The 56,730-nt window shown below is 42.5% G+C and carries 65 protein-coding genes and 1 pseudogene (2 of these 66 only partly in view); 41 read left to right on the top strand and 25 right to left on the bottom strand.

Annotated features, from left to right (window positions below; genetic code table 11):
- Positions 1-120, top strand: the final stretch of a protein-coding gene (locus AC20OE_RS03270; RefSeq protein WP_059377864.1) for a glycosyltransferase family 2 protein. The gene continues 708 nt to the left of window position 1, outside the view; only the last 120 of its 828 coding nucleotides appear in the window; the start codon falls outside the window, past its left edge; the stop codon is at positions 118-120.
- Positions 117-797: a uracil-DNA glycosylase gene (locus AC20OE_RS03265; RefSeq protein WP_039182328.1), complete on the top strand. Its 681-nt coding sequence runs from the start codon at positions 117-119 to the stop codon at positions 795-797. The genes AC20OE_RS03270 and AC20OE_RS03265 overlap by 4 nt, the downstream gene beginning before the upstream one ends.
- A gap of 33 nt (positions 798-830) precedes the next feature.
- Here AC20OE_RS03265 and AC20OE_RS03260 read toward each other — a convergent pair whose 3' ends face one another.
- Positions 831-2,189: an aldehyde dehydrogenase gene (locus AC20OE_RS03260; RefSeq protein WP_487268361.1), complete on the bottom strand. Its 1,359-nt coding sequence runs from the start codon at positions 2,187-2,189 to the stop codon at positions 831-833.
- Positions 2,190-2,359: 170 nt separating this feature from the next.
- Between AC20OE_RS03260 and AC20OE_RS03255 the strand changes: the two genes are divergently transcribed.
- From AC20OE_RS03255 to AC20OE_RS03245, 3 genes are all read left to right on the top strand, one after another.
- A complete protein-coding gene (locus AC20OE_RS03255) occupies positions 2,360-2,692 on the top strand; it encodes a YwdI family protein (protein WP_039182322.1) in 333 nt (110 codons plus the stop codon).
- Positions 2,693-2,725: 33 nt separating this feature from the next.
- A complete protein-coding gene (locus tag AC20OE_RS03250) occupies positions 2,726-4,033 on the top strand; it encodes a purine/pyrimidine permease (RefSeq protein ID WP_041087711.1) in 1,308 nt (435 codons plus the stop codon).
- Positions 4,034-4,103: 70 nt separating this feature from the next.
- Positions 4,104-4,475 carry a DUF423 domain-containing protein gene (locus AC20OE_RS03245; RefSeq protein WP_025093833.1) on the top strand — a complete coding sequence of 124 codons (372 nt, stop codon included), beginning with the start codon at positions 4,104-4,106 and terminating at the stop codon, positions 4,473-4,475.
- Between the two features lie 41 nt (positions 4,476-4,516).
- On the opposite strand, the gene AC20OE_RS03240 is transcribed toward AC20OE_RS03245, so the two are convergent.
- The 3 genes from AC20OE_RS03240 to AC20OE_RS03230 form a co-directional block, all read right to left on the bottom strand.
- Positions 4,517-5,134, bottom strand: coding sequence for a cupin domain-containing protein (locus tag AC20OE_RS03240; RefSeq protein WP_059377870.1), 618 nt, complete (start codon positions 5,132-5,134; stop codon positions 4,517-4,519).
- Positions 5,135-5,263: 129 nt separating this feature from the next.
- On the bottom strand, positions 5,264-5,806 hold the full coding sequence (gerQ, locus tag AC20OE_RS03235) for a spore coat protein GerQ (protein WP_034660388.1): 543 nt from the start codon (positions 5,804-5,806) through the stop codon (positions 5,264-5,266).
- A gap of 193 nt (positions 5,807-5,999) precedes the next feature.
- Positions 6,000-6,665: a YIP1 family protein gene (locus AC20OE_RS03230; protein WP_231730911.1), complete on the bottom strand. Its 666-nt coding sequence runs from the start codon at positions 6,663-6,665 to the stop codon at positions 6,000-6,002.
- Between the two features lie 184 nt (positions 6,666-6,849).
- Between AC20OE_RS03230 and AC20OE_RS03225 the strand changes: the two genes are divergently transcribed.
- The 12 genes from AC20OE_RS03225 (at position 6,850) to AC20OE_RS03170 (ending at position 17,899) form a co-directional block, all read left to right on the top strand.
- Positions 6,850-7,620 (top strand): glycosyltransferase family 2 protein, encoded by a 771-nt coding sequence (locus AC20OE_RS03225; RefSeq protein WP_064498861.1) that lies wholly within the window; start codon positions 6,850-6,852, stop codon positions 7,618-7,620.
- Positions 7,621-7,626: 6 nt separating this feature from the next.
- Positions 7,627-9,039 (top strand): capsular polysaccharide export protein, LipB/KpsS family, encoded by a 1,413-nt coding sequence (locus AC20OE_RS03220; protein ID WP_487268356.1) that lies wholly within the window; start codon positions 7,627-7,629, stop codon positions 9,037-9,039.
- Positions 9,040-9,060: 21 nt separating this feature from the next.
- Positions 9,061-10,239 carry a DegT/DnrJ/EryC1/StrS family aminotransferase gene (locus AC20OE_RS03215; RefSeq protein WP_487268354.1) on the top strand — a complete coding sequence of 393 codons (1,179 nt, stop codon included), beginning with the start codon at positions 9,061-9,063 and terminating at the stop codon, positions 10,237-10,239.
- The gene (locus tag AC20OE_RS03210) at positions 10,236-11,111 is read left to right on the top strand and encodes a GNAT family N-acetyltransferase (RefSeq protein ID WP_487268352.1); all 876 of its coding nucleotides are present in this window, start codon (positions 10,236-10,238) and stop codon (positions 11,109-11,111) included. Before AC20OE_RS03215 ends, AC20OE_RS03210 begins: the two co-directional genes overlap by 4 nt.
- Before the next feature lies 1 nt (position 11,112).
- Entirely contained in the window at positions 11,113-12,234 is a 1,122-nt protein-coding gene (locus tag AC20OE_RS03205; protein WP_487268350.1) for an N-acetylneuraminate synthase family protein, read from the top strand.
- On the top strand, positions 12,227-12,967 hold the full coding sequence (locus AC20OE_RS03200; protein ID WP_106025484.1) for a cytidylyltransferase domain-containing protein: 741 nt from the start codon (positions 12,227-12,229) through the stop codon (positions 12,965-12,967). The genes AC20OE_RS03205 and AC20OE_RS03200 overlap by 8 nt, the downstream gene beginning before the upstream one ends.
- Positions 12,964-13,992, top strand: a complete 1,029-nt coding sequence (locus AC20OE_RS03195; RefSeq protein ID WP_106025485.1) for a PseG/SpsG family protein — start codon at positions 12,964-12,966, stop codon at positions 13,990-13,992. The genes AC20OE_RS03200 and AC20OE_RS03195 overlap by 4 nt, the downstream gene beginning before the upstream one ends.
- Before the next feature lie 2 nt (positions 13,993-13,994).
- Complete coding sequence (locus tag AC20OE_RS03190) at positions 13,995-14,735, top strand: sugar phosphate nucleotidyltransferase (RefSeq protein WP_099663781.1); 741 nt, start codon at positions 13,995-13,997, stop codon at positions 14,733-14,735.
- On the top strand, positions 14,732-15,697 hold the full coding sequence (rfbB, locus tag AC20OE_RS03185) for a dTDP-glucose 4,6-dehydratase (protein ID WP_059377885.1): 966 nt from the start codon (positions 14,732-14,734) through the stop codon (positions 15,695-15,697). The genes AC20OE_RS03190 and rfbB overlap by 4 nt, the downstream gene beginning before the upstream one ends.
- A gap of 3 nt (positions 15,698-15,700) precedes the next feature.
- Positions 15,701-16,555, top strand: a complete 855-nt coding sequence (rfbD, locus tag AC20OE_RS03180) for a dTDP-4-dehydrorhamnose reductase (RefSeq protein ID WP_041087734.1) — start codon at positions 15,701-15,703, stop codon at positions 16,553-16,555.
- Positions 16,548-17,003, top strand: a complete 456-nt coding sequence (locus AC20OE_RS03175) for a dTDP-4-dehydrorhamnose 3,5-epimerase family protein (protein ID WP_058838504.1) — start codon at positions 16,548-16,550, stop codon at positions 17,001-17,003. The genes rfbD and AC20OE_RS03175 overlap by 8 nt, the downstream gene beginning before the upstream one ends.
- A 104-nt stretch (positions 17,004-17,107) precedes the next feature.
- Positions 17,108-17,899 carry an SDR family oxidoreductase gene (locus tag AC20OE_RS03170; protein ID WP_323133067.1) on the top strand — a complete coding sequence of 264 codons (792 nt, stop codon included), beginning with the start codon at positions 17,108-17,110 and terminating at the stop codon, positions 17,897-17,899.
- 213 nt (positions 17,900-18,112) lie between these two features.
- Here AC20OE_RS03170 and AC20OE_RS03165 read toward each other — a convergent pair whose 3' ends face one another.
- The 6 genes from AC20OE_RS03165 to AC20OE_RS03140 form a co-directional block, all read right to left on the bottom strand.
- Positions 18,113-19,306, bottom strand: a complete 1,194-nt coding sequence (locus tag AC20OE_RS03165; RefSeq protein ID WP_058838600.1) for a pyridoxal phosphate-dependent aminotransferase — start codon at positions 19,304-19,306, stop codon at positions 18,113-18,115.
- 17 nt (positions 19,307-19,323) lie between these two features.
- Positions 19,324-20,745, bottom strand: a complete 1,422-nt coding sequence (bacD, locus tag AC20OE_RS03160) for an alanine--anticapsin ligase (RefSeq protein WP_126682459.1) — start codon at positions 20,743-20,745, stop codon at positions 19,324-19,326.
- 15 nt (positions 20,746-20,760) lie between these two features.
- Positions 20,761-21,522, bottom strand: coding sequence for a glucose 1-dehydrogenase (locus AC20OE_RS03155; protein ID WP_487268345.1), 762 nt, complete (start codon positions 21,520-21,522; stop codon positions 20,761-20,763).
- Positions 21,519-22,226 carry a 3-((4R)-4-hydroxycyclohexa-1,5-dien-1-yl)-2-oxopropanoate isomerase gene (gene bacB, locus AC20OE_RS03150; RefSeq protein WP_039182276.1) on the bottom strand — a complete coding sequence of 236 codons (708 nt, stop codon included), beginning with the start codon at positions 22,224-22,226 and terminating at the stop codon, positions 21,519-21,521. Before bacB ends, AC20OE_RS03155 begins: the two co-directional genes overlap by 4 nt.
- 1 nt (position 22,227) lies before the next feature.
- Positions 22,228-22,830, bottom strand: coding sequence for a type 2 periplasmic-binding domain-containing protein (locus AC20OE_RS03145; RefSeq protein WP_024423797.1), 603 nt, complete (start codon positions 22,828-22,830; stop codon positions 22,228-22,230).
- 149 nt (positions 22,831-22,979) lie between these two features.
- Complete coding sequence (locus tag AC20OE_RS03140) at positions 22,980-24,212, bottom strand: MFS transporter (protein WP_039182272.1); 1,233 nt, start codon at positions 24,210-24,212, stop codon at positions 22,980-22,982.
- Positions 24,213-24,357: 145 nt separating this feature from the next.
- Here AC20OE_RS03140 and AC20OE_RS03135 point away from each other — a divergent pair, with 145 nt between their 5' ends.
- A complete protein-coding gene (locus tag AC20OE_RS03135; protein ID WP_059377905.1) occupies positions 24,358-24,837 on the top strand; it encodes an Lrp/AsnC family transcriptional regulator in 480 nt (159 codons plus the stop codon).
- A gap of 13 nt (positions 24,838-24,850) precedes the next feature.
- Here AC20OE_RS03135 and AC20OE_RS03130 read toward each other — a convergent pair whose 3' ends face one another.
- Entirely contained in the window at positions 24,851-26,011 is a 1,161-nt protein-coding gene (locus AC20OE_RS03130) for an MFS transporter (protein ID WP_099663775.1), read from the bottom strand.
- 67 nt (positions 26,012-26,078) lie between these two features.
- Positions 26,079-26,849, bottom strand: a complete 771-nt coding sequence (hemQ, locus tag AC20OE_RS03125; RefSeq protein ID WP_024423793.1) for a hydrogen peroxide-dependent heme synthase — start codon at positions 26,847-26,849, stop codon at positions 26,079-26,081.
- Positions 26,850-27,089: 240 nt separating this feature from the next.
- Here hemQ and pta point away from each other — a divergent pair, with 240 nt between their 5' ends.
- The 13 genes from pta to lipL all read left to right on the top strand — a co-directional run bounded on the left by pta (position 27,090) and on the right by lipL (position 37,312).
- Positions 27,090-28,061, top strand: coding sequence for a phosphate acetyltransferase (gene pta / locus AC20OE_RS03120; protein ID WP_056766819.1), 972 nt, complete (start codon positions 27,090-27,092; stop codon positions 28,059-28,061).
- A gap of 130 nt (positions 28,062-28,191) precedes the next feature.
- Positions 28,192-29,043 (top strand): MurR/RpiR family transcriptional regulator, encoded by an 852-nt coding sequence (locus AC20OE_RS03115; RefSeq protein WP_099663774.1) that lies wholly within the window; start codon positions 28,192-28,194, stop codon positions 29,041-29,043.
- A 150-nt stretch (positions 29,044-29,193) separates the two neighbouring features.
- The gene (locus AC20OE_RS03110) at positions 29,194-29,865 is read left to right on the top strand and encodes an RraA family protein (protein ID WP_080967156.1); all 672 of its coding nucleotides are present in this window, start codon (positions 29,194-29,196) and stop codon (positions 29,863-29,865) included.
- A gap of 13 nt (positions 29,866-29,878) precedes the next feature.
- The gene (locus AC20OE_RS03105) at positions 29,879-30,754 is read left to right on the top strand and encodes an NAD(P)-dependent oxidoreductase (protein WP_099663773.1); all 876 of its coding nucleotides are present in this window, start codon (positions 29,879-29,881) and stop codon (positions 30,752-30,754) included.
- Positions 30,755-30,799: 45 nt separating this feature from the next.
- Positions 30,800-32,134 (top strand): TRAP transporter large permease subunit, encoded by a 1,335-nt coding sequence (locus AC20OE_RS03100; RefSeq protein WP_099663772.1) that lies wholly within the window; start codon positions 30,800-30,802, stop codon positions 32,132-32,134.
- A 13-nt stretch (positions 32,135-32,147) separates the two neighbouring features.
- Positions 32,148-32,414, top strand: coding sequence for a hypothetical protein (locus tag AC20OE_RS03095; RefSeq protein WP_041087759.1), 267 nt, complete (start codon positions 32,148-32,150; stop codon positions 32,412-32,414).
- Positions 32,415-32,589: 175 nt separating this feature from the next.
- A complete protein-coding gene (locus tag AC20OE_RS03090) occupies positions 32,590-32,988 on the top strand; it encodes a YwqH-like family protein (protein ID WP_099663812.1) in 399 nt (132 codons plus the stop codon).
- Between the two features lie 4 nt (positions 32,989-32,992).
- Positions 32,993-33,271 (top strand): YwqI/YxiC family protein, encoded by a 279-nt coding sequence (locus AC20OE_RS03085; RefSeq protein ID WP_099663771.1) that lies wholly within the window; start codon positions 32,993-32,995, stop codon positions 33,269-33,271.
- 11 nt (positions 33,272-33,282) lie between these two features.
- On the top strand, positions 33,283-34,983 hold the full coding sequence (locus tag AC20OE_RS03080) for a T7SS effector LXG polymorphic toxin (protein WP_487268338.1): 1,701 nt from the start codon (positions 33,283-33,285) through the stop codon (positions 34,981-34,983).
- Between the two features lie 16 nt (positions 34,984-34,999).
- Entirely contained in the window at positions 35,000-35,341 is a 342-nt protein-coding gene (locus tag AC20OE_RS03075; protein ID WP_073978847.1) for a hypothetical protein, read from the top strand.
- A 115-nt stretch (positions 35,342-35,456) separates the two neighbouring features.
- Positions 35,457-35,726 (top strand): hypothetical protein, encoded by a 270-nt coding sequence (locus AC20OE_RS03070; protein WP_099663769.1) that lies wholly within the window; start codon positions 35,457-35,459, stop codon positions 35,724-35,726.
- Positions 35,727-35,830: 104 nt separating this feature from the next.
- Entirely contained in the window at positions 35,831-36,226 is a 396-nt protein-coding gene (locus AC20OE_RS03065) for an SMI1/KNR4 family protein (protein WP_099663768.1), read from the top strand.
- 240 nt (positions 36,227-36,466) lie between these two features.
- Complete coding sequence (gene lipL / locus AC20OE_RS03060; RefSeq protein ID WP_059377932.1) at positions 36,467-37,312, top strand: octanoyl-[GcvH]:protein N-octanoyltransferase; 846 nt, start codon at positions 36,467-36,469, stop codon at positions 37,310-37,312.
- A gap of 71 nt (positions 37,313-37,383) precedes the next feature.
- On the opposite strand, the gene AC20OE_RS03055 is transcribed toward lipL, so the two are convergent.
- Positions 37,384-38,229, bottom strand: coding sequence for a hypothetical protein (locus tag AC20OE_RS03055; protein WP_059377935.1), 846 nt, complete (start codon positions 38,227-38,229; stop codon positions 37,384-37,386).
- A 470-nt stretch (positions 38,230-38,699) separates the two neighbouring features.
- Here AC20OE_RS03055 and AC20OE_RS03050 point away from each other — a divergent pair.
- The 3 genes and pseudogenes from AC20OE_RS03050 to AC20OE_RS03040 all read left to right on the top strand — a co-directional run.
- Positions 38,700-38,981: pseudogene (locus AC20OE_RS03050) on the top strand (tetratricopeptide repeat protein); the annotation flags it as partial.
- Positions 38,982-39,086: 105 nt separating this feature from the next.
- Entirely contained in the window at positions 39,087-41,363 is a 2,277-nt protein-coding gene (locus AC20OE_RS03045; RefSeq protein ID WP_058838520.1) for a glycosyltransferase, read from the top strand.
- On the top strand, positions 41,360-41,593 hold the full coding sequence (locus AC20OE_RS03040) for a DUF5970 family protein (RefSeq protein WP_024426379.1): 234 nt from the start codon (positions 41,360-41,362) through the stop codon (positions 41,591-41,593). Before AC20OE_RS03045 ends, AC20OE_RS03040 begins: the two co-directional genes overlap by 4 nt.
- A 33-nt stretch (positions 41,594-41,626) precedes the next feature.
- On the opposite strand, the gene AC20OE_RS03035 is transcribed toward AC20OE_RS03040, so the two are convergent.
- Positions 41,627-42,436, bottom strand: a complete 810-nt coding sequence (locus AC20OE_RS03035; protein WP_034281253.1) for an RsfA family transcriptional regulator — start codon at positions 42,434-42,436, stop codon at positions 41,627-41,629.
- A 242-nt stretch (positions 42,437-42,678) separates the two neighbouring features.
- Here AC20OE_RS03035 and AC20OE_RS03030 point away from each other — a divergent pair, with 242 nt between their 5' ends.
- The 3 genes from AC20OE_RS03030 (at position 42,679) to AC20OE_RS03020 (ending at position 44,903) form a co-directional block, all read left to right on the top strand.
- Positions 42,679-42,900, top strand: a complete 222-nt coding sequence (locus tag AC20OE_RS03030; protein WP_003215259.1) for a YuzB family protein — start codon at positions 42,679-42,681, stop codon at positions 42,898-42,900.
- A gap of 170 nt (positions 42,901-43,070) precedes the next feature.
- On the top strand, positions 43,071-44,372 hold the full coding sequence (locus tag AC20OE_RS03025) for an HD domain-containing protein (RefSeq protein ID WP_007497716.1): 1,302 nt from the start codon (positions 43,071-43,073) through the stop codon (positions 44,370-44,372).
- Positions 44,373-44,402: 30 nt separating this feature from the next.
- Positions 44,403-44,903: a YwgA family protein gene (locus tag AC20OE_RS03020; protein ID WP_047202587.1), complete on the top strand. Its 501-nt coding sequence runs from the start codon at positions 44,403-44,405 to the stop codon at positions 44,901-44,903.
- Between the two features lie 93 nt (positions 44,904-44,996).
- On the opposite strand, the gene AC20OE_RS03015 is transcribed toward AC20OE_RS03020, so the two are convergent.
- Genes AC20OE_RS03015 through ssuE form a run of 8 tightly spaced genes read right to left on the bottom strand, consistent with a single transcriptional unit; the run spans position 44,997 to position 50,503 of the window.
- Positions 44,997-45,740, bottom strand: a complete 744-nt coding sequence (locus AC20OE_RS03015; RefSeq protein WP_059377937.1) for an amino acid ABC transporter ATP-binding protein — start codon at positions 45,738-45,740, stop codon at positions 44,997-44,999.
- On the bottom strand, positions 45,737-46,447 hold the full coding sequence (locus AC20OE_RS03010; protein ID WP_047202585.1) for an ABC transporter permease subunit: 711 nt from the start codon (positions 46,445-46,447) through the stop codon (positions 45,737-45,739). Before AC20OE_RS03010 ends, AC20OE_RS03015 begins: the two co-directional genes overlap by 4 nt.
- A gap of 16 nt (positions 46,448-46,463) precedes the next feature.
- Positions 46,464-47,306 (bottom strand): transporter substrate-binding domain-containing protein, encoded by an 843-nt coding sequence (locus tag AC20OE_RS03005; protein WP_099663750.1) that lies wholly within the window; start codon positions 47,304-47,306, stop codon positions 46,464-46,466.
- A gap of 17 nt (positions 47,307-47,323) precedes the next feature.
- Positions 47,324-48,085, bottom strand: coding sequence for an amino acid ABC transporter permease (locus tag AC20OE_RS03000; RefSeq protein WP_048237685.1), 762 nt, complete (start codon positions 48,083-48,085; stop codon positions 47,324-47,326).
- Positions 48,086-48,098: 13 nt separating this feature from the next.
- The gene (locus AC20OE_RS02995) at positions 48,099-48,662 is read right to left on the bottom strand and encodes a GNAT family N-acetyltransferase (RefSeq protein WP_058838526.1); all 564 of its coding nucleotides are present in this window, start codon (positions 48,660-48,662) and stop codon (positions 48,099-48,101) included.
- Positions 48,663-48,688: 26 nt separating this feature from the next.
- Complete coding sequence (locus AC20OE_RS02990) at positions 48,689-48,943, bottom strand: glutaredoxin family protein (protein ID WP_099663751.1); 255 nt, start codon at positions 48,941-48,943, stop codon at positions 48,689-48,691.
- Positions 48,943-49,968, bottom strand: coding sequence for an LLM class flavin-dependent oxidoreductase (locus tag AC20OE_RS02985; RefSeq protein ID WP_099663752.1), 1,026 nt, complete (start codon positions 49,966-49,968; stop codon positions 48,943-48,945). The genes AC20OE_RS02990 and AC20OE_RS02985 overlap by 1 nt, the downstream gene beginning before the upstream one ends.
- Positions 49,952-50,503 (bottom strand): NADPH-dependent FMN reductase, encoded by a 552-nt coding sequence (gene ssuE / locus AC20OE_RS02980; RefSeq protein WP_099663753.1) that lies wholly within the window; start codon positions 50,501-50,503, stop codon positions 49,952-49,954. The genes AC20OE_RS02985 and ssuE overlap by 17 nt, the downstream gene beginning before the upstream one ends.
- A 150-nt stretch (positions 50,504-50,653) precedes the next feature.
- Between ssuE and AC20OE_RS02975 the strand changes: the two genes are divergently transcribed.
- Positions 50,654-51,544: a LysR family transcriptional regulator gene (locus AC20OE_RS02975; protein WP_099663754.1), complete on the top strand. Its 891-nt coding sequence runs from the start codon at positions 50,654-50,656 to the stop codon at positions 51,542-51,544.
- Positions 51,545-51,583: 39 nt separating this feature from the next.
- On the opposite strand, the gene AC20OE_RS02970 is transcribed toward AC20OE_RS02975, so the two are convergent.
- Positions 51,584-52,912 carry an LLM class flavin-dependent oxidoreductase gene (locus AC20OE_RS02970; RefSeq protein ID WP_059377951.1) on the bottom strand — a complete coding sequence of 443 codons (1,329 nt, stop codon included), beginning with the start codon at positions 52,910-52,912 and terminating at the stop codon, positions 51,584-51,586.
- 373 nt (positions 52,913-53,285) lie between these two features.
- Between AC20OE_RS02970 and AC20OE_RS02965 the strand changes: the two genes are divergently transcribed.
- Entirely contained in the window at positions 53,286-54,098 is an 813-nt protein-coding gene (locus AC20OE_RS02965; protein WP_058838532.1) for a zinc-dependent metalloprotease, read from the top strand.
- 50 nt (positions 54,099-54,148) lie between these two features.
- Here AC20OE_RS02965 and thmT read toward each other — a convergent pair whose 3' ends face one another.
- Entirely contained in the window at positions 54,149-54,334 is a 186-nt protein-coding gene (gene thmT / locus AC20OE_RS02960; protein ID WP_003214939.1) for a 2-hydroxymuconate tautomerase, read from the bottom strand.
- Positions 54,335-54,447: 113 nt separating this feature from the next.
- Here thmT and AC20OE_RS02955 point away from each other — a divergent pair, with 113 nt between their 5' ends.
- Together AC20OE_RS02955 and AC20OE_RS02950 are read left to right on the top strand one after the other, a co-directional pair.
- A complete protein-coding gene (locus tag AC20OE_RS02955; RefSeq protein WP_371412193.1) occupies positions 54,448-55,104 on the top strand; it encodes a site-2 protease family protein in 657 nt (218 codons plus the stop codon).
- 12 nt (positions 55,105-55,116) lie between these two features.
- On the top strand, positions 55,117-55,635 hold the full coding sequence (locus AC20OE_RS02950; RefSeq protein WP_039182196.1) for a YwhD family protein: 519 nt from the start codon (positions 55,117-55,119) through the stop codon (positions 55,633-55,635).
- 125 nt (positions 55,636-55,760) lie between these two features.
- On the opposite strand, the gene AC20OE_RS02945 is transcribed toward AC20OE_RS02950, so the two are convergent.
- Positions 55,761-56,730, bottom strand: partial view of a transglycosylase domain-containing protein gene (locus AC20OE_RS02945; protein ID WP_099663755.1) — the final stretch only. Its footprint extends 1,100 nt past the window's final position; only the last 970 of its 2,070 coding nucleotides appear in the window; its start codon lies off the right edge, out of view; the stop codon is at positions 55,761-55,763.

Genomic DNA, 56,730 nt, shown 5'->3' with positions numbered 1-56,730 from the left:
GCTATATTATTAGAAGAACCAGCGATGAAAAAGCGAGAATCAGAGAGTGAGATTGTGTGGGATGGAAAACCGATGATCTCCAGACTAGCGCAGCAAGTAGAAGGAGGAAAACCACAATGAAGCCATTTTTAAATGATAGCTGGTGGGCTGTGATGAAAAGTGAATTTGAACAGCCATATTATCAGGAATTACGAGAATGGATGAAGGAAGAATATCGCACGCAGACCGTTTTTCCAAAACCAGATGACGTGTATCGTGCCCTTCATTTGACGTCATATGAAAAGGTCAAAGTGGTGATTTTAGGACAAGACCCTTATCATGGCCCAGGGCAGGCACATGGATTAAGCTTTTCTGTTCAGCCAGGCGTCAAACACCCGCCATCTTTGAGAAATATTTTTCAAGAGCTAAAGGATGATCTTGGCTGTCCTGTTCCAAACCACGGCTCACTTGTCAGCTGGGCAGAGCAGGGTGTGCTGCTCTTAAACACTGTGCTGACTGTGAGGAAGGGAGAGGCGAATTCGCATAAAGGCAAGGGCTGGGAACGTGTGACAGACCGCGTGATTGATGTGCTGAATGAACGTGATCAGCCCGTCGTTTTTGTGTTATGGGGAAGACATGCTCAAAATAAGAAAGAACGCATTGATCAAAACAAGCATTACATCATTGAGTCACCTCATCCAAGTCCTTTTTCTGCAAGAAACGGCTTTTTTGGCAGCCGGCCGTTTTCAAAGGTAAACACGTATTTAAAGCAAATGGGATTCGAAGAAATCAATTGGTGTATCAAGGATATTGAATGAAAATAGGACGAGGGGAGAGCCCCTTCGTCCTGTTTATTTTAAAAATTTGCGGACCAAGTCGAGTCCGTTTTTCGCATTTGGATAACGGAAGGAAAAATCGAAGCGGTTCGTTTGACGCAGGACGCTTTTTTCATGCGTAAAAGTAAAGAAGCTTTCCTTACCGTGATATCGTCCCATGCCGCTTTCGCCGACGCCTCCGAATGGCAGGTAAGGTGTAGCGACATGCATAAGCGTGTCATTGATACATCCTCCGCCAAATGAGAGGTTTTCTAGAATATACGATTCTGTGTCTTTATTTGTTGTAAATAAGTAAAGCGCCAGCGGCTTTGGCCTTGCTTTGATCATATGCGCTGCCTCATGCAGAGAATCAAAGGTCATGACAGGCAGGATCGGCCCGAAAATTTCCTCCTGCATGACGGGATCCTCCCAAGTGATGTCGTCTAAAATGGTCGGAGCGATTTTAAGCTCCTGTTCATTGCGCTGTCCACCTGTGACGATCATTCCATTTGAGAGAAATTGTGAAAGCCTGTCAAAATGACGCTGACTGACATTTTTTCCGAAGTGCGGATGTGTTTCGGGATGTTCACCATAAAAGTCACGGATACAGGCCGTCATTTCTCGCAAAAGTTTCTCTTTGATGGATTCATGAACGAGCAAATAGTCTGGTGCAATGCAGGTTTGCCCTGCATTAGTGAATTTTCCAAAGGTGATCCGCTTCGCTGCCAGCTTGATGTCGGCATCAGGCATGACGATGCAAGGGCTTTTTCCGCCAAGCTCAAGTGTGACAGGGGTCAAATGCTTTGCGGCGGCTTCCATGACGACTTTGCCGACTGCCACACTACCAGTAAAGAAGATATAATCAAAGGGCAGCTTCAGCAGCTCTGTACTGACATCGACACCGCCCTCTACGACAGCCGCATGGTCTTCTTGAAATACACGTTTGATGATAGTGCTGATCACTTGTGAGACTGCCGGGGTCAGCTCAGACGGTTTTAAGATCACGGCATTTCCCGCAGAAATCGCGCCGACTAATGGAGAAAGGGCCAATTGGAAAGGATAGTTCCAAGGAGCAATGATGAGCACACTTCCATAGGGCTCCTTGATGATCATGCTTTTCGATCCGATATGAGTCAGCGGTGTTTTCGCGCGTGTTGGCTTCGCCCATTTGTGAAGGTGCTTGATGGTATGATTGATTTCTTCATACACCATCCCGATCTCCGTTGTATAGGCTTCCTGTTCGGATTTATGTAAATCATGGGCTAAGGCCTGTAAAATATCCTTCTCATACTGTTTGATTGCTGCTTTTAAGTCTTGAAGAATGCGGATGCGTTCTTTAACTGCCGGCTTCTGAAAGACTTTTTGTTTCTGAAATAGAGCTGTGAGCTTGTTCATTATTTAATCCTTTCATAGACGATTTTGTTTCTTTTATTATGTGTGAATAAAGGTGACGGGTCAATTAAGAGAGGCGTGAGCGCACTGCTTTGAAAAAATGAACCCATTTGGTTTGTTCATTTGGTAAAATAATGTTGAAAAGAGATTTTTTTAGATTGGAGGGTCTACCCTTGAATATTCATATATCAAGCCTGCTTCAAAAAATGGAGGAAGCGGTTCAAAAAGCAAAACAAAGTGGAAATGATGAAGAGGTGAAACGTCAAGTGGCGGCCATTTCTTCACTATGTGATGTCATTCTCGACGCACCATCACAGGTGCAAATGCCGCAGTCGCCAGTCATCTCACCACCTCCATCGATACATACACCATCAGCGCCATCTGTGTCTACAGATCAAGCCATGCTGGAGAAACTCATGGGCACAAGCGGCGCGAAGAAATTTCAGCAAAATGATGAGGGTCAAAAAGAGAAGGACGGGAACGGCGACTCTATTTTTGATTTTTAATGGTCTTGTCACGACAAAGGGAAGGTGATCAGTTTGAAACTATTTTTGGGCGCCATTCAGTGGATGGCATTTTTTATCGCAGCTTCTATTGCCGTACCAATTGCGATTGCACAAGCATTTGAATTGAACCAAGTACAATCGGCAGAGCTGATTCAAAGTACTTTCTTTTCACTTGGTCTTGTGGCGATGGTGCAGTGTTTATGCGGCCATATGCTGCCAATCAATGAAAGTCCAGCAGGGCTTTGGTGGGGTGTGTATACGCTTTATGCCGGCATGACAGGAACAATCTTTGCGACGTATCCTGAAACCTTGCAAGCATTACAAGGGGCTTTAATTTTTAGTGCTATTTTCTTTTTTATTTTTAGTCTATTTAAAATCATCAATTGGCTCGCGTCTTTATTTACGCCAGTCGTCACAGGCATTTACCTGCTGCTGCTTGTTGTGCAGCTAAGTCAGCCAATCATGAAAGGGCTGATGGGGATCGGGTATCGAGGAAATCAAGTAGACGGGCTTGTCTTTTGCTTATCGATCTTGATTATTATCCTCACCTTCATGATCAGCCGCTCAAAATGGCATTACTTGAGGCAGTTTTCTGTGTTATTCGCACTTGCAGGCGGATGGCTGTTATTCGCTCTACTCGGATTGGCGAAGCCAGTTCGAATTCCAGAGCAAATCATCGAGTTTCCGAAGCTGTTTCCATTCGGTATGCCGGTCTTTGACAGTGGATTGCTTGTCACGTCCTTTTTTATAACGATTTTACTCATTGTGAACATGCTGGCAAGTATCCGAATTGTGGAAAGCTCAGTGAAGGCATTTGGTGAACTGCGTGAGCGGAAGAGAGCACGTCCTGCCGGTTTTGTCGCAGCATTTGGTCATTTACTAAGCGGGCTGATCGGTGCGATTGCGCCTGTACCTATTTCGGGGGCAGCAGGATTTATCCAGACAACCAAAATTCCTTCGAGAAAGCCTTTTTTCATAGGAAGTCTGCTTGTTGTTCTCATTAGTTTGTTTCCGCTGCTCATGAGCTTTTTCTCTGCATTGCCATCACCTGTGGGGCTTGCTGTAAACTTTGTGGTCTTCTCTTCTATGATTGGGATTGCGATGTCAGAGTTTGATCAATATGAGAAAGAAGAAATTCCGCGGATTCGCTTTGTCCTTGGGATTGCCGTTTTAGCAGGCGTAGGGGCGATGTTTGTGCCTCAGGGGGCCTTGAAAGGCATGCATCCTGTGCTCATTTCATTATTAAGCAACGGTCTTGTTCTAGGCACGCTCATTGCGATTGTTGTCGATCAGGTCTTGTTACGAAAGAAAAAGAAATCTGACAATCTCGTGTCAACGTAAAGGGAAAGTTGAATGTCGCCCTTCACCCGCGCTATGATAAACATAATTGACGAGATAAGGAGAATGACGAATGAAACTATTTTTCATTTTAGGTGCCATTAACGCCATGCTTGCTGTAGGCCTTGGAGCCTTCGGTGCGCACGGTCTAGAAGGGAAAATCCCTGAAAAATATATAGAAATATGGAATAAAGGTGTTCAATATCAGATGTTCCATGCCATTGGCTTATTTGTTGTCGCTTTTCTTGCAGATAAGCTGTCAGGTGTCTCCTTGGTTCCTGCCGCTGGCTGGGTGATGCTTGCAGGCATCCTTTTCTTCTCAGGAAGCCTTTATGTGCTGGCATTGACTCAGGTGAAGATTCTAGGTGCCATTACCCCAATTGGCGGAGTAGCATTTATCGCCTCTTGGATCATGCTTGTCATTGCAGCAGCAAAAAATTTATAAGGTAAAAAACCGATGCTCTCATAGGGGCATCGGTTTTTTTCTTAACTCCAGTAAGGAGTATAATTGGGTGGTGCTTGATAATAAGGGACGTAATGAGAAGGAGGGACAGGGTGCGTTTGAGCCTCCTCCTCCCGGTGGCAAAATGGTCCGATAAACACGCTTGGTTTCACAGGCTTTGTCGCCTGCTTCCATTGTGTTTCGTTCATGCAATAAGTATGGGCCATGATGTGAGAAGGGGTGAGGGTGAGAAGGTCTGAGCCTAGGATCACTTCAGGTGTAGATGCGTTAAAAATGGCTAACAAATGAGTTCTGTCTTGGAGAGCGACTTCATAGTGCCACCAGCCTTGAGGCACGTTTGCCACCTGTCCAGGTGTAATAGTATAGGTGTGCAGTTTTTTTGTAAATGGATTCAGCATCGATACGGCAGCAGAACCGGCTATACAATAAACAAGCTCTGCGGCATTTTGATGATAATGAGGCTCTACGACTTTGCTTTTACTCAAATATATATCCAGCAGGGACACTTGATCCAATGAGTTTAATTGTTTTTTTCCTAACACATTAATCAGGTTATGCTGATCGTATTTCACAAGGGGGCTTTGATTCAGGTCGTATGAAAATTTCACATTTGGTGATGTATAATCCAGTTCAACAGTCATTGATGTCACCTCTAGGCTTTTGATAAAAACTACTAGGCATCTTATGAGCCGCGCCCCAGAGGTGTGACAAAAACCTAGACAAAAGAAAAAAGCAAGGGCACCTGAGCCTTGCTTTTGCCATGTATGTCGTTATCTCGGAGAATATGTTGACATTGAATATGGATAGTCGTACTGAATTTCTCCATCAAACGTAATGTAATCAAGATAGATTGTTAATAGTAAGTATCGTGTTCCTGTTTTGTTATCACTAATGATAATGTGGTCACGTCCTGCAGCTTCAATGACGCCTCTAAAAATCTTCGAATTCCATTCTTTACTCGCCTCAAACGTCATATAAATCGTGGCTACCTTGCCGCGGTTCAATCGTAAAATATTTTCAATATAGGACTGCTCAATAGGCAGCTGTCCGGTGACATTTTGCTGATAAATCGGTCCAGAAGGAATTTGATATGGCTGACCGCCGCCTTGCGTTCCTTGGCCTCCTTGTGAAGTGCCGGTAGACGGCATTGGTGAAAACCCCTGTTGCATTTGTCCTTGCATTTGACCCTGCGTTTGGGGAGGGACTGAATAACCCATCTGCTGCGCAGGATACGGATTTGCTCCATATTGTTGCTGGCGGAAATCTTGACCTTCGAAACCCGAACCTTGCCCAAATTGATTTTTCAATTTCATAACGTTCCTCCTCTTTCCTCATGGTGTTCTAAACAGAAGGCGTTTAGGCGCCTGTTGTTTCCATAGCATTCTTTCTCTCTTTCACACTATGAGACAGGAGGGGAGAATATGTACATTGAACGAAAAAAAGGAACTGCTACGCAATTCCTCAGTGTGTAGACAAACCTTCGCCTTCTATCGGTACTCGTCCTTTTTACATGATCCAGTTTACAGCGTGCTGAACATCAAATAAAAGTGTCACGATGAGAAAAAACGCGGCAAGCGGTGTGATCACAATGATGAAGGCTTGCCATAATCTGAGCTTCATCACAGCGACAATGCCTAAAACAGCCATTCCAAATATCCACGTCTTTGCATATACATCCGTAAGAGTTAAAAGATCGATATAATACCATACTTCATAATGCTGATCTAAATATGGTGTGATTTTAACAAACGTATACGGACCGAGCATCCCAACAGTGGAAATCCAAGTAAGTGCAAATAAAGCAGAAGGGAAAAAGACCGTCAGTGTGCAGGCCTTGAGTATATCTCGATACGCCGTTTGACAGCCGAAAAAGAGACGCCCTAACCACTTGATGATGAGGGCACCGAAAAATAGAATCATATTGCCTGCCAAAATACCATAACCCGCTCCTTGTAACAGAATAAAAGGGAATGGAATATGATTGCCCATATACTCGCTAAAATACCCTTCGTAGATCCAGCCCGTACCGGCGATACTTGCAAGGAGCATCATCAGCCAAATTGGTATATTGGAATGTCGATATGAGCGAATAATCGTTTTTGTCGCGACGAAAATTTTAAAAAATCGAAAAAATCCTTTTACTTCCTCTTCTTGGGAGTGATCATTCTTCATAGCTTCCAATGTTCTTTACTCCTTTAATACACATAAATGATTACTTATATTACCAAAAACTTCACGTTTTTCAAAGAAAGATCAATAAAAAAATACAATTTTATAAAAAATAGGTCACTCTACAGTCTCTTTAAGAGGAGACACATATGATAAACATAGTTTGAAAGAGACCGAGGTGATAATTTTGACAAAAGTAACTGTCATTATGACGAGCTACAACAAGGCGGCTTACGTCGGCAGATCGATTGAAGCGGTCCTGCAGCAGACGCTGTCAGACTTTGAACTTTTTATCATGGATGATGGATCAAACGAAAAAACCCTTGCTGCTATTGAACCGTTTCGCAAAGATCCACGCGTTCACTTTATCCAAAGCGGTGTCAAAACATTGGAAGAGAGAACAGCGAAAACTCGCTATGCCGTGCTGATTAATCAAGCATTAGAACTGGCAAAGGGCGAGTATATTTCCTATGCCACTGATGACAATGTCTATGCCCCGGACCGTTTAGAGAAGCTCACTCATTATCTAGATGCCCATCCAGATAAAGATATTGTCTATTCTAGTTCTAAAGTTATCTATTTAAATAGCAAAAAAGAGCCAGTGAAGGAAATGATTCGGCCGGCGCAAACAGTGCAATGGAATGCTCCCTGCGCCATAGATCATTGCTCTGTCGTGCATCGTGCATCCATCTTATCAAAAATTCATGATGAATTTGGGTCCTACTGGGACGAGAGTCCGCATTTTTATCGAATAGGGGATGCCCGCTTCTTTTTTCGATTAAATCATTTTTATCCGTTTTATCCCTTTGATGAAATATTAGATACAAATTACATCACAGAACAGTCGATTCATTATCAGTTGGCAGCAGAAGAGAAAAGTGCCTTTATTCATGCACTTCCCGAGCAGTCTACCTGCTGGGATCTCCGCAGTATATTAAAACAAAAATATGGGAGGTGATCTGAAATGTCGCACTATATTCATCATTATTGGCAGGTGTACTTTGAGTATGTGAATCTGATGAAAGATTTGTCCTACAAGGAAATTCCTCTTGGGTTGATCAGCAATTTTTATCAATATATCAGTCCTGAAGTGATGGAACGCATGGAAGATGAAGCATTTGGTCAAGAACTGACAACCGATTGTCCATTACCGGAAGAGATTCAGCCATTTTTTGATCAGCATAAGCAGCAGATCAAGCGTATCGCTTATCGTCCGGCGAATGGAAAGGTATTGCTGCACTTTGAACACCTGCGTTTTACTGAACAAAATTACAAGCGGTTCCATCCAAACCAAACGGTGGTGCTTGCTCGCTGGAAGAAAGCAGATTATTTCGGATTACCAGTTATCAGTAAGCCGGAATTAACCGGAGAGGTTAATAAAGAAGCCCACGCTGAATATATTGAAAAAGCAAATGCTCTCCTTAAACCTTACGCTCACCACCCTGTCTTTGGCAATGTCTTTTTTAGAGAAAAACTGCGGAAGGACATTGTGCAATTTATTGATGTCATTGACCAGATAGAAGTGCTGTTTCAAATGCAGCCGATTGCAGCTGTTATTGTTGGAACGACGGAGGATGCTTACAGCCGCGTACTCGCTTTGCAAACAGTGAAACGCCAGCTGACGAGTATCTGTCTTCAGCACGGCGCGCTTATGGGAGACGAAGCCTTTTTACCGATTTTCACGACTTGCCATGGGGTGTTTGGAAAGTATGAAAAGGACTGGTATGTAGACAAAGGCTGTCAGCCGGAACAGGTGGAAATCACAGGTCATCCGAGGTTTGATTTGGTGAAGGAGCGAACACCGCTTCAACAGGATCTCATTTTTCGTAAATTGAACTTCAGTCCGGCTAAAAAGACCGTGCTTGTGGCAACGCAGCCGTTTTCTGAAGCCTTCTATGGTGATGTTCTTAAAAAGATTGCCAAACGGAAAGACATTCAGCTGATCATGAAGCCGCATCCTTGGGAAATTGCTCGAAATCGATTAAACGACTATGTGTCTATTGAACGAGCGGGAAATCATGTGAAATTGATTAAAAAAGAAATTGACCTGTATGACCTGCTGCCATATGTGGATATCGTGATTACGCTCACATCAACAGTTGGTCTTGAAGCCATGCTTTTTGAAAAGAGTGTGCTGATCGGGAAAATGACAGAAGGCAGAAGATACCCATATTACGAGTCGCTTGGCAGCTATCATATGGAAAACCCTGTTGAACTAGCTGAGAAAGCCATTCGTATTTTGTCGGATGAACAAGAGATGAAGCTGGCAAAGCAGCAAGGAGCTCAGTTCATTAAACAACACTATCCGCATGCGCGATCTACCGATGTTCTGCTTTCTCTGCTCAAAACAAAAACTGGTGTGGATTTTCAGAGATGAAGATAGGGGTGTGCAAGCGATATGGGAAAAAAGAGAGCACAATTTCTTCCTTATGCTCTGCCTTTCATTGAACAGGAAGAAATCGATGAAGTCATCGGAACATTAAAGTCCGGCTGGCTGTCAACTGGACCAAAAGTAAGACAGTTTGAAGAAGAATTTCAGCAGCTGACCGGTGCAAAACATGCGATCGCAGTCAATTCATGTACGGCTGCTTTATTTTTAGCGTTAAAGGCAAGAGGGATTGGGGCTGGGGATGAGGTGATTACAACACCTCTGACATTCTGCGCAACAGCAAATACAATCATCCATACGGGAGCAGCGCCTGTATTTGTCGATATTGATCCAGCAACACTCAATCTGGATGCAGAGAAAATAGAAGCGGCCATAACACCACATACAAAAGCAATTGTCCCTGTTCACTTTGCTGGTCAATCGTGCGATATGGACCGGATTTTAGCGATTGCCAAAAAGTATGATCTATTTGTACTTGAAGATGCTGCCCATGCTCTTTACACAACGTACCACGGTCAGCCCGTTGGATCGATTGGGGATGCGACCGCTTTTAGCTTTTATGCAACGAAAAACCTAGCGACTGGTGAAGGCGGCATGCTGACAACAAATGATGATGCGCTTGCGGCTCGAATTAGACGACTAGCGCTCCATGGGATGAGCAAGGGAGCGTGGAATCGTTATGGAGAAAAAGGAACGTGGTATTACGAGGTCGAGGAACCTGGTTATAAAATGAATATGTTTGACGTGCAGGCATCGTTAGGACTTGTTCAGCTAAGCCGACTAGATGACATGCAGGCACGGAGAGAACAGATTGCAAAAGAATACAATCAGGCTTTTCAAAAAGAAGCGAGCCTGATCCTGCCGCCTGTGCATCAAGAAGGAAGACATGCATGGCATTTGTATGTACTGCAAGTAAATCCAAAAGAAGCATTCATCACGCGTGATGAACTGATTGATCAACTGCAAAAGGAATATAAAATCGGCACGAGTGTTCACTTTATCCCTGTTCACCTGCACCCATACTATCAACAAACGTATCACTATTCACCAGAGGATTTCCCTGAGTCACTCGCATACTACAAGCAGACGATCTCACTGCCGCTCTATCCAAGTATGACAGATGAAGATGTGCAGGATGTTATCACAGCGGTGCTGTCTATTTTAAAAGAACAGAAGGCATCATCATGAAGGTCGTTCATTCCATCGATGATCAGGTGCTGGCGGCTTGGCTGGAGAAATACGGCCAACAAGCGGAACAAATGAACGCCTTCAAGCAGTTTGCTCTTGTTAATGGCGCCCAGCTCAAAGCGGTCCTGTTATATGAATGGTCAAAATGGGAAAGTGGCATTTTTGATCAGCATATTTTTCATGTGAAGTTCATAGAAGCGGAGTCAGCGTCAGCTTTTCAAGAATTGATGGAGCGTTTCATCAATTGGATGAGAACAGAAAAATGCGATTTTTTCTTTTTACGTCTTGAAGCGTCTGATCTTGCAAAAAACCGCATCGTCCAAAGGCTGTCACATGTGTACTATGTAGGCGGTCTCACTCGTCTTGAGGCGTCGCCTGTTCAAATGGAAATGCCATCAACAGGTGAAGATGTGGTCATCAGTCTGCCGGATGAAAAGGAATACGATGAGGCGGTGTCACTTGCTCATCAAGCTTTTGGGAAAAGCCGGTATGCACTTGATCCTTTTCTAGATCAGAATGTCGTCCAGCATTTCTTTCAGGAATGGATGAGAAATAATTTACTCGGACGTGCAGAGATCAATCTCGCAGCAAAGGTGAACGGTGAAGTCATTGGATTGATTCAAGGTGTAACAAAGGGCGAAGAACTGATCCTTGATTTATTGTCCATTAGACCAGATGTACAAGGAAAAGGGATCGGAAAAAAGCTGGTTATGGCGATGATAAAAGCCTCGTATGAGAGAGGGCACCGGTTTATGTCTGCCGGTACTCAGATGCATAACACAACCGCGATTCAGCTGTACGAAAAGCTGGGCTTTAGAACAAAAAATGCCTTCTTGTATTACCATGTGTGGCCGAAAAAAGGAGAGAGGTAAGATGGCGCATTTCTATATCGGAGATCGCAAAGTGGGGGATGGTGCGCCTGTCTTTATCATTGCAGAGGCAGGCATTAACCATGATGGAAAGCTGGATCAGGCACTTGCTTTAATTGATGTGGCAAAAGAAGCAGGTGCCGATGCGGTGAAGTTTCAAATGTTTCAAGCTGGTCGGATGTATCAAAAGGAACCGGGTTTGTATGAAACAGCCAAGGGAGAAGAGGTGTCCATTTTTTCTTTAGTAGAACAAATGGAGCTGCCGCCAGAATGGCTTCCGGTGTTATTGTCACGCTGCGCGGAAAAAGGGCTGATTTTTTTAAGCACAGTGTGTGACGAAGAATCTGCGGATCTATTGAATCAGACTGATCCGCCGGCTTTCAAACTGGCATCCTATGAAATCAATCATTTGCCGCTTATGCGTCACACGGCATCTTTTCAAAAGCCCATTATTTTCTCAACAGCCGGGGCAACCATTTCAGATGTCCATGAAGCATATGAGGCGATTACAAGCGAACAAAATCAGCAGGTCGCTATCATGCATTGCGTAGCAAAGTATCCAGCACCTAGAGCTTACACGAATCTGCGAGTGCTTCAAACATTAGCTGCGGCATTTCCCGATGCAGTTATTGGCTTTTCTGATCATAGTGAGCATCCGACTGAAGCGCCAGTGGCCGCTGTGAAGCTTGGGGCAGCAATTATTGAAAAGCATTTTACAGTAGATAAAACGTTACCTGGGGCGGATCATTCCTTTGCTCTTGATCCTGATGAATTGAAGGAAATGGTTCAGCATATTCGAGCGGCAGAAAAGCAGTTGAATCTAAAAGAAGCTGACACTCATTCAGTGCCAGAAGAGCTCCTTGGCAGTTCTTATAAAACGACAACAGCTATTGAAGGCAAGATTCGTGAATTTGCGTATCGAGGCATTTTTACGACAAAAGGCATTGTGAAGGGCGAGACATTGACCGCAGAAAATCTAGCTGTGTTACGTCCAGGACAAAAAAGCCAAGGTCTGCATCCGCGGTATATGGCGATTTTACTTGGCGCAAAGGCTGTCAGAGATATCCCAGCCCATACAGGGGTTTCGTGGAAAGATGTACTCACGCAGGAGACGCCAAATGATTAATGATGTGCTCTTTGTCATACAGGCGAGAATGGGCTCAACAAGGCTGCCCAAAAAGGTGATGAAACCGATCGGTGGTATGGCGCTGATCGACCTGATTGTTGAACGGGTAAAGCAATCAGATCATTACAATCGCAAAACGCAGAACCTCATGATCGCCACAACAGTTGAGGCAGAAGATGATCTGCTAGCTCATTATTGTCTCTCAAAGGGATATAAAGTATTTCGTGGCAGTGAGACAGATGTATTGCAGCGATTTGCGCAGATTGTCCGTCATTTTGAACCGAAAATCATTGTGCGTTTAACAGGAGATAACCCATTTATAGATCCGGCCCTTTTGTCGAAAATGCTTGAAAAACATAGACAAGAGAAGGCTGATTACACGTATACGACTGGCACACCACTCGGTATTTCCGGGGAAATGATCGACGCACAGATTTTAAGTAAAATCGACAATTTTCCCCTTACGCAGCCAGAGCGTGAGCATGTCACGCTCTATATCAGAAAGCATCCTGAGCAATTTCATCTGCAATTATTCACACCGCCCAAAGAACTTGCATATCCTGCTTATCGATTCACGATTGATACAGAAGAAGATTATGAGTTTGCGACCCGTTTACTAGAGAAAGCTGGCGGCTCCATTGATGTACCTACGGCTGAACTCATCACCATTTGCGAACAAGATCCCGATATTGTTCGATTGAATCAATTTGTGAAACAGAAGGATGCTGAATGAACAAGAAAATCATGATTGTTGTGTATGGCGGGTTTTTAAGAGGAATGGGGCATGTTGTCAGAATGAAACGGCTGGCAAATCAACTGCTTCAAGAAGGAAACGACTTATATTTCTATACAAATGAACAGATCTGTGTAGAAATGCTCTCAGGTCCAAATTGGCACGTTCATTTAGTGCAGGAGTCGAAGGCATTCCTTCAGATGGAAAAGGATATAAAAGAGCTGAATCCTGATCTTTTGCTGATTGATGTACTTGAATGTGACCTCCAATTTCTTCGATTGATCAAAGCGTGCTCCGGCTCTGCAAGGCTGGTTTTATTCGAAGAAAATAGAGCAGAAGCGTGTCAGCTTGCCGATGCTGTCGTGAACGGCATTTATGGCGGTCTGGACGAAAAGCACATGCAAGTAGATGGGACAGCATATTTTGATGGAACACCTTATTTATTGTTAGATCAAGAGATAAGCCGATTAAAAGACACATATGAGGTTCGAAAAGAATGCAAAAAGGTGGTCATCAGCCTTGGGGGCAGTGACCCGCGTGGATTGTTATCAAAGGCTGTATCAGCACTTCTCGAAGCTGACCACCTACACATTTTAGCGGTTACAGGAAAAGCCTCCCGCATTGAAGAACAAATAGAGGCTGAGCATATACAATTCATTCGTCATACAGATCAATTACTTGCGCGTCTCTCGGAAGCCGATCTGGCAATAGTGGCTGGCGGGATGACATTATACGAGGCAGTTTGTATCGGAGTGCCCAGTATTGTCCTTTCACAAGTAGACCACCAAACAGTGACAGCCGCTCGTTTTGCGCAAAAGGGAGCCTGTCACCATCTTGGATTAGGTGAACTTGTGGATGAAAAAGATATTCGGCGTGCTGTGGAAAGACTGTCCGGCAGCTATTTTCTCCGCAGAAGCATTCATCTCAATGGACGGACACTCATAGATGGAAAAGGAACTGAACGAGTGAAAAACATTCTTATACACCTCATGAATCATCACCAAAAAGAACATAAGGATGTGTAGATGTGAAGGGAGTTATTTTAGCAGGAGGAAAGGGATCACGACTGGCGCCTTTAACGAAGATTTTCAATAAACATTTATTACCGGTTGGTCCATATCCAATGATTTATTGGTCATTGTTCAAATTGAAGGAAGCAGGGATTTTAGATGTGATGGTCATATCACAAGAAGAACAAATCCCGCTGTTTCAAAAGCTGCTTGAAAGCGATCAGGAACTGGGGATGAACATCGTATATCAGGTACAGCCTGAAGCGTCTGGAATATCAGACGGTTTATCCTATGCAAAGCCCTTTGTAGAAGGGGAGAAGTTTGTGCTGATGCTTGGTGATAATGTATTTGAGGATTCACTAAACCCTTTTGTTGAAGCCTTTCAGCAGCAAGAAAGAGGAGCCAAGGTTTTGTTGAAAGAAGTGGCAGATCCAAAGCGGTTTGGCATTGCAGAAATTGATGCCTCGCGCCAACGAATTTTATCAATAGAGGAAAAGCCGGAGTATCCGCGCTCATCTTACTGCGTCACGGGCATCTATTTTTATGACCAGGAAGTCTTTCAATATATTGAGAGAATCTCACCGTCAGATCGAGGCGAATTAGAGATTACAGATGTGAACAATCTCTATATCTCAAATAGTCAGCTGACCTATGATATGTTAAAAGGGTGGTGGATTGATGCAGGAACACATGAATCTCTCCACCAAGCATCTGCGAAAATGTTTGAAACGATGAAGAAAAAAGAGGGATCCGAATGACGAAGTCTTATTTAATTACAGGCGGAGCGGGTTTTATCGGACTGAATTTTGTGAAGCTGCTGCTTCAGGATACAGATGTCCGGCTCACCGTTTTTGATAAATTAACGTATGCCAGCCATCCAGAGGAGATGGATGAATTATTAAAGTTGTCTCATTTTCGTTTTATTCAAGGGGATATCACCCTTCAGCATGAGCTGGACCAAGCATTTGACGAAGTCTATGATGCCATCATTCATTTTGCGGCAGAATCGCATGTTGATCGCAGCATTGAATCAGCAGAGCCTTTTATTCAAACAAATGTCCTCGGAACGTATCGTATGCTTGAAGCGGTCTTAAAAGGAAAGGCGAAAAAGCTCATTCATATTTCAACAGACGAAGTATATGGAGATTTGGAGCCAGATGATCCTGCTTTCACAGAACAAACACCACTTTCACCGAATAATCCTTATTCAGCAAGCAAGGCGAGTTCAGACCTGCTTGTGAAATCCTATATCCACACTCACCAATTACCCGCGATGATTACACGATGCAGCAACAATTACGGACCGTATCAGCATGAGGAAAAATTAATCCCGACCATTATTAGAAAAGCAGTCAATGGAGAGAAAATCCCGATTTATGGAGACGGCCAGCAAATTCGCGATTGGCTGTATGTAGAGGATCATGCGAGAGCTGTGAAGCAGGTGCTCGAAAATGGCACAGCGGGGCAAGTATACAATATTGGCGGCGGCAATGAGAAAACAAATCTCGATTTGACCAAAACAATTTTATCGCAGCTCGGGATCAGTCATGATCAAATTGCGTTTATTCAAGATCGAAAAGGACATGACAGACGGTATGCCATTGATGCTAGCAAGCTAAAAGGCGAGCTCGGCTGGACGCAGGAGACGTCATTTGAAGAGGGTATCGAAAAAACGATCAATTGGTATCGAGCCAAATACGATCAGAGCGAAGAAGGGTGACGGATGAAAGTTTTAATCACCGGTGCAGGCGGCCAATTAGGGAAAGAATTGAGCAGGCAGCTCAAGGAAAAAGACATGACCGTCATTGCCTTAACGAGGAACATGCTCAATATCGCAGACCAGCAAGCGGTCAGGCATGCGATGAGACACTATCAGCCTGATATTGTTGTCAGTGCAGCAGCCTATACATCTGTTGATCAATGTGAAACAGAAACCGAAAAGGCGTATCTTGTGAATGGTATTGGCGCCTACTATACAGCATTAGAAGCAAAGCGCGCAGGGGCTGATGTGTTACATGTCAGTACAGATTATGTGTTTGACGGGCAGGCGGACACCCCTTACCAAGTCGATGCACAAGCAGATCCTCAAACCATTTATGGAAAGAGTAAAAAGCTTGGTGAGGAATTGATTCAGCTTGTATCAGACGAAGTGAAAATCATTCGTACCTCGTGGCTTTACGGACATGAGGGGCATAATTTTGTGAATACCATTCTTCGGCTTGCTGAAACGAAGGATCATTTACGCATTGTGAACGATCAGATAGGGTCTCCTACTTATACAAAGGATGTAGCCGAGGCTCTGATTCATTTGTTTGATCAGAAGGCAGGCGTGTACCATGTCAGTAACCGAGAAAGCTGTTCCTGGTTTGATTTTGCGTCAGAAATTGTGATGAAAAGCGGCTTGTCCGCCACAATTGAGCCGATTTCCACGGAAGAGTATGGCTTCCAAACGCCACGCCCGGCCTATTCTGTCTTAGATCTTCAAGCGATTGAAGCCACAGGCTGGCAGCCGAGGCATTGGAAGGATGCACTTCACGAATACTTGCAGAAAGAAGGGAGATGGCATCAGCATGATTGATGGTGTTCAAACGAAAAAACTCATGAAACATTGTGATGACCGCGGCTTTTTTGCAGAGCTCATTCGAGATGATGAACCGATGCTGAAACGCTTTGGTCAGGCGTCATGGTCGAAAAGCTTTCCAGGCGTGATCAAAGCCTTTCATTATCATGAAAAACAAGACGACGTTTGGTTCTTCCCCGCAGGTCATGCACAGGTCGTGTTATATGATTTGCGTGAGGACTCTCCCACAAAGGGGCAAACCGATGTGTATTATATGGGGGAAGACAATCCGATGCTGCTTCTTATCCCAAAGGGTGTCGCGCATGGCTACCGTGTATTAGGTGAGACGCCACTGCAAATTGTGTATTTCACAACAGAATCGTATGACCCGAAAAACCCAGATGAAAAGCGAATCGCCTGGAATGACGAAATGATCGGGTTTGATTGGGAAACGACATTTAAATAGAGAACGAGGGGCCTTTCGCAGGAGAAAGGTCTTTTTTTGTTGAAATACATTCTATATGTGTCATTTTATGTATATGTACGAAGCTGATAAGAAAAGGGATGTGGATGAGTTTGTCTAAAAGAATTGCATTTGTAACAGGAGCAAGTACAGGGATTGGAAAGGCCATCGCCATTAAGCTTGCCGCTCAAGACAATGTAAAGGTCATCATCAATTCTAGAAATCAATCCTCACTAGAAGAAGCGCAGCAGGACATTGGGCGTATGGCAGAAACAAAGGAGCCGGTGGCTCTTTTCTGTGGCGACATGTCAGATGAAGGGGTGCGGGCTGAGGCTTTTGAGGAAATAGAAAAAGAGTTTGGCAGACTGGATGTGTTGATTAATAACATTCCGGGGGGAAAGCCAGATACCTTTGATTCATGTGAGAGCGAGCAGATGATGGCAGCATTTTCTCAAAAAGCCATTGCGTACATTGATACGATGAAGCGTGCAGCAGCGATGATGAAACGACATGAATATGGCCGGATCATTCAAATTGTCGGGAACCTATGGAAGGAACCTGGTGACCAAATGTTTACGAACAGCATGATGAATGCAGCGATTATCAATGCTAGTAAAAATGCTGCCACACAGCTTGCACCTTCAGGGATCACAGTGAATTGTTTAAACCCGGGATTTATTGCTACAGATCGGTATGAACAATTTATCGGAAACATGATACGTAAACAGGCATTATCGCGGGAAGAAGCTGTACAGGCTGTAGCGTCAGGAATTCCAATGCAACGAGTGGGCTCAGCGAGTGAAATGGCTTCATTGGCCGCTTTTATCGCATCAGAGGAAGCCTCCTATCTTACAGGACAACAAATATCTGTCGATGGTGGAGCGATGAAAAGTATATAGCATCAAAAAAACCGCTAGATGCGGTTTTTTGATCCAGCGTGTAGATAAACCCTCGCATTCGGTGTCAGGTCTGCGTGCCGGTGCTCACGAATGTCAAATTCGCTCCGCTCCGGTACTCGTCCTTCCTAGGGCTGCAAAGGTTTTCTATCACGCTGAAAAGAAGACAAATGGCTAAAATCAAGACCCATTTTAGCCATTTGTCAAAAAAACCCGCTAGATGCGGGTTTTTTGATTAAAGCGAATCGGAAGGATGCGAAGCCGGTCGATAAACAGGGCAAGCTGTTCAATTGGAGCAACCATTGAGATGCGGACATGACGTTTTCCATGTGCTCCAAACACCCCCCCGGGCGTGACAACGACATCGGTATGTTCGAGTAAATAGTCTGCAAATGCATGAGAATGTTCAAACTCATCAGGGATTGGAGCCCATAAATAAAAGGCGCCAGCTGGACGTTCGATGGACCATCCTAGCTGCTTTTCTGCCTGACGGATGAAGAAGTGAATTCGTTCAAGGTAGACCTCTTTTAATGATTGAATGTGACGGTCATCACTTTGCAAGGCGACGGTTGCGGCTTGTTGAAATCCGCCATACATACTAACAAACACATGATCTTGGAAGGCGTTAATGGCTTGGATGATGTCCTCATTACCTACAGCAAAAGCGACTCTCCACCCTGCCATATTAAATGTTTTGGATAGAGAATATAATTCTACTCCTACACTTTTTCCAAGAGGAGCATTCAGAAAGCTTACTGGTTTTTGCTCATAATGAAATGAACCATAGGCAAAATCATGAATGACATGCAGTCCGTGAGCTGATGCAAAATCAGCAGCCTCTTCAAAAAATGCATCATTTGCCACAGCACCTGTTGGGTTATTCGGATAATTTAAGAAAAGAACCTTTGCCTTTTTGAGCACCTCCGGATCAATTGAAGAGAGATTCGGCAAATAGCCATTTTTCGTTTCAAGTTTGATGCAGTAGGGCTTTGCGTCTGCCATCAAGATCCCAGAATGATATTCTGGGTATCCTGGATCGGGGACGAGGGCAATGTCCCCTGGGTCAAGCAGACACTGACTCATGACATAAAGGCCTGTTTTCCCCCCATTGAAAAGGGCCACTTCTTTCTGTGGGTCTATCTCAGTCTCGAATTCTTTTTTGTAGAAATCTGCAATGGCTTGCTTGAAAAAGTCGAAGCCTCTAAAAGGTGCATACTGCTGAAACTCTAAAGTGCCTGCTGCCTCTTGAAGCGCGCTTACGATATGTGCAGGAGTCGGAAGATCAGGATTTCCCTGCCCAAGGTTGATGATGTTCGCCCCGTTTTGTGCTTTATGCGCAATTTTCTCAAAGACGGTTCCAAATTTCTGTTCTGGCAGCCGTTCAATCACGTTAGATGGTAAGATCTTCACCACATTACCCTCTCTTTCTATCCCTTCACTAATTCATCCATTAACTGAATGGCAGCTTGCTTCTGTAAGTTGCGGATGGATGCGGCAACATCCTGTGAGGATGACCCTTTTAATTCAAGCGACACGATGCCATTAAAGGCTTCAAATAAAGAGAGATCCACAAAGGTGCCTTTAGATGGGACGGATTCACTGACGATCACAGTATCTCCAACTAAAGCATCCTGCGGAATATGGACATGATCAATGGTGATATGTGTGGCCTCTGCCGGTATGTGTCCGCTTTCTTTGAAATGCTGAGGGTATAAATGGCAGTCTGCTATATAATGCGTATGTCCAGAAAGCAGCTCTTTTGGCAGATTCGCTTTTTTTCCATCGACTAATACATCGATCAGCAGCTTGGCCATATCCACACCAAACACTTTTTTGATATTCGGAATCATATTCCAGCCAGCAAATCTAGCTGCGGATTCGATCAGTCCTGTTTCTCGATTTTTCATGAGCTTGATCTCTGTATGGGTCGCACAGTTTTCAAGTCCCAGCCCTTCATTTGCCTTCTTAGCTGCCTCAATGATGATTTGCTGTGCTTCATTGTCTAGGATCGAGGGAGTAATATGAGCCGTTTCTGTAAAACCGATTTGAGGGGTCTTGTCATGTATGACAAAAGGGATATATTCTCCCTCCACGACGAACCCTTCTACACTGACATAATCAGAATAGCCACCCTCTTGATACCAATCCTCGTAAGCCCCCTCTAAGTACGTTTCAGCGACAAATGGTGCTTCATATGTCACAGCGTTTGGGACGGGAATGGTTTGCAAATAGGACTGTACGTTTAAAAAGAGATCATCACTGCCGGCTCTGTCATGAAAAAGGGTCACGCCAATCGAGCTTGCTAAATATGTAGGCTTTAAAATAAGCGGTGTCCCGATATGTTCAATAGCTTGCTGGAAATCAGCTAAAGTGGTGACAGGCTGAGTTTTCACCGCTTTGACACCAGCAGCGTTGAATGCAGCTCTCATTTGGCTTTTATCACGCGCCATTTCAGCTGCTTTTACCCCAGCGCCGCGCAGCCCCAGCCGTTCGGCGGCTTTTGCCATTGGTGCAATGAATAATTCATTATTGGTGGTGATGGCATCAGCTTTGAAAAAGGAAGCCACACGGACTAGGTCATCCACCACCTCTTCCTCTGATTTCAAATAATCATCATGTGCCCAGTAAATAGAATCAGGGTGCTCAAAAGAAGGGTGTGTCTCAAAATAATCACGGTCTTTGATGACGGCAATGGAGTATTTTTCTATTAGTTCAGCGTGTCCCTTTGTAATGGCAAAGGGTCTCGGGATGTAAGAAACGATATGATAAGATGCCGCCACGCTTTCATAAAACATATGGGGCGGGCATCCCCCTAAGTCAGCAATGACAAGTACGGTTTTTTTACTCAATGAAAGGACTCCTTTTTATCTAGCGGTGTAACCGCCATCTGCTGTGACAACACTTCCAGTCATATAGCTGGATAGATCAGAGGCGAGAAACAGCATCACGCCCGCAATTTCTTCAGGTTTTCCGAGACGAAGCAAGGGATTCACCTTTGCTTTTTCCTTTTTGACAACCTCAAGACTTTCTGAATGATTGTCTAAAAAGGATTTTTCATTTAATGGCGTATCAATGATGCCTGGGGCGATACAATTCACCTTGATTTGATGAGCGGCATAGTCAATCGCCATCGATTTGGTGAGCTGGATGACACCGCCCTTTGTTGCGTTGTATGCAGGAATGTCAGGCCAGCCAACGAGACCTCCGACAGATCCAGTATTAATAATACTTCCGCTTTTCTTCTCAAGCATATGCGGCAATGTATGCTTACTCATGAGAAATACACCCGTCAGGTTGACCTGTAGAATGTGGTTCCAATCCTCCAATGTCATCTCGTGAATAGGTGAGACAATTTCGATGCCTGCATTGTTAATCAACACATCAATTGTCCCGAATTGGTTCAGCACGGATTGAACGGTTTTTTGACAGTCAGCCTCATTTGTAATATCTGTTTTGAAAAACGCAGCATGTTCATGAGGCAATGATTCAACAAGTTGTTTACCGCTATCTTCATTGATATCAGCCACAGCTACTTTTGCTCCGTGTTCAAGGAAAAGCTTGACGGCGGCAAGCCCAATCCCAGACGCACCTCCTGTAATCAGGACGACTTTTCCGGCAATGTTCATTTCTTCACCTTAGACGCTTTTGGCTTTAAGCGGTTATAGCGTGGAGGGAAGAAGAGATTAATAGACTTTGATGCTTCTGGCTTTGGATTAATGGCGCCGTGATCTTCTTTTGGATCACAGAAGTAGGTCGTGCCAAATTCCATCTTCTCTGTAAAGCCTTCAATCGTCATATCGTATCCACCGCTAATGCAAATCCCAATTTGTTCATTACGGTGCTTATGAAAAGGCATTTCCCCGCCATTCCCCGGAATGTTGGCAATCATAAGCTCCATCCAGTCCTCCACAAAAAAGGTCACTTCCATGCCAGGAAGCAAATCACGCGTTTTGAAAATGTCTAAGAAATAAGTAGGAGGAGCCGTATATTCCTCGCCATCTTTTAATCTCTTAATATCAATAGCGATCACTTCTTCATCTGTCAGATTCGATGCGCCGTGAGGAACGAATGGTGGTGCAATATAGGCTGATTCTAATGGGGTGAGCACTTGGGTCGATTGGCCGACCGTCATTTGAAGCTCGCCTTTTAATACGATGCCGATTTGCGCTTCTGGATGCTCGTGAGGTTCGATGATCGTGTGAGGAGGGACGTATGAAATTAACACTTCCGTATCGCCTCTGACAGTAGAATATTGGATGACACCATTATCCCATTCTCGTTTTTTCGCTTGAGGAAAATATAATTCTTGCACCTTTTGTTCAGTCGTCATGTTACATCTCTCCTTTTCCGAATATAGACCAGCTCATAGGAATGCTTTTAAATGTTCGAATGAAGGTGAGGCCGTATGTAGCTCTAGCCACCTCATTGGTTAAAGCGAAATCAAATTCGCCGTCTCTTACTTTTTGTGCGGCTGTACTTGTGGAATTGACAAGCTCAAATTCAGCATTTTGATGAATAAAATATTGAATCAAATTCACAGGTGCAGGATGAGAAACAATTTTTAAATGGTGAAGCATTTGTTCTTGAAAGGGGAAATCTGGCCTGACAGCCAAACCATACATGGGCGTGTCACATCTGAATATTTGTAAAAGCTGCAGGTCAGGTCTCATGTAGAAATGTTTGATTCCTTCGTATGCGTGTGGAACGAGAGTGTATTGGAGTGCGTTAGAGAGAGTATGTTCAATGCAAGTTTCGAATGTGTCGTAAAGGGATAGTTTCGTATGAGTGCCGAGTGTAGTGGTGGAATGAGAGATGAAATGTTTTGCTGCATATTCACTGCTTGTCCCCTTAGGGCCTAATGTATTGACTGTAAACATCTTAGGTGAAACGATGGGCTCTTCTTTGAAATGAAAAACATCATTCTTTAAGATCATGTTTACCATCCAATCTTTTTCAAATTTTTACTAGATTATAAAAAATAAAATTGGTAATTGTCAACAAAATTTATAAAAAATGTATTTTATGATGATATTAAAAATTGATCTAAAAAACTGCACATATCGAGATGTGCAGTGAAATGAGCTCACGTTTCAAAGGTATTTTTATGTTTCTGCTGTAAGGTTTTTTCACGTTTATAGCTGATGAAGCTGATGAGAAAACCAACGAGCGTAATGAGTGCACATACAAGTCCTACCGTATGATAGCCGAAATGGACATAAACAGGTCCCATCAAAGCGGACCCAAGCATAACGGCTAGATTGGAAGCAAGGCTGTAAAAAGCCATCACTTTGCCTCGGTGGGTTTGGGAGCAGTCGCTCAGGACGGTGCTCAAAAGCGTGACGGATAAACTTTGCATGGCACCCCAAATAAATAAAGCGAAAATGAGCAATGTCCATGAGAACGGTGCATAAGGAAGTAAGGCAAGAACGAGCGCAATCCCGCCCAGCACAAAGAAAAGAGACCGTGTTTTGCCAAACCAATCTGCTAATTTCCCGGTAAATATACTCATGGAAAAACCAACGCCATAAGCCATGATCAGAAGTCCAGCTGTTGATTGCCCTCCGGAAAACAAACTTTGCAGGTAAGCTCCTAAAAATGAGTACATGCCATAAAATCCAAGCATGTTACAAAATGTCACGGTCAAATAGGCAGGGACACGGTCGATTTTCAAAGCCCCCCATAAAGAGCCTGATTTCTCCCTAGCTTGAGGTGCCTTCGGATGAGCTGTGGCGACTTGTTTTCGAGATTCAAGGATGACGAGCAGCAGGACAACGAGACTCATCATGGCGAAAATCCAAAATGTCCAGCGCCAGTTCAAACTTTGACCGATAAAAGCGCCAATGGGCACACCAAGGACAAGAGAAAGAGACCAGCTCGAGACAATGAGTCCCATCACTTTGCCGCGATATTCATATGGAACCCGGTCCCCCACAAGAGCATAGGCTGTTGGCACAAATACACCAGTCGCCAGCCCAGAAATAGCACGGCCGGTAAAAAACACGGCCAAATTTGGGGCAGCAGCACACATCACTGTTCCAATCAAAAAGAAAGACAGCCCAATTATCAAACACAGCTCTCTTGAATACCGGTCCCCTAAAGGAACGAGAAGCGGAGCTCCAACCAGCACAGCTAACCCATAAATGCTGATGGAAAGAGCGAGAACATCAAGAGAGTGCTGAAATGAGTTTGATAAATCAGGCAGCAGTGGTGAAATCACCAGTTCCTCCGATCCCGCCGCAAAAACGCCAAGTGTGAGTGCGATGGCAAGTGTGATGGGAAATGTTTTAGAAGCCTGGCTGTCTAAAGATTCTTTCATCAAGTGATCCCTCCATACTTGCTTTTTCATTCAATTCCGTTAAAATAAATTCTACCATTATTTAGTTTTATTTTACATTTCGCATCATAAGTATTATCATCAAATACTTTTCAAATGGAACGATTTTTGGATAGGAGAGGTACGAATGAAAATCACCGATGTTGATGTGCATATTTTAAATGAATTGAGAGAAGATGCCCGCTTATCCATGAGGGAATTGTCCAAACGAGTGAATTTATCAGCACCTGCGGTAGCAGAAAGAGTGCGTAAATTAGAGGACGCAGGGATTATCGAAGGGTATTCTGTTCAGGTCAATTATAAAAAATTAGGGCTTCTGATTGACTGCCTGCTGGAAGTTACGGTGTTAAATGGGGAGTATCAGCGTTTTGTGGCTTTTATGAACGAGCACCCACGCGCTTTTTTTGCTTATCGAGTGGCAGGACAGTCTTGCTTTTTCATTAAGCTGTCAGTTTCGTCTCTTGAAGAAATTGAAGCCTTTATTCAAGAAGTATCTGGATTTACAAAAACCGTCTCCCATATTGTCTTGTCAGAGCACTCTTTTTCTCACCCTATTCAGGAACGCTTGAAACAAATAGAAGAGCCAAAAATGACCGTGGTGAAATAAAAAAGGACCTATGTCAGGTCCTTTTTATTCGTTTATCTGACTGATAACTCATAAACGTAATGATAAGGCCAATAAATGTCACAGCTGCAGCAAATAACGGAACAAGCTGTAAATGTGTGATGTCGATAGCAAGACCGCCAAGCGCTGCACCGCCGGCATTCCCAATATTAAAGGCAGAATGGCTGAGCGTCGATGCGAGTGTCGGTGCTTCATGTGCCATGTTCATCGTGCGGTATTGCAAGGTAGGAACAAGAATAAATGAAATGATTCCCCAAACAAAAATGGTCAGCACGGCAGGCACTTTGAATTCGGAAGTGACTGTAAACAATAACAGGACAGCAATGAGTAGGATCAGTGTCACCATAATACTCGGCATCAGCTTCCAGTCAGCAAGCTTTCCGCCAACTAAATTCCCGATGGTGACCCCAAGTCCAAATAGGACAAGGATGAGCGTTACCCCATTTTCCTGAAAGCCAGTGACTTGCAGCAGGATTGGGCTGATATACGTAAATGCTGTAAAAACACCAGCAAAACCAAAGATGGTCATCGCAAAGGAAACGAGTACCTGTGGTTTTTTCAAGACGGATACTTCATTTCGAATATCCAATACTTCTTCCTTTGATTGATTCGGAACTAAGCTGATGATACCGATTAAGGAAATGAGACCAATGACGGCAATGACTAGAAAAGACATACGCCAGCCGAATTGATTTCCGATAAAGGTACCGAACGGCACACCGAGTACATTGGCTACCGTCAGTCCTGTAAACATGAAGCTGATCGCACTTGCACTTTTCTCTTTAGGCACAAGCCGTGCAGCCATAATGGCTCCGACGCCAAAGAACGTTCCATGAGCAAATGACGTTAAAATACGGGCGGCCATTAATAGACCATAAGAGGTCGAGACAGCGGCAGCAGCATTTCCCGCCACGAAAAGAATCATTAACAGAATGAGGAGACGTTTTCTCGACATTTTCCCAGTCGATAACGTTAATATAGGTCCGCCAACTGCGACACCAAGTGCGTATCCAGTAATCAGCTGTCCTGAAGCAGAAATTGATACATGAAGATCGTTTGCGACATTTGGCAAAAGTCCCATGATGACAAATTCAGTCATGCCAATCGAAAACGCACCGAGCGTTAATGCAAAAATAGCGATGGGGAAGTTTCTCATGATGTGATCACCTTTCTAAACAAATACATAAAAAAGCTTCGGAAAGATCCGAAGCCTTAAGAGTTTATCATACATGGAAATAAGACGCCAGCTGCTCGTTTGCTAAACGGTTTCCAACAAAGAAGGAACCGAATTCGCCGTAGCGTGCACTGACTTCATCAAAGCGCATTTCATAAACCAATTTTTTAAATTGGAGCACATCATCAGAGAAAAGGGTAACGCCCCACTCATAATCATCAAAACCAACAGAACCTGTAATGATCTGTTTTACTTTTCCAGCATAGCTTCGGCCAATTAAGCCATGGCTTCTCATAAGAGATTTACGCTCATCCATGGAAAGCATATACCAGTTGTCATTGCCAGAACGTCTTTTATCCATTGGATAGAAGCAAACGTATTGAGAAGAAGGAAGTTCTGGATATAGGCGCGCACGTACATGCGGGTTCTCGTAAGGATCTCCGCCATCGCCGCCTCCTGCTAAGTAGTTGCTGAGCTCAACAACTGAAACATACGAATAAGCTGGAATCGTAAACTCTGCTAGTCGTGTTTTGTTGAATTCAAGTTCAATTTCACCTAGTTCTTCCATTGTCGGACGTAAAATCATGAGCATAATATCTGCTTTTTGGCCGACAATACTATAGATTGTTTGGCTTCCAGCTTTATCTTGCTCAGCTGTTTTCCATTTTTCCAATAGACCTGTGAACTCATGAATAATCGCTTGGCGCTCATCACTTGTCAGCAGCTTCCAAGCTGTCCAGTCGATCGTTCTAAAATCATGCAGCGCATACCAGCCATCTAGTGTTTGAGCTGCTTCATTTGTTGTATGTTGTTCGCTCATTTCTTTCACTCCTATTAACAGTTTTCCATCTGTTCCAACTATAACATAGTTTGTCCAAATGGAGATGTGATCAAAACTTGAACGAAGAAAACAGCTTTTATCAAAATTGATTAAATTAGTTTGAAAAATAAGAATTTAATTTGTAAGCGCTATAATATAAGTTGGTAGTTTGAATTTAGGTAGAAGAAGAGTATGCTTAAAAGAGAACGCTTTTTTTGTAAAATCAAGGAGGGTATTGTAGTGGCAGATATTTTTTCAACAGTTCAGGAAAAGGTTGCAGGTAAAGGAGTAAAGATTGTTTTTCCTGAGGGAATGGACGAACGCATTCTAACAGCCGTTCAAAAACTAGCAGATGGCAAAGTATTACAGCCAATTGTGGTAGGTAAAAAACAAGAAGTCGAAGCAAAAGCAAAAGAATTAGGTCTTACACTTGCTGGTGTTGACGTGTATGATCCTCATACATATGAAGGTTTTGAAGAGCTTGTACAAGCTTTCGTCGAAAGACGTAAAGGCAAAGCAACAGAAGAGCAAGCAAGAAAAGCATTACTAGATGAAAACTACTTCGGTACAATGCTTGTATATAAAGGTCTTGCAGACGGACTTGTGAGCGGTGCGGCACATTCAACTGCTGACACAGTGCGTCCAGCACTTCAAATCATTAAAACAAAAGAAGGCGTAAAGAAAACATCTGGCGTCTTCATTATGGCTCGCGGCGAAGAGCAGTATGTGTTTGCTGATTGTGCAATCAACATTGCTCCAGACAGCCAAGATCTAGCTGAAATTGCGATCGAAAGTGCAAACACAGCAAAAATGTTTGATATCGAACCACGTGTGGCAATGCTTAGCTTCTCTACAAAAGGCTCAGCAAAATCAGACGAAACAGAAAAAGTATCTGAAGCAGTTCGCATTGCAAAAGAAAAGGCACCTGAGCTTGTACTTGATGGAGAATTCCAATTTGATGCAGCTTTCGTTCCTTCAGTAGCAGCGAAAAAAGCGCCAGATTCCGTGATCAAAGGCGACGCTAGCGTATTTGTTTTCCCTAGCCTCGAAGCTGGAAACATTGGCTACAAAATTGCACAGCGTTTAGGTAACTTTGAAGCTGTAGGTCCAATCCTGCAAGGCTTAAACCAGCCAGTAAACGATCTTTCAAGAGGCTGTAATGCCGAAGACGTTTACAACCTTGCGCTGATCACAGCAGCTCAAGCATTATAATGATCTCGACAAAGGCAGCCAGTACGATAGATTCGTGCTGGCTGTTTTTTTGATGACAAATGTGTACAATATAGGGGGAAAAGAAAAAATTTGATCGTAGATAAAGCCGATAGAATGGGCAGGTGCAATAATGGACGATTTCATACATAAGCTTCAGCATAAGGTCGCGGGATTAACAGAGGCACAAAGGAGAATTGCAGATTATATCGTGCACAATCCGATGGAGGTCGCGTTTTTAACCGTAGATAAATTGGCTTCAAAAGTTGGGACGAGTACAGCTACCATCATGAGATTCTCTGCTGCTGTAGGGTATTCCGGTTTCTCTGAGCTTCAAAAAGAGCTTCAATCAAATATGAAGCATAAAGCCGCCCCTCAAACGAGACTTGAAGCGAACCTCAAGCATTCAAATAAAAGTAAGCTTTTGCATAATCATGTAGACCTGCAATTTCAAAATATCCAGTACGCTTTAGACAATATCACGGAAGAAACCTTTCAGCATATTGTTGAAAAAATAGCCAGCTCCCGCCATGTTCTGTGTACAAGTGTCCGAAGTGGAAGACCTGTTGGCGAGTATCTGTCATTTGGAATCAATCGGCTATTGGGGAACTGTCAATATATTGATGCGGACAAAAGCGACTGGGTGGATGATCTCGTTCATTTTCAATCTAATGATTTCATTATAGCGGTCAGCTATCCTCGCTATGCAAAGCGTATAAAGGACTTGCTGGAGGCAGCGAAGTCATATGGGGTGGAAGTGCTTTTAATTACAGACAGCTACAGCTCCCCATTAACTAAGTATGCACAATATGTATTACCATGTTCCTCAGCAAGTGTGGGCTCTCATAACTCTGTCGTATCTGCTATCTTTATCGTAGATTATATTTTAAGTGCCTTAGCCATTAATGACCCTGAAAGGACAAAACCTCGTTTAGATCAAATCAATCATATGTTAACGAAAATGAGTTATCACACAACACATTAGTCGTGTGGTGACTCATTTTTTTCATTTAATTTTTATGAAAGCGCTTTACTAAATAAAATCGAGATGGTATGATCGTGTCACGAAAGTAATATATATTACTTTAATAAAGTTTAATGTAACGAATATAACTCAAAGGGGATGATGGAAACAATGAGTACTGTTCAATTCGTGTCAAATGATCTAATAGATCGGGCAAGAAAGCTTAACTCAACCTTGCTGTCAGACGTGATGGGATGCACCGGAGCGATGGATCATCAAATTAAACCTGTTGCAAGAGGCATGAATATAGTAGGGACAGCTTTTACCGTTAGCTTACGGCCAGGGGATAATTTATTTCTTCATCAAGCGATCTACTCTGCTAAAGAAGGAGATGTACTGATTGTTGATGGAAAAGACCATAAAGGTCATGCATATTTAGGGGAATTGATGGCACATTCAGCAAAGGCTGTAGGTATAGAAGGGATCGTGATAGACGGGCTTGTTCGCGACAAACTCTCTTTAGAGGAGCTGGCATTTCCGATATACAGTAAGGGGTTTATGCCAAACGGACCTTTTAAAGATGGTCCTGGGGAATTGAATCAAACCATCTCGTGCGGCGGTGTTAAAGTAGCACCAGGTGATTTAGTCATTGCTGACGATGATGGAGTCGTCATCGTTCCACAGGAAAAGGCGGAACACCTGCTCACACTAGCGGAAGAGAAACAAGCGTATGAAAATCAGAGATTAAAAACGATTCAACAGTATGTGGACGAAGGAAAGCAAGACATCAGTCTCTTAGCACCAGCATGGCTGGAAGGCAGAATGAAAAAATTTCAGGGATAGGGGAGAATCGGTGATGAAGATAGGCTTTATCGGTTATGGAGAAGCAGCATATGAGCTATCAACGGGATTGAAAACAGAAGGATTAGATCAATTTTACGCGTATGATGTACTATTACAAAATGAGAAATTAGCTGGCGCGTTGAAAGAGAAAGCATCGCAGACAGGAGTTCAATTAACCAGCAGTATCAGCGAAGTCATTGAGAAATCTGATATTGTCATTGCTGCTGTGCCAGCAAATAAAACTTTAGAAGTGGCCCAATCTGTATCGGGAAGTTTGAAAAAGAATCAACTATATGTAGATGTGTCAGCATCAACACCAGACATCAAAAAGCAAGTGGCCAATGAAATTGAAAAGCAAAAAGCTCTATTCGTAGATGCTGCCATGCTAGGGCCTCTTCCAGTCAACAAACACAAGGTTCCGATCACGGCAAGCGGAAGTGGAACTGACCAATTCATGAAAGTAATGAATGCTTATGGCATGAATATCACAAAAATCAGTGACCAGCCAGGAGATGCTTCTGCCTTAAAGCTGATCAGAAGTGTTTATATGAAGGGGATCGTTGGTCTCATGATTGAATTTTTGGAAATTTCCAAAAAATATAATGTGGAACAACAAGTGATTTCTTCATTAAGCGATACAATGGATAGCAAAAGTTTTGAAGAGACCATGAACCGTCTTGTGACAGGGAGTGCATTACATGCAAAACGACGAGCGATCGAGCTTCTTGGCTCTATTGAAATGTTAGATGAAGCAGAGGTTGATGCCAGCATGTCTCGGGCAGCGCAACAGAAGCTAGAGAGATTAGCAGACTTTCAATTCGTTGAACGGTTTAATGGGAAAAAGCCGGACAGCTGGGAAGAAGTTATTGACGTGATGCAGCAGGGGTAATAAATTGTAAGCGTTTTATTTAACAAAGGGGAGGCGAAAAACGATATGGGTTTTATTGCGTTGATTGTATTCATAGCTGTCATTATTATATGGAATGTCGTCGTGAAACGGAATATGGGAGAAGCCATGCTATTAGGCTTTATTGCAACCACATTATTTGGCGGATTGGATGCATTAAGACTTTTCTGGGATGGATTAAAATTCGCATCCACATATGAGGTGCTCTATGCAGCTGTCGCATTTGTATTCATGGCTTATTTAATTGAAAAGCTGGAATTAATTCATGCACTCTTGCGAATCTTAAATTCGGTTGTAGGTAAACTTCCTGGTGGAGCGGCTTATATGAGTACGTTAGGCTCAGCAGTCTTAGGTGCTCTTTCAGGTTCAAATTCTGCAAACACAGCTGCCACTGGCTCTATCACGGCATCTTGGATGATTAAATCAGGCTGGAGCCGAACCCATACAGCGACCATTTTAGCAGGGAATGGCGGACTTGGAGCAGCACTGCCTCCGAACTCTTCCATGTTTATCATGCTGGGGTTTGCACCAATTGCAGCCCTTGTATCGGAGGGAGATTTATATATTGCGCTTCTCATAGGAGGACTATATCAAGTCGTATACCGATTTATTTTGGTGTATATTCTGGTGAAAAAGAATAAAATTCAGGCCATGCCGCCAGATGATATTCTTCCTTTTAGGGAAGCTGTGAAACAAGGGTGGAAGTCGATCTTTATTTTTTTCGGTGCCTTGATTCCTATCATTATCACAATAGGTCCGCTGGCAAACTACTTAAAAAGTAATCCAAACATTGGACCAGAGGCAATGGATCAAATTTCTTTAATTACGTGGATTCCGATTCTCATGATGTTGATTAGTTTAACGATCGGGAGAAAAAAGGCATCTGCACTAGATTGGTCTCAGTTTTTCAAGTCTGCTATTCCTAAGTTTACAACGATTGGTGCCTTGATGCTGTTTGCTGTTGCGGCAAGTCAGGTGCTTGCTGAATTAGGATTGGCAGAAGATTTGACGCAAATCACATCAGTACTTACCATTCCGAAGTGGCTTATGGTGCTCATTGTGGGAATTCTTGTCACGCTGGTGGCTGGGCCATTATCTTCAACAGCTACATTAACAGCTGTTGGACTTGTCTCGTTTTCAGCTTTAGTCTCAGTCGGAGTTGATCCAGTTGTGGCTGTTGTCGCCATTCTTGCTTTTTCATCGACAGAAGGCGCTTCCCCGCCGGCATCAGGATCGATTTTCATTGCTTCAGGTCTTGCAGGAGCCAAACCTGAGAAAACCTTTATACCACTGATTCTCTACTATATGCTGCCGATCGTGGGAATTGGCTGGCTCATCGGAATGGGATTACTTCCAGTATAGAAAGGAGAAACACATGAGAGCATTAATGGAATTATTATTTAAAGTGCTGCTTGTCCTGTTCTTAACGTCAGGAGCCCTGTTGGTATTCGGTCAAATACTAGGGATTGTCTTGCAAAAGGGAGATATGATTATTGCGAGTACGAATCTATTCAAAAACCCAACACTGGTGTTAAGTGCCTTTTTTAGTCTTGTTGGTTTCTCTCTCAATTATATTCCTGAAAAGAAAGACACCTCATTTAGCGATCATCCATCAGCATCAGCGAGTGATTCGCTCAAATAAGCAATAAACAGCTGGATTCAGAAAATGAATTCAGCTTTTTTGTGCGCGAGAAATAGGTATTAAAACCCAATACGTACGATTCATTTTTTGGTAAATTCACTTTCAATCATATGCCTCTTGTGCTAGTAAATGGTAACATAACGGAGGACTATTTAAGGGATAGAGGTGTTTGACGATATCTGGAGCAATCATCGGTTATAAAACAGCCTTGTATTCATTAAAGGCAGATATATCTATAAAAAAAGAACAAATCATCGAACTCAACATGTGCCGCAAAGAAATTAAAGAGGCAAAATCAACCCTGTCAGATGCCAGCAAGAAAATCACTCATCCAGATCTGACATCACATACATGGTTTGGCCATTTGGCAGACACGTTTGATGACATTCGAGACGAAATGGCTTCCGCCAGTCAAGAGATAAAAAGTGTACAGCTAACCAATTTATTAAATCGAATTGATGAGAAAATCAATGACCTAACATCAGAGATCCAATCGTTAGAACATGAAATTCATTCGGTTGAAAGAAAAATAGAGAAAGAAAAGCAGAAACAACTGGAAGAAAAAAGAGGGTAGTCACATGACGAGGGAAATTAAAATAGATGCCAGTCAGGTCAAACGAGTATTACAGCAAGCAAAACAATCAGGCGCTCAAATGAATGCAGCCCTTCCAACAACCATCAAAGGAAAAAATCAGCTCCTGACGGCAGACTCATTAGAAAAGATCAATCAACAGTTGAACGAATTAAGTAATTCCTATATAGGCATCCTTCAGAAACAGCTTGTACAAACAGAACAAGCGGTGAACACCATGATTGAAACGGACAAGGCGCTTGCTTCTAGCAGTAAAAGAAAATAAAGGAGAACGCAATGAAAACCCTTGACGCCTTTGCGCTAATAAACGGAATAAATCAAACGCTGAATACGTTAAAGCAGCAGTCACAGCAAATCAGCTCCTTAGAAAAACAAATCTATCACATCATCTCACTCGATGGCGCACTAAAGGGAGAGGCAGGACAAGCCATCCGCGCCTTCTATACAGAATGCCATATTCCCTTCCTGCAATTCTTTCAGGTCGTCATTGAGGAATATAGCGCTGCATTAAAAAACACAAAGCAGGCTCTTCATGCACTAGAATCAAACGAGCACGGCTTTATCTCACAAGCGTTTATCGAAGATGATCTTGATCAAGGCTTAAAAAAAGCTGAACGTACGATTTCTGAAATCGTATCAGAGGTAAACCACGCCATCGGCAGAGTTGGTCATATTGTTCACTTGCCAAGAGTAGACGAATCAGCTTTTCAGCAAAATTATCAAAAGGCATGGCTTGAGACATCAAGAACCATTGGTCTGCTTCATGCATTTGACAGGGAGCAGACAAGTGCTTTACATGAAACCAAAAGCTCCCTTCAAACAATGAAGCAATACATAGATACCTTAAGTACCATGTTCACCGGCCCAAGAATCGACATCACGAGCTATCAAAAGGGATCTATTTTCAAAGATGGAAAAAAAGAAAAAGTAAGCCGCACTATCAGTGGATTGAACGACAAAATAGACAACCCAAAAGACAATCCAATGATCATCATGCTGAAGAAACTGAAAGAGAAACAACAAGCGAATGTGGAGACGGTTGTTCGGAATGACACCCATAAAAACATCAGTAAACAAATCACAGCAAACGATCCGTCGCTTACGACATTGCAAAGGGAAGCCGTGAACGGGAAAAACAAGATTCATAGAGACATCAGGGTCATAAATGGTAAACTATTCAACGTAAAAGGCATTAAAAAGTTAAAAGAATTCGACATCGCAGATGAAGTCGTCACAGACCCATCGGATATTGATTTTATTGGCGGAAGATACACCGTTTACGCCAATAAACAAATCATCCGAACTTATATCGCAAACGGCGAAATAAGAATAGAAGAAGTCGACAAAATTCCAGAAAGCCGCAGCCGTGGCAACGCTAAACGCATATTAGACGGTGAAGTTGTCTTAACTACCGAAAACATCATCTTAGAATACAGCGGCATCTACGACGGCTACCGAGCCGTTACTGGCAAAGACCCAGAAACCAGCCAAAACATCAGTAGCACAGACCGAGCCTTATCCGCAGCCTCTACCATCCCAATCACGAAAATAGTGAAGGTTGGGAAATATGTTTTTAGGTTGGATCAAGGGAAGAATGTGAAGAGGGTTAAAACACCTGCTTACGGAAAACAATCCGTACCTAAAGGACCTTACCGTGAAGTAAATGGTTTCCCAGCAAAAGTAAAATCAGGAGCTCAAGAAAAACATATTCCAGAAACACCAAATTACAAGCAAGAAGTAGCAAATGGAAAAAAGAAAAGCATTTTTTACGGAGATAATAAAAAGGCACAAGAATTGCTGGATAAATATGCTGGTAAAGGCGAATTTCTAAAAAATGGAAGAGAAGTTATAGATTTTGGTCAAAAGATAGGAAAAACATATGATATGAAAACTGATAAATATATAGAGACAACCAGAGGCACAATACATTATTCAAAAGATGGTGCTCATATAGTCCCTGCAAAACCATTAGAATAGAAAAAAGGTGAATTTTATGGAATATAACTCTTTAATAAAAACATTAGATGAACATGGTGGGGAAGAACTGAGATTAGAATGGGAAAGTGGACTAAAGATTATAGGTAAACCAGAAACGCTTTACGAAACAGATAATGGTTTAGATGATGATGATATCAATTACTATGAATATTATGCCGTTGCTTTTAGAGTTCAGAACATAATGTCATTTCCAAATAAAGATAGCAGAGTATATGATTGGTTGAAACAAGAAGGAAGATCTTTAGTGGAAATATCCCTTTATGATGATCCACCCAATGTAGTGTATTTAGCAAACGGTCATAAATTATGGGGTTCAGCCCTAGACGAAAAACAATAGACATTTTTAAATTAAAACCAAAGCCTTTTGTAAGAGGGGCTTTTCTATATTCACATTATAAAGATTGGAGCTTCAGCTTTGTTTGTGAACAAAACACCGAAAAAAGGAGCGTTCAATGAACAAAAAACAACACCTAACGAAACAAATCCAATCGGTCATCAACATTCTAGAAAAAGAATATTCACAAGAGATCAATCAAGGTGTTCTCCAATTAATATACAAAAGATATAAGGATGCACAAAGGATCATTCAGAACAATGAAGATCTCCAAAAGATGTTGATCATTGGCGGGGTGAGAGCTTATTTGGATAGTTACAATGATTATTTAAACCCCTTTCTAGATGAATTACATAAAGCAGAGAGCTTGCTAAAAGAAATGCTGTAATAGATAAAATGGCTGTCTATAGTTCTAGATGAGGCTATTTTCTTTTAAAGATGTATAAAAGGGTCATGAAAAAATCAGCTGCTTAACATAGAGGAGGCTTTAAAATGCTCAATTTACCTCAAATTCCAAATCTGCACGTGAACAAACCAGCAAGTGACATACATATCAAAGAGGCAGAATCCCAGCTAAACATGCAACTGCCCCATGCTTATAAGGAATTGTTGAAACAGACAAATGGATGTTCTGTTGGAGGTGACGTTCTACTATACGGAACTGAGGACATAGTGGAACGCAATGCAACGTGGGAAGTCCATCATTATGCGAGCGGCTATGTAGCCATTGGCGATGATGGCGGCGGGCGAGTACTTCTCATGCGGCAGGCAGAAGAGGAGAAAAAAGTGTGGATCGTCGGTGCTGGTGTGATGGACCCTCAGCATGCGGAATTGGTGGCTGAAGACTTGTTGAGCTGGGTAAATGAGGGCTGTTTCATAGAAGTTTAGTCTATTAAGGAGATGATCAATTTGCCGTGGAATACATTGATCGCTGCATGCCTCGTGGTTGGGGTTCCTGTCGTTTTAATTGCAGCTTTTTATTTCATCTCGAAAAGGAAGAATAAGAAAACAAAATCATCTAACTGAAACGCTCTGTGACGCCAAATGTTATGGAGCTTTTTTGCATTCTCCCTCCATTCCTCCCATGTTATAATAAACACAGTTTATGAACGAGAGGATATGCAGGACATGAAAAATGAACCTATTGAGTTATTGACACAGCCGACATGGCGTATCATCGATCAGTCGAGTCTCGGTCTCTATGTAGACCCGAAGCAATCCTTTGCGATGGATGATACGCTTTGCGCGTCGGTGGGGAAGGGTCTCTCACCAGCGACAGCCCGTTCTTGGGTGCATCACAATACGATTGTGCTTGGGATTCAGGATACAAGACTTCCATTTCTCCAAGATGGCGTAAAGCTGCTTGAGGAAGAGGGCTATCGCGTAATTGTGCGCAACTCAGGCGGTCTTGCTGTGGTACTGGATGAAGGCGTACTGAATGTGTCTTTAATCTTTGCTGAACAAAAGAAGGGCATTGATATTGACCGCGGGTATGATGCGATGGTGGAATTGATCCGCCGGATGCTGTCAATGTACGAGGTGGACATTGAAGCCTATGAAATTGTCGGCTCTTACTGTCCAGGCAGCTACGATTTGAGTATCAATGGAAAGAAATTTGCCGGCATTTCTCAGCGTAGATTACGCGGAGGGGTCGCTGTGCAAATCTATTTGTGTGCAGATGGAAGCGGGCGTGAACGTGCCGATTTGATCCGCCGTTTTTATGACGCCGCCTTAAAGCATAAACGGCAAGAAGTGAAGGCAGTATTTCCTGATATACAGCCGGATACGATGGCATCCTTATCAGAATTAATCGGTGAACCGATTGATTGTACGCTTCTCATGCGTTTATTACTAGAGGAGCTTCAAAAGCTCAGTGATCAGCTTACAGCGTCAGGATTGAACGCAGAAGAACAGCTGGAATTTGAGAAAAACATGACGCGGATGATTGAGAGGAATGAAAAGGTGTTTTCGTGAAGGAGAAGTAAATTTTTTAAATATATTTTAGATCGACAAAACAATCGAGTCATTTTGTCGATCTATCTCTATTATTTTAATTCAACTTTATAGCCAATATAAATGTTAGGATCAAAAGTGTATATTCCAGGTTGATTAAATGTTAATGCAGAGATTCGGAAAGCATACTTCTGTTTAACAGGATTCCATGATCCATTTGGATAATAAGCTGGGTAAACTTTGAAATTAGGGTACGTTGTGTTAATCCAGGTCATACTAGAATTTGGACGTATACTTCGTTTCAATGTATATAAACTTAATGAATTTCGACCGCTGTCAGGACCATCAGTTCTAACTTCTATTATGTAGCTATTATTCGGAATTGAACTGTCATTGGATAGGTCGAAATATTGTAGCGAGCTAGTTTTATTAAATGACGTAATCGAAGCTTGATTAAGCGTAATCCTTTTTTCCATAACCGAGGAGGCCGGAATAGGGTATAAAACAGGCATACCTACAGTAACATTTAATTCATAGGGAAATTGATTTTTTTTATCATCAGAAGGTTCAATGTAAATTAAATAATCTCCTACTGTATCCGTTGGGAATTCAACTTGAGCTGTTCCTTCTTCATTAATCGTGCTTCTTCCTATTCCTCTACTTTCTGAAATGATTTCACTATTAGGATTAGTAATTTTGACATCAAATGTTTTAGAAGAGCGCAGGGTTAGTTTTTCTGTCTTATTCATGCCAAGGGAGACTTTATACAATCGTCGATCCTCTGCATGTGTAATAATTGTCATAGCTTCATCTGGTGAATAAAAAGCATTACTTCTTTTTAATTCAATTGAATTACTTGGCTCATCTGCTGCTTGTGCGTTAAAGGAGATAGTACTTAAAAAAATAATGGTCACTAACCCAAATAATATTTTCCTCAATATTTAACAACTCCCTTTTAATTATTAATATGTATATCGGTATTCTTTATTATAAATTAACATTATTTCAAATAAATTCATTTTTAGTTTATTAGTTACAGATGATTAAAAAGGAGAAGTTGTGATGAAATCCCAAAAAATCAGTTACCTTTATTTACTATGACTTCCTGTCCTCATGGGAGCCGGCAAGGCCAATGCCGGTATTTATCTTTTTATGTTCGAAATTTTTGTTAAAGTGTGATGCTATTTATGGACACATTCACCTGCAAATTTAAAGCTGTTTTCGAAAAAAATTATTCGATATAATAGAAATATAAAAAAGAGAGAAGAAACGATGGGTAATCCAAAAATTTGAAATAGTCTAAGGAAAAAGTATTTAAAGATCCAGTACGCCGTTATTTTCATGCGAGACATATATAATATTGGATTTAATAGGATTTTAGCTCCTTCGATCAATTAAACAGCTAGGAGAAGAACTAGAAGACGCTTTACTAGGGTTAGGAAGTACATACAGAACCTTAGGGGAATATGAAAAGTCAAAACAGATATTCCTACATGCGATGGAAACTTATCCGGATAATAAAGCCATTCAAACGTTTTATGCCATGACTTTGTATAATTTGAAGGAACATAGCAAAGCGATGGAAATATTACTGAACTGTTTAACTGAAACGACAAAAGATCCTGCTATTTTAAGTTATCGAAAGGCGATTGATTTTTATTCAAATCAGTTAGATAGATTGTGGAAATGATTTATGTAGAAATGGAGGGGCAATGTAATGGAAGAATCCCCTCCTTTGTTATGAAATTTTATATATGTGATAGTCCTTTATGACATAAGAAAGAAGGAAAATGTATTGTCATTCATCACCACGTATTACCCGCTGTTTATGCTTTGTGTTTTGTCTTTGTTGTATGTGATGTATCGTATTCAGCCGATAGCCTCTGCGATTAAAAAAATCATCATTGTGCTCTGTGTGTTAACAAATGCTGCATATATTTGCTGGCGTCTCTTCTTTACACTGCCGCATGAAGGTACATTTAATATGATAATGGGCATCTTGCTTGTGGCCTGTGAATGTATTGGATTTTTACAGCTGCTTGTGTTTTATACACTTGTTTGGAAGCCTTCAAATCGGAAACAAGTCATGATCAGTGATCTTGAAAGGCTGCCAACAGTTGATATTTTCATAGCTACATATAATGAACCAATTGAAGTGCTAAGACGCACGGTTGCAGGTTGTTTGAATCTGTCTTATCCAAAAGGCAGCGTCCATATTTATTTATGTGATGATGGCAAGAGGGAGTCTGTAGAGCAGCTTGCTTCTGAGTTTGGTGTTCATTATCTGACTAGAACAGATAACAAGTTTGCTAAGGCGGGGAATTTAAACCATGCGATGTCTCAAACGAATGGGGAGTTGATTCTCACACTTGATGCTGATATGGTCCCGCTTCCTGCCTTTTTAGAAAAGACAGTGCCTTACTTTCATGATGGAGCGACTGCATTTGTTCAAGTTCCACAGGCGTTTTATAACGAAGATCCTTTCCAATATAATATGTTCTCGAAGGATCGAATTCCAAATGAGCAGGACTTCTTCATGCAAACCCTCCAAGCTGGTAAAGATCGATTCAATGCGGTCATGTATGTCGGGAGTAATACGGTATTTAGAAGAACAGCATTAGAGGAAATTGGCGGATTTGCTACTGGAGTGATTACAGAAGACATGGCGACAGGAATGCTTCTCCAAGGGAAGTTCAAATCTGTGTCTGTCGGAGAGGTATTAGCTGTCGGTCTGGCACCTGAAAGCTGGCTTGATCTGTTAAAGCAGCGAGACCGCTGGTCGAGAGGGAACATTCAGTGCGCCCGTAAGTTTAATCCATTGAAGGTTCGCGGCTTAACGCTTATGCAGCGCGTTCTTTATTTAGATGGCATTGTGTATTGGTTTAACGGTTTGTTTAAAATGATTTACATTCTTACACCGATATTGTTTTTATTATTTGGTATTCAAAGTTTCTGGGCAGATTTTCAGTCCATTTTCATGTTTTGGCTGCCGGCGTTCTTTAGTTCGTACTTAGCGTTTAAACTGGTGTCGAATCAAAAAAGAAGTATGTTTTGGAGTCATATTTACGAAAGCTCTATGGCATTCCACCTGGCTGGTGTGGCTTTAAGTGAGCTGTTTTTGAAGAAGAGGGTTGAATTTCTTGTCACACCGAAGGGAATTCAAACGGACAAGAGACATTTTCATTTGAAAACGATGATTCCTCATTTGATCTTCTTGCTCCTCTCATTGCTAGTCCTTGTGAAAATAGGATACGATATGAAGGTAAATGGGACGATGAATGCTGATCTCACGTTGATTAATATTTTTTGGGTACTTTATAACGGTGCAGGGCTGTTCATGGCACTTATTGTGGCGTTTGATCGTCCGCGTTATCGAAAATCAGAGCGGTTTGTCATTGAAAAAGAGGGGCATCTTCGTTCCGATCATCAAGATGAGTCGATTGCTTGTTTTCTACTAGATATGAGTGATTCAGGTGCGCGTCTATCCATTCCATTGGATCAAGCTTCTTCTCTAAATCAAGGACAAATGCAATTATTCTTTTCAGAGAATGAAAGTGTGGCATGTGATGTGGTCTGGAGTCATCCGGAGGGAGACAAGCTGATGGTTGGTGTGGCTTTTACTGACACAGAAAAATCACAGTACCTATCACTGATCCGCTTCTTATTCACACGAGAGCACGTATCGATAACGGATCGTGAGAAAAAATCCTATGCTGTTCGGACATTTCTCCGCTTTGTAAGAGAAACGGAGAAAGTACCAAAGGCTATTCGGCGCAAATGGATGAGAAGACCATTGCAAGGTGTGGCAGGCACGCTAGTCTATGAGGACCGGTTAGAAGAGAAGGTGCTGGTGAACATACATGATATTAGTTTATCTGGGTGTAAAATCGAGTCTGAAGCTTCAATTGAATTACATGACAAAGTGCTAATCACCATTGATACAGAATCTCTGACAGAGCAGCCGGCGATTGTGGTTTGGACATCACAAAAACGCGGCCGCACAATAGCCGGACTCAAGTTTGTTCAGCCTGAAATCAAGCAGATAGAAGAAAGAGAGGGAGTGGTTTCTTGAAATCCAAAAATGGCGGTTACCTCTATTTACTATGGCTTCCTGTCATCATGGGAGCCGGCTACGGCATTTCGCTTTTAGTGCCATTTCTTCAGCCTGTACTGACACTTGGCATCGCAGGTCTTTATATTTTTATGTTTGGTGATTTTCAAGTAAGGCAGGTCAGGTATATTTTTATGTTCGTGTTTTTGATCAATGTCCTTTTTAGTGTGATGCTATTTTTGGGCATTTAAAAAAGTGCTTCCCGAGGCGGGGAGCACTTTTTGTTATTCTGCCATTTTTTCGAGGTTGCCGTTCCGATCCATTTTAAAGGTTGGTGCGGCACTATCGTCTTCTTCAAACAAAACTAGTTTTCTTGCACGGTTCATGATTTTGACGAGTGTTTCATAATCTTCTTGAATCGTGAGCTGATCCTTTTCAAGCTTTTTTACTTCAGCTTCTAGCTGCGAGACTTTATGAGAAAGCTCATTGTTTTCTCTTTTTAAGCGGCTGTTTTCCATACGTAAGGCAGTGGATTGCTGACCATCGCCTTCATAACGGCGTAAGAAATCAATGATATCGTCGATGGTTAATTCTTGATGCTGCCTAAATGGATTCGCTTCCGGCTTTTTCTCTGCGGTATTTGGGGCAGGAGAAGCCTGTGACAATAAATGTGATAAACTAGCTAACTCTTCATTGTAGCTTTGATCCACAAACTGAAGCTGTTCGGCAGTTTCAGCAGCTGGTGCAAATGTTTCTTCCTTTGCTGGCTCCAATTCCTGTGAGAATTCCTCCTGAGTGACCGTTTCTTCTACTTGCGGCTGATAAAGTAATCGTTTTTTCGCAGGCTGGCCATTGCCAAGTGCACGCATCCGTTGTTTTCGTTGTTTTTTGGCTAGTGCCAACGCTTTTTCATATTGATGCCTCACGACAGCGTTCCATCTAAATCCGCATGCTGCGGAGGTGCGGTTCAGCTTGTCTCCTACTTCTTCAAACGCATTTAGCTGTGTACTGCCCTCTCTGACGTGACGTAAGACGGTTTCTGCCAGGAGGAGATCATTTTCCTCTGACCAAGCATCTTGTCTTTGTTTTGACATGTGTTTAAACCCCCATATGATTTGATGGTATTAGATTAGCCAAGTTCAAGAAGGTTTATACAAGTTTGCTAAAAGGATAGTGGAAAATACTAGCTTTTATGTAAGCGCGTCATTGGGGCGGCAAAGCGTCTTGCAAGTCCAGCCGCTTCGATGTACAATGTTGGGTGGTATATTATTCACGATTGGCTGTCCAACTGTTTCATATAGAATGAAGTATCATCATTGAAAGGAAGCGTAAGACCATGGCTAATGAGTTTCGCGTATGTGACGATTGTGATGCGACGAACCTAAAGACGTTATTGCCTCGACTCAAATCGGTTGACCCTGATGCAAAAATTGAGATTGGCTGTCAATCCTATTGTGGTCCAGGACGAAAAAAGGCTTTTGCGTTTGTGAACAATCGCCCATTATCCGCACCAACAGAAGATGAATTACTCGAAAAGGTTCAAAAAAAAGTCAAATAAATGTCACTGAATGTGTTCAGTCGACCTAAAAAGAGGTCCGTCCCTGTCAGGTCGGGCTTTTTACGTCCGTGCAATCTTTGAGAACACATTCACCAGCAAATTCAAGGATGTTTTCGGAAAAAGTTACCCGATATAATAGAAACACGTCTTAAAAAAAGAGGGACGAAACGATGGCGTATCCAAAAGGTAAATTATCTGAGGAAAAGGTATTTAAAGATCCTGTGCACCGTTATGTTCACGTAAGGGACGCATTAATATGGGATTTAATAGGAACAAGAGAATTTCAGCGCCTGAGACGGATTAAACAGCTAGGAACCACGTATTTGACGTTTCATGGTGCAGAACACAGCCGATTCAATCATTCACTCGGTGTATACGAGATTGTGAGACGAATTGTGGATGATGTGTTTAAAGGGCGGCCTGAATGGGATGAAGGAGAGCGCGAGCTTGTACTTAGTGCAGCCTTGCTTCATGACCTCGGACATGGTCCATTTTCTCATTCCTTTGAAAAGGTCTTCCACTTAGACCATGAATCGTTTACAAGAGATATTATTTTAGGGCAGACGGAAGTCAATGAAGTGCTCCGCCGGGTGAGTGATGATTTCCCGAAGCATGTGGCTGAAGTCATTGCCAAAACGTATCAAAACAAACAGGTGGTTAGTTTGATCTCAAGTCAAATCGATGCCGACCGAATGGACTATTTGCAGCGTGATGCCTACTATACAGGCGTCAGCTACGGCCACTTTGATATGGAACGTATTTTACGTGTGATGCGTCCGAGAGAAGATCAGATTGTGATGAAGCAGAGCGGGATGCATGCGGTAGAAGATTATATTATGAGCCGCTATCAAATGTACTGGCAAGTCTATTTCCACCCAGTGACACGCAGTGCTGAAGTCATTTTAACGAAAATCCTTCATCGTGCAAAAGAGCTGCATGAAACGGGTTATATTTTTACACATGCCCCAGTTCATTTTTACTCAATTTTTGAGGGAAATGTCACCACAGAGGACTATATTAAGCTGGATGAATCCATTGTTTTATTTTATTTTCAGGCGTGGGAAGACGAAGAAGATCACGTGCTGGCCGATTTGTGCCGCCGTTTTATGAACCGCCGATTGTTCCAATATACAGAGTTTAATCCAAATGAAGAAATGACGAAATATTTCAAGCTGACCGCCTTGTTTAAGGAGGCAGGAATTGATCCTGACTACTATTTAGTGGTCGACTCGTCTTCTGACTTGCCCTATGACTTTTATAGACCAGGAGAGGAAGAAGAGAGGCTGCCAATTCACCTTTTGACGCAAAGTGGTCATATTAAAGAACTGTCGAGACAGTCAGATATTGTTGACGCCATTTCCGGTAAACGAAGAACCGATCATAAACTTTATTTCCCGATGGACTTAATTGTAGATATGTCGGAAAAAGCTGAAGAAAAGAAGGCGATCATGAAGCTGCTTGGTTTGGGATAAAGAAGTACTGAAAAAGGAGATGTCGGGAATTTGTTGAAAGAGCATGCAAAGTTGATGAAGGTATTCTCTGAATCAGGGGAAATCGTTGGACGGAAGAAGCTGCAAAAGATGATTTACATAGCAAAAAAGCTAAATTTGCCTTTTTACGAGAAATACGATTTTCATTTTTATGGCCCCTATTCAGAGGAGTTGACGCTCAGAATTGAAGAGCTGTGCAACCTTGGATTCTTGGACGAAATGAAGGAAAAAAAGGGCGGATACTATCAATATCGCTATTCGCTGACGGACAATGGGAAAGAGTTTCTCGATCAATGTGAAGTGGACATGCCTGACCTCAAAGCGCTGACGCACCAGATGAACGAGCAATCGTCCCGTTTCCTAGAGCTTGTCTCAACGATTTTATATTTTGATGACCTGCCAGAAGATGAGATAAAGGAAAAGGTCTTCACCATTAAAAGCAAGCAGCGTTATACGGACGAAGAATTTGAGGCTGCCCTTGCTTATATTGATCAGTTGAAGGAATTGAACTAACGAGAAGAACCAGTATGTGATGGCTGATGGCTAGAACAGACTGGTTTTTATTTTTGTACAGAAACAAGCCGACCGCATGGATCGACTTGTATTTTATGAATGGTGATAAGAGAATCTTGCTAAAAATTGTTTTGTACGTTCTTCTTTCGTCTGTTCAAAGACTTCTTCCGGCGTACCTGATTCGACGATGACTCCATCCTCCATGAAAATCACCCTGTCAGCAATATCATAGGCAAAGCTCATCTCGTGGGTGACGATGATCATGGTGACCCCGGTTTGTGCTACCTGTTTAATGACATCAAGCGTTTCTCCTACAAGTTCTGGATCTAATGCAGAGGTCGGTTCGTCGAATAAAATGACTTCTGGATTCAAAGCCAGTGCCCGTGCAATGCCGACTCGCTGCTGCTGTCCGCCAGATAATTGATGTGGATAGGCATCCTTTTTCTCTAGTAATCCGACCTTTGTGAGTAATTGGAGAGCTGTGTCATAGGCTTGATCTTTTGGTTGTTTACGGGCAATGACTAAACCTTCCATGACGTTTTCAAGTGCTGTTTTATGAAGAAATAGATCGTATTGCTGAAAGACCATGGCGGTTTTTCTGCGAAGTGCGAGAATGTCTTTAGGCCTTGCTTGATTGAACTTGACGGTCGTGTGATCAATGCTGATTTCTCCTTGATCTGCACGCTCAAGAAAATTCAAGCATCGCAGAAAGGTTGATTTTCCAGAACCGCTCGGACCTAAAATGACGACCACTTCGCCTCTTTCTACCGTTAAATCAATTCCTCTCAGAATCTGATTTTTACCGAACGCTTTATGCACCTGTTTGATAGCAATCATGCCAATCGTCTCCTTTTGTTTTTGTGTCCATATTTCTCATATCCGGCTGTAATGGCTTCGATAGAGGCACACAGGGCCCAGTAAATCAGGGCAACGGCGATGTATGCTTCAAGATAACGATAGTTCACATTGGCTTTAATTAAAGCGCCGTTTAAAATATCGACCACAGACACCATAGAAACGAGAGAAGAGGCTTTGATTAAACTGATCAGCATGTTGTTCAGCATTGGAAGGGAGATGGGAAAGACTTGCGGTATGATGACCCTTCTTAAAACCTGTCTGCTGGTGAAACCAACGGATAGAGCAGCATCGAATTGTCCCTTTGGAATAGATGCGAGAGAGCTTCGAAATATTTCAGATAACCCGCTTACGGCATATAAAGTAAGGGCGAAAATGGCAATCCATCGTCTGTCCAAATCACTGAAACGAATCTGAAGAGAAAGAGATGCAGCCAAATGGTCCAGTGAATCGGAAAAAAGCAGATAAGATACGAGCAAAATCAGGACAACCGGAATTGCTTTAAAAATAGCCACAAACCATTTGAACAAGGGAGACAATACAGGCACCTGATAAAAACGGATAAGGGCAATACCAAATCCAAAGACAGAGCCAAATAATAGCGGGAGAAAGCCTAATAGCAATGTCGTTGGCAAATAATGAAGTGCGGCTATAAAGGCCTGCAGCATAAAGGCAACATCAAAATCCACTCAGATCGCTCCTTTCTTATGATGTAGTAAAGTCTCCGCCCAATATTTTCTTAGACAAGTCAGCGAGCTTGCCGTTATCGATTAGTTTTTGTAATGCTTGATCAATGTCTTTTTGAAGTTTCGTATTGTTTTTTTGATAAAGATAATACGTTTTAGATACGTTTACAGGCTTTCCAGAGGTGACTAGATTGGCATTAAATTGTTTGTTTAGCTTGTTGACGTCATACTTTGTGAGCAGGGCCGCATCTACTGTGCCATTTTGAAGATTTTTGACGAGAATCTCGTTCCCGCCATCTCCGTAGACAATGTCAATTTTCCGATCATGCTTTTTGTTATATTGCTCAAGAAGATAAGCGAAATTACTACCTGTAGAGGTGTGCACTTTGTGTCCAGCCAAATCGTCAAGGCTTTGAAAATCATGACCGGAGGCTTTATCAACAACCACATAGCTTGTATAATCTGTGTAGCCAACTTTTCCAAATAGATATTTCTTCTGGCGCTCATCATTGATTTCATATTGATGGGCAGCGAGATCTACTTTACCAGCATCTAAAGCGGGCAGAATATTTTTGAATTCGAAGGATTCATATTTAAACTTATATTGTGGAAGCAGCTGATCCACTTCATCTAATACAGCCTTCTCATAGCCAGTTAATTTGCCGTTTTCATCTAAGTAAACGAAAGGCTGGTAAGCATTCCCTGTGCCAACGATGATTTCCTTCGCATCTGGATCATTATTCGCTGATTCTGCTTTGACTTCATTCGATTGTTCCGTATTTCCGCAGGCAGCAAGCAGCAGTGAGCCGAGTGTAAGCAGACCGATGATGTAATGTTTTTTGAATTGTTTGTTATTTTTCATGTGAAATCCTCCTCGTTTTACTTCGCACGCTTTTCGACTGTGAAAGCCGTTTCGGGTCTTTTTAAGGAAACGAATGTCGTCTGACGCTGTTTTCTTGTTTTCGGTGTATTGATCTGTTTTTCCAATAGGTCAAACGCTTTTTCCAGCAGCAGACTTAACAAAATAAAAATGACGGCAGCAATAAAGTATCCTTCTAATACGCGATAGTATAAAGCCCCTAATGTTTGAACCTTTCCTATAATATCCATCACGCCCAATGTGAAGGCGAGGGAGGTATTTTGTAATAAGTTGACAATGGCTACGCCAATATTCGGGAGCGCGATTCTACCTGCTTGAGGAATGAGTGTCCTTCTATAAATCTGCCATTTCGTCAGCCCGATTGAGGCAGCCGCTTCATATTGAGATGCTGGGACACTTGATAAGGCTGATCGGAATATTTCTGAAAAGTAGGCAGCTGTATTGAGTCCATATGTAATATAAAGAAAGATCAATTTGTTCCACATGGAGATATCAAGGCCAATTGCTGCGAGCACACCTGGCAGACCATAAAAGACAATAAACATTTGAACCAGGATAGGCGTTCCGCGAATAAAAGAGACATAGACTGCACTGAGTTGGTGCAGAACAGGAATGCGCTCAATTCGAAAATAAGCAAGGATGAATCCAAGAAAGCTGCCAATCAAAGTGGCAAATAAAACAATCAGCAAGGTCGTTGGAAGGGCTGATAATACTTTAGGAAAGAGTGTGACCACGTACTCCCATTTGAAAAACTCACCCACGTTGAATCACCTCCTATGTAGAAGTCGTTTCGACTTTTTCTTCTGCGGGTGGTGTCCCTAGAATGTCTGGATCAAAGCGTTCAGGGATAAGCACTTTATACATCAAAACACCTAAATCTCCATTTTCAGCCTCGCGTTCAATATATTTTGTATATCCTTTTCGTTCGTACATCTCTAAAAGCCAAGGGTGTTTCCGGCCAGAAGTGCCCAGTGTATATGCAGGCGCTTTATATGTCTGCCTAAGCAAGGTGTTTTCTACATAATCGAGCAGCTTATTTCCAATCCCTTGACCGGCTAAATCAGGAGCTGTCGCAAACCACCAAACAAATGGATAGCCTGAGACCGGCTCAGTGCTCTCCCAAGGAAAACGTATGGTGATGGTAGATATGAGCCGGCCGTCTCGTTCTAATACAACGGCAGCGGACTGTTTAATGTTTTCTGTGACCATTTCAAGCGTGGCGTTCGTGGAGGGCCAATCGATGCCCATTTCACCAAGTGGTTTAAATGCACTGGACAGCAATTCCAAAAAAGCTGGTGCATCTTCTTCGGTAGCGATGCGAAAAATATCTCGACTCATGACAAACCTCCATTCAAAATGTAATGTCAGATTAACGCTTTTTTTAAAGTCTCGATATCTGGATTCAGCAATGCTTGATACACGTGGGATTCATGGCTGATCTCAACTACAGGCACATAGCGGACACCGTATTTTGCTTCTAAAATGTTTCTGTAATCGTCATGCTCTGTGACATCAATCGTTGAAAAAGGAATCTGCTGTTCGTTGAAGTAGGATTGAATGTCCTTGCAATAACTGCATCCATTTTTGCTCCATAAAATGATTTTTTGACTGTTTGACATTAGACGTTCACCTCTTGATTGATTGGTTTTTGGTTTGTTTGTTCTTGATCAAATGCTTCTTTTAATAAAGTAATAGACGTGATCCTTTTATCAATATCTACGATTGGCGACAGCACGATGAATTCATTGATATCGTATGACTCGGATAGCTCAGTCAGCCTGTGATGAACGGTTTCTTTTGTGCCAGCGGTGTAGCCGGTTTTTTGTACGTGAATGTTGTAGTGTTCCTTCTCCGTTTCTTTCACCAGTTTTTCTGCATCCTCGAACGATGTGACATTCAGCTTTCTTCCATCGGAAAAGGAGACCTTTACTGTTTCCTTTTGTTTGATGTGCGAGAGTGCCTGTTCGTGATCTTCAGCTACAGAAACGGTGATGGCAAGAAGGAACTGCTGGCGGGCGCCCGCTTTCTGATATGTTTGGAAGGTCTCTCTTGCTTCTTTTAATAAAGCTTCATCTCCATTAATAAAGAAGGCAAACACAAAGGAGATACCAAGTTTTGCTGCGAATTCAGCGCTCTCCGTACTTCCCCCTAAAAGGAAGATGTCGGGTGATATACGCGGGATGGGCTGAGCATTCAAGTCATTTGTGTGTTCCGTCAGATAGGTGTTGAGATCCACTAATTTTTGAGAAAAATCCTTTCGTGACGCCTGATAATCTTCCTGGAGAGCTTGTGTCGATAGGTTCAGTCCTCCCGGTGCTTTCCCAACACCTAAATCGACCCTTCCAGGCGCTAATGATGCCAGGACGTGAAATGTTTCAGCCACCTTAAACGGACTGTAATGCTGAAGCATCACACCGCCAGACCCAATGCGTATGTTGTTTGTTTTTGCTAAGAGATAGCCGGCGAGAGCTTCAGGGGAAGAACCTGCTACTTGAGGGTTATTGTGATGTTCAGACACCCAAAACCTGTGATAGCCAAGCTGATCCGCTGCTTCAGCCAATCTGACAGTATGCTGAATGCCCGTCTCTGCGTTCTCGTTTTCACCGACAAGGCTTTGATCAAGAATACTAAGGGTGAACGACATTGGCTGTTCCTCCTATCAGACTTTGATATTGAGATAATGCGAGGTTTAACCTGTTTGCGGCATCTGAATCAAGTAAATAATCACCTGATTCCTGCTTTGTGACCTGTTGATCCACGACATACACGCCAGATTGAACAACCGTTGCACCAAGTTGATGAATAATCGGTTTAAGAGCATATTCAATGACGAGCAGGTGACCGTAGGTTCCTCCTAAAACGAACGGAAGGACGGGTTTTCCTTGCAACACTTTCTGTGGAAGTAAATCTAAAAACGTTTTTAAAATACCGGAAAATGAAGCTTTGTAGACAGGCGTTAACACAATGACACCGTCACTCTCATTCACAAGTTCAATGGCCTTGACAATCTCTTCGTTTGAAAAGTCCGCACGTATTAGTGCGCTGCTAGGCAGCTGGTGAACTTGAATGATATGTACATCGATTCCATTGATCGTTAAATGCTGCTGAACATGCTGCAGTACACCGGTTAATCGAGATTGGACGGAATGTCCGCCTGCTATAATCGTTACTTTCGTCAATTCGTCTCCTCCATTTCACATAATTCCTTCTAAACAACTTGGAATAGTTGATAATATAAATTATAATAAGGCAAACCAATTGAAAAGTATAATTAGTAATCATAAATACACGATTCAGTTATTTAAAATATAGAGAAAAGAGGGGTTTTTATGGAGATTCGTGCGATCCGCACCTTTGCCACCATCGTGAAATATGGGAATTTTTTAAAAGCAGCAGAAGCACTGAATTATTCTCAGCCAACCATTACCTTGCACATCAAACATTTAGAAGAGGAAATTGGAGAGAAGCTTCTAGAGAGAGGGAAGACCTTAAAGTTAACAGCATCAGGACAGCTTTTTTATGAAAGAGCCAATTCTTTACTCAATGAATATGAGAAACTGACGAAAACGCTCCAAGATTTAGAAGTGGGCATTGCGGGATTAATTCGCATCGGTGTTTCTGAGCCTACTGCCAGTTTAGAATTCCCGGCGCTCCTTGCAGAATTCAAGGAAAGGTTTCCGAATGTAGAATTTTCTGTGCAAGTAGCAGATGCAAATACACTGAGTTCCATGCTTTCCCATGATGAGATTGATTTTGCGATTTGCGGCGCACCAGAAGCTTCGATGGAAAATAGCTATAAGCCGCTTTTTCAAGATGATATCGTCCTGCTGGTCCCGTCTTCCCATCGATTGGCGGAAAAAGAGGCAGTGGAGGTAACTGATTTAGAAAATGAGACTATACTATTCACACCTCACAATTGCCCCATTCGCATACAAATTGAACAACAAATCGTCGATGGCATTGGGACAAATTATAAGAAATTAGAGATTACTAGCAGCATGTCCCATAAACATTATGTTCAGGCGGGCTTAGGAGTTTCTCTGTTTACACGAACGGCTCATTCTTTTACACTCCCCGGTACGAAGGTATTAGAAATAAAGGGCATTCAAGTTTCCCCGCCAGTTGGTCTATTGAGGAAAACAAATGATACGCCTGGAAGAGCTGTGCTCCAGTTTATTGATCTCATTGAAAATCGATTGCACCAGCACCAACCATCATAAAAAGAGGGGTTAGCCTTTATGCTAGCCCCTCTTTCAAGTTTATTTCACTGTTTGTTTCAGAAACTGATTCTTCTTAATGGGCAGACCCAAGTTTTCGCGAAGGGTATGAGCTGGATAATTTGGGTCGTAATATCCTCTTTCGACTAATATCGGAATGACGTGCTCCGTCCATTCGGATAAACCACTAGCTAAAATCGGAGCGCCAAAAATAAATCCATCTGCGGCATCCTCTTCGATCCATTGAATTAATTTGTCAGCTACTTGTTCATAAGTGCCGAAAAAGGCACTTTTAGGCGTGGTCACTTGTAAAGCGACTTCTCTTAAGGTCAGGTTTTGTTCTTTGGCCATTTTCTTAATGGAATCTGTTGTGGATTGGAAGCTGTTTGACCCAGCGTCACCTATATCCGGAAAAGGTCCATCAAGCGGGAATTGACTGAAGTCCAAGTGGTCAAAGAATCGGCCCAGATAATGCAGAGCTTCTTCAATAGAGACTAGATGTTTAATGGCTTCATATTTTTCTTCTGCTTCTTCGACTGTTTTCCCTGTAATCGGGTGGATGCCAGGGAATATTTTAATATCAGATGGTTTTCGACCAAACGCCTCGGCTCTATTTTTCACGTCGCGGTAATAGGCTTTTGCCTTTTCGAGTGAATCGGCATTTGTAAATACAGCGTCTGCTTCTTTTGCGGCTAGATCTTTTCCAGCCTCTGAAGCGCCTGCCTGGAAAATCACGGGCTGCCCTTGTTCAGAGCGTTCAATATTTAAAGGACCTTTGACAGAAAAGTGTTTTCCATGATGGTTTAAAGTGTGCAATTTATCTCGATCGAAGAAAACCCCCGTTGAACGATCCCTTACAAAAGCATCTTCTTCCCATGAGCTCCAAAGCCCGTTCACTACATGTAAGTACTCTTCTGCAATTTCATATCGAAGTGAGTGGCTTGGGTGCGAACGGATGATGTGATTTTCAGCAGAGCCCTCTAATGGGGAAGTCACAACATTCCAGCCTGCCCGGCCTTTACTTAATTTGTCCAAGGAAGCAAATTGTCTGGCAATGGTAAAGGGCTCACTGTATGAAGTGGATACAGTACCCACAAGTCCAATCTGTTTGGTGACTGTGGCAAGCGCAGATAAGATGGTTAATGGTTCAAATCGATTCAAGAAATGAGGAATTGAATGTTCGTGGATATATAAACCATCTGCAACAAAAACAAAACGGAAACCCGCTGATTCTGCCTTTTTTGTCATCGCTTGATAATAATCAATGTTAACACTTGCATCTGCTGGAACCGATTCATCCTTCCATGCATTCATGTGACCCCCTGGGCCATGTAACATTAATCCAAATTGTATGTGCTTTTTTCCAGTCATGCCGATCATCCCTTCTGTTTGAGGTAGCAATGTTTTATGTCCTTCATCATAAGGCAGAACCGCAGAGAAGTATAATTGGTATCAGTAAAGTGTGACTTTATCTTTTCTAATATCATTTTTTGTTTCTTTTAGATGTGTCGTTAGGTCCATGATATGATTTCTTGAAAAACATGGATGTTTACTAAGTAAATGACCCAGACCAAAAGCGCTATTTTTCGATGAAATGTGTGTCAAAATATCTGAAAAATTAGTGAAAATGACGTAATTCGACTTTTTTCCTGTGCATCTAATTCCCTGTTTTTGACTGAAGAGAAGGAAAATGGTGAATTTTCAGTGAATATATAACTTTGTGAAAAACAAAGGAGGGATAGGAATGAAAAAGCGTTCAGTCTTTTTGTCATTTTTATTGGTAGGTAGTTTGTTACCGGGAGTAAGTTCAGCTTCAGCACCAGTAGCGAGTGCTGGTCATGGTCATGATCATGGTCATGCGCCGTTCGAAACCCATATTGGTGAGGGGTTGCCAAAAGCAAACAGTTTTAAAGATTTGACGGCAGCACCTCCAATTGAACGAGATGTAACAACAAAGGTATTAGATGAGTCTGGTAAGCAGGTAGGCTCGAGAACCTTTAAGGCCAATACAGGAGATTCAATTTCAACAAAAGCAAGTACAGGCAGTCAGAAGGTCACTGTCTATGCGGTTGCTGATGCGCAGTATCGTGCGAAATATAGTGACTGGCAAACACGGATTGTCAACATCATCGAGCAAGCAGATGTCACGTTTAACCGTGATCATGATGTGGACTTTGTCGTACAAGCAGTAGGATCTTGGACTTCTTCGGGATCAAATTCATCACAAATTCTTTCCAACCTTGCGCGCAGCTTTGATGGCAGAGGATACGACTTTGTCACTGGATTTACAGCAAATCCAAACTTTGATGCTGGCGGAATCGCTTATGTCTACAATAGTGCACCAAGCGGAAGTGCATTCGCCGTGAACCTTGACCAAGGAACAGCGAATACAGCAAAAGCGGCTACACATGAATACGGCCATAACTTTGGCTTACCGCATGACCCTCAAGGAAGCGGCATTGTCTGCTTAATGAATTATGATTATTCCTACACAGTTGACTACTTTGATGCGGCTCATAAAAATCAAGTGAACCGTAATAAAGCTTGGTACAGATAAGAAAGAAGACAAAAGGACAAACACCTTATGGGTTTGTCCTTTTTATATGCTTACAGGTCGCTCATTCGCTTTCCTGCTACGGCATAGTGTTCTTTTTTCATTTCTTCAATAATAACAGAGACTTTTTCTGCACCTGCGCCTGTTGTTTCAACAACAGCATCAGTGACTTTCTCCACAAGCGCTCTTTTTTGCTCGTCTGTTCTTCCTTCAAGCATTTGTACGGTGACAATCGGCATGGCGAAAACCTCCTTTTTCCTTTAATGCTACGCTTCCCTTTAGTTTAAGGGACTTCTTATAGTATACTGAATGAAGTAAATCATTGTATAGAAAGAAAGAGGGATTCATGCCTTTGAACCAATTTCTTGTTTATCCATTAGAACTTATTCCATATGTCGCCATTACGCTTGTTGTTGCATTTACGATGCACGAGCTGGCACATGCATATGTTGCGTACCGTTTCGGAGACCCGACGGCTAAGAATCAAGGGAGACTGACGTTAAATCCACTGAAGCATCTCGATATTTTCGGGACGATTTTGATCTTTGTGGCGGGGTTTGGCTGGGCGAGACCTGTACCAGTGAATCGTTACCATTTTAAAAAACCGCGTTTAGCAGGGATTTGTGTATCTATTGCTGGACCATTAAGTAACTTAGTGCTGGCGTTTTTGGGCTTTCTTGTGTATGTGCTTCTTCAGAAGTTTGGCGGGGAATGGATCATGCGTTTTGAGCCGGGAGTCGATTATTTCTTCCAGATCTTTATTAACTTAAACGTCATCTTGTTCCTATTTAACTTATTGCCGCTTCCACCGCTTGATGGATATCGTATCATTGAGGACGTCGTCAGTCCTAGTATTCGTGCGAAAATGACGCAATTTGAACAATATGGGATCATTATTTTTCTCATATTCGTGATCACACCGCTGGGTCAGTTTGTGTTTGGTCCATTGATCGGAATGCGGGATCAAATCATATACTGGTTTAATCTTATTTTGAAGCCGCTGCTTTAGGAGGTTTAATGAATGGAAGGTAAAAAGAAGAAACCAATTGGTTTTAACATCATTAAAAAAACAGATGCAACCGACGGACATGGAGGCTTTGGGGCAGGTGCACTCAGCCTTGATAATATCTCGCCAGTCATCATTGATGTAGAGGAAAAAGAAGCTGTCATTGATATTGGTGCCATGCATGCAAGAAGTGCCGTCGAAAAAGGAATTAAATTTTTGAAAACAAAAGAAGAGGTACCGAACGGAAAGCCTTATTGGCTCGTATGGGTGACGATTGACCGCAGAGAAGAAGGGCCTTATTATGCAGGTGTGACGGCTTGTGAAATGACCGTTGACCGTTCGATTCGCCGCGGGTATAAGTCACTTCCAGAGCATGTGAATTTAATGGATAAATCGATGAAGCGAAAAATCGTCGTGAGTCATATGGATGACGTATCCAAAAAGGTGCTGGCTGATTTCTTAAAGGGTCACAATGAAGCGCTATGGGATGCATCGACAGATGAATTAAAAGAAGGATTGGCTGTCCCTGAATAATTGTGAAATTTTTGTGAAGAATGGCGGATCACTACCAAATCCATCCGTTTTTTGAGTAAACTGGTGTTAAAGCTAGGACATGGAGAATCCCGAGATGCAGATCTCGGGGTTTTTCATGTCTTTTTTTAACGTTTCAGCCACTTTTCCCACCATTTCTTTGGCTTTTGATCTTGAACTGGTTCCTGCTCAGAGGCTTTGTCCTCAGCGCCATAGCAGACACCTGTCGGCTCTGTTCCTTCTATAAAATAAGTAAACACCTTTGATTCACAACCTGGCCCTGCTAGGTCGCCAGTTTTTGGATTGATATATACCCCTTTGACACCGTCTGGAGGCATGAAGGAGGAGGCTGGCTGCTTCGAGAGGGCTGATTCCATAAAGGAAGCCCATATTTTTTTAGCATAGGCCGTTTCTTCGACTGAATCAATGGTGCGGCCTTTATCATAGCCTGTCCATACACCTGTGACGAGCTGGGGAGAGAAGCCGATCATCCAGCTGTCGGCTCCTGTTGTCCCGGATTTTCCTCCGTATGTTCGTGTAAGGTCCTTTATAATGGTGCGGCCAGTGACACTTGTATAGCCGTTTAATTGATTGTTGAACATTCCTGACATCATATCGGTGGTGACAAAGGCTGCTTTTTCATCGAGGATTTGTTCTCGTTTTTGTTTCTCTTCAAAAAGCACATTGCCTTTTGCGTCGGTTACTTTCGTAATAAAGGTTGGTTTGACGCGTTTTCCGCCATTGACGAGCATGGCGTAAGCGTTGGTCATTTCAATGGGTTTCACAGGAGACGTGCCTAGAGCAAGAGATGGTACTTGATCTAGTTTCTCCTTGATTCCAAATGTCTTGCCAGCACGTACAAGCTGCTCCATTCCTAAAAATAGATGGGTCTTTACAGCGTAAATATTATCAGACAGCGCTAAAGCTTGTAGCATTGTAATGCCGTCATTGGCGTAATAGCCGTGATAATTGCTTGGTGAATAAGCCGCACCGCTGCCTTGATCATCCAGTTCAAACACCGTTTCCTCACTGCGCATGACGGTTGCGGGTGTAAACCCGTTTTGCAAGGCAATGTAATAAAGAAGGGGTTTCATGGTT

It is taken from the genome of Bacillus sp. SRI_025, from assembly GCF_057592095.1.
This window is presented reverse-complemented; position numbering and strand designations above follow the sequence as displayed.

Bases quoted from the DNA above. Each gene is read 5' to 3' on its own strand.
- AC20OE_RS03265 (WP_039182328.1), top strand. From the start codon at position 117: ATGAAGCCATTTTTAAATGATAGCTGGTGGGCTGTGATGAAAAGTGAA.
- AC20OE_RS03260 (WP_487268361.1), bottom strand. From the start codon at position 2,189: ATGAACAAGCTCACAGCTCTATTTCAGAAACAAAAAGTCTTTCAGAAG.
- AC20OE_RS03245 (WP_025093833.1), top strand. From the start codon at position 4,104: ATGAAACTATTTTTCATTTTAGGTGCCATTAACGCCATGCTTGCTGTA.
- AC20OE_RS03240 (WP_059377870.1), bottom strand. From the start codon at position 5,134: ATGACTGTTGAACTGGATTATACATCACCAAATGTGAAATTTTCATAC.
- gerQ (WP_034660388.1), bottom strand. From the start codon at position 5,806: ATGAAATTGAAAAATCAATTTGGGCAAGGTTCGGGTTTCGAAGGTCAA.
- AC20OE_RS03230 (WP_231730911.1), bottom strand. From the start codon at position 6,665: ATGAAGAATGATCACTCCCAAGAAGAGGAAGTAAAAGGATTTTTTCGA.
- AC20OE_RS03220 (WP_487268356.1), top strand. From the start codon at position 7,627: ATGTCGCACTATATTCATCATTATTGGCAGGTGTACTTTGAGTATGTG.
- AC20OE_RS03215 (WP_487268354.1), top strand. From the start codon at position 9,061: ATGGGAAAAAAGAGAGCACAATTTCTTCCTTATGCTCTGCCTTTCATT.
- AC20OE_RS03210 (WP_487268352.1), top strand. From the start codon at position 10,236: ATGAAGGTCGTTCATTCCATCGATGATCAGGTGCTGGCGGCTTGGCTG.
- AC20OE_RS03205 (WP_487268350.1), top strand. From the start codon at position 11,113: ATGGCGCATTTCTATATCGGAGATCGCAAAGTGGGGGATGGTGCGCCT.
- AC20OE_RS03200 (WP_106025484.1), top strand. From the start codon at position 12,227: ATGATTAATGATGTGCTCTTTGTCATACAGGCGAGAATGGGCTCAACA.
- AC20OE_RS03195 (WP_106025485.1), top strand. From the start codon at position 12,964: ATGAACAAGAAAATCATGATTGTTGTGTATGGCGGGTTTTTAAGAGGA.
- rfbB (WP_059377885.1), top strand. From the start codon at position 14,732: ATGACGAAGTCTTATTTAATTACAGGCGGAGCGGGTTTTATCGGACTG.
- rfbD (WP_041087734.1), top strand. From the start codon at position 15,701: ATGAAAGTTTTAATCACCGGTGCAGGCGGCCAATTAGGGAAAGAATTG.
- AC20OE_RS03175 (WP_058838504.1), top strand. From the start codon at position 16,548: ATGATTGATGGTGTTCAAACGAAAAAACTCATGAAACATTGTGATGAC.
- AC20OE_RS03170 (WP_323133067.1), top strand. From the start codon at position 17,108: ATGAGTTTGTCTAAAAGAATTGCATTTGTAACAGGAGCAAGTACAGGG.
- AC20OE_RS03155 (WP_487268345.1), bottom strand. From the start codon at position 21,522: ATGAACATTGCCGGAAAAGTCGTCCTGATTACAGGAGGTGCGTCTGGG.
- bacB (WP_039182276.1), bottom strand. From the start codon at position 22,226: ATGACGACTGAACAAAAGGTGCAAGAATTATATTTTCCTCAAGCGAAA.
- AC20OE_RS03145 (WP_024423797.1), bottom strand. From the start codon at position 22,830: ATGATCTTAAAGAATGATGTTTTTCATTTCAAAGAAGAGCCCATCGTT.
- AC20OE_RS03140 (WP_039182272.1), bottom strand. From the start codon at position 24,212: ATGAAAGAATCTTTAGACAGCCAGGCTTCTAAAACATTTCCCATCACA.
- AC20OE_RS03135 (WP_059377905.1), top strand. From the start codon at position 24,358: ATGAAAATCACCGATGTTGATGTGCATATTTTAAATGAATTGAGAGAA.
- AC20OE_RS03130 (WP_099663775.1), bottom strand. From the start codon at position 26,011: ATGAGAAACTTCCCCATCGCTATTTTTGCATTAACGCTCGGTGCGTTT.
- hemQ (WP_024423793.1), bottom strand. From the start codon at position 26,849: ATGAGCGAACAACATACAACAAATGAAGCAGCTCAAACACTAGATGGC.
- AC20OE_RS03115 (WP_099663774.1), top strand. From the start codon at position 28,192: ATGGACGATTTCATACATAAGCTTCAGCATAAGGTCGCGGGATTAACA.
- AC20OE_RS03110 (WP_080967156.1), top strand. From the start codon at position 29,194: ATGAGTACTGTTCAATTCGTGTCAAATGATCTAATAGATCGGGCAAGA.
- AC20OE_RS03105 (WP_099663773.1), top strand. From the start codon at position 29,879: ATGAAGATAGGCTTTATCGGTTATGGAGAAGCAGCATATGAGCTATCA.
- AC20OE_RS03100 (WP_099663772.1), top strand. From the start codon at position 30,800: ATGGGTTTTATTGCGTTGATTGTATTCATAGCTGTCATTATTATATGG.
- AC20OE_RS03095 (WP_041087759.1), top strand. From the start codon at position 32,148: ATGAGAGCATTAATGGAATTATTATTTAAAGTGCTGCTTGTCCTGTTC.
- AC20OE_RS03085 (WP_099663771.1), top strand. From the start codon at position 32,993: ATGACGAGGGAAATTAAAATAGATGCCAGTCAGGTCAAACGAGTATTA.
- AC20OE_RS03080 (WP_487268338.1), top strand. From the start codon at position 33,283: ATGAAAACCCTTGACGCCTTTGCGCTAATAAACGGAATAAATCAAACG.
- AC20OE_RS03075 (WP_073978847.1), top strand. From the start codon at position 35,000: ATGGAATATAACTCTTTAATAAAAACATTAGATGAACATGGTGGGGAA.
- AC20OE_RS03070 (WP_099663769.1), top strand. From the start codon at position 35,457: ATGAACAAAAAACAACACCTAACGAAACAAATCCAATCGGTCATCAAC.
- AC20OE_RS03065 (WP_099663768.1), top strand. From the start codon at position 35,831: ATGCTCAATTTACCTCAAATTCCAAATCTGCACGTGAACAAACCAGCA.
- lipL (WP_059377932.1), top strand. From the start codon at position 36,467: ATGAAAAATGAACCTATTGAGTTATTGACACAGCCGACATGGCGTATC.
- AC20OE_RS03035 (WP_034281253.1), bottom strand. From the start codon at position 42,436: ATGTCAAAACAAAGACAAGATGCTTGGTCAGAGGAAAATGATCTCCTC.
- AC20OE_RS03030 (WP_003215259.1), top strand. From the start codon at position 42,679: ATGGCTAATGAGTTTCGCGTATGTGACGATTGTGATGCGACGAACCTA.
- AC20OE_RS03025 (WP_007497716.1), top strand. From the start codon at position 43,071: ATGGCGTATCCAAAAGGTAAATTATCTGAGGAAAAGGTATTTAAAGAT.
- AC20OE_RS03015 (WP_059377937.1), bottom strand. From the start codon at position 45,740: ATGATTGCTATCAAACAGGTGCATAAAGCGTTCGGTAAAAATCAGATT.
- AC20OE_RS03005 (WP_099663750.1), bottom strand. From the start codon at position 47,306: ATGAAAAATAACAAACAATTCAAAAAACATTACATCATCGGTCTGCTT.
- AC20OE_RS02995 (WP_058838526.1), bottom strand. From the start codon at position 48,662: ATGAGTCGAGATATTTTTCGCATCGCTACCGAAGAAGATGCACCAGCT.
- AC20OE_RS02990 (WP_099663751.1), bottom strand. From the start codon at position 48,943: ATGTCAAACAGTCAAAAAATCATTTTATGGAGCAAAAATGGATGCAGT.
- AC20OE_RS02985 (WP_099663752.1), bottom strand. From the start codon at position 49,968: ATGTCGTTCACCCTTAGTATTCTTGATCAAAGCCTTGTCGGTGAAAAC.
- AC20OE_RS02975 (WP_099663754.1), top strand. From the start codon at position 50,654: ATGGAGATTCGTGCGATCCGCACCTTTGCCACCATCGTGAAATATGGG.
- AC20OE_RS02970 (WP_059377951.1), bottom strand. From the start codon at position 52,912: ATGACTGGAAAAAAGCACATACAATTTGGATTAATGTTACATGGCCCA.
- AC20OE_RS02965 (WP_058838532.1), top strand. From the start codon at position 53,286: ATGAAAAAGCGTTCAGTCTTTTTGTCATTTTTATTGGTAGGTAGTTTG.
- thmT (WP_003214939.1), bottom strand. From the start codon at position 54,334: ATGCCGATTGTCACCGTACAAATGCTTGAAGGAAGAACAGACGAGCAA.
- AC20OE_RS02950 (WP_039182196.1), top strand. From the start codon at position 55,117: ATGGAAGGTAAAAAGAAGAAACCAATTGGTTTTAACATCATTAAAAAA.